At 67.5% G+C, this 54,726-nt stretch carries 58 protein-coding genes, 1 tRNA gene and 1 pseudogene (1 of these 60 only partly in view); 42 read left to right on the plus strand and 18 right to left on the minus strand.

Going from position 1 to position 54,726, the window contains the following annotated elements; all coding sequences use genetic code 11:
- On the plus strand, positions 1–241 hold the 3' portion of the coding sequence (gene nrdR / locus QPR87_RS11010) for a transcriptional regulator NrdR (RefSeq protein ID WP_011747880.1). Its footprint begins 224 nt before the window's first position; only the last 241 of its 465 coding nucleotides appear in the window; its start codon lies beyond the left edge, outside the window; the stop codon is at positions 239–241.
- 14 nt (positions 242–255) lie between these two features.
- Positions 256–1,233 (plus strand): bifunctional diaminohydroxyphosphoribosylaminopyrimidine deaminase/5-amino-6-(5-phosphoribosylamino)uracil reductase RibD, encoded by a 978-nt coding sequence (gene ribD / locus QPR87_RS11015; RefSeq protein ID WP_285049659.1) that lies wholly within the window; start codon positions 256–258, stop codon positions 1,231–1,233.
- Here the strand turns inward: ribD and QPR87_RS23745 are convergent.
- A complete protein-coding gene (locus QPR87_RS23745; protein WP_502921608.1) occupies positions 1,230–1,838 on the minus strand; it encodes a capsular polysaccharide export protein, LipB/KpsS family in 609 nt (202 codons plus the stop codon). The genes ribD and QPR87_RS23745 overlap by 4 nt on opposite strands.
- A 143-nt stretch (positions 1,839–1,981) precedes the next feature.
- On the opposite strand from QPR87_RS23745, the gene QPR87_RS23750 reads away from it, so the two are divergent.
- Positions 1,982–2,206 (plus strand): hypothetical protein, encoded by a 225-nt coding sequence (locus tag QPR87_RS23750; protein WP_502921609.1) that lies wholly within the window; start codon positions 1,982–1,984, stop codon positions 2,204–2,206.
- Positions 2,207–2,415: 209 nt separating this feature from the next.
- Here QPR87_RS23750 and QPR87_RS23755 read toward each other — a convergent pair.
- The 3 genes and pseudogenes from QPR87_RS23755 to QPR87_RS11030 form a co-directional block, all read right to left on the minus strand.
- Positions 2,416–3,219, minus strand: a pseudogene (locus QPR87_RS23755) (capsular polysaccharide export protein, LipB/KpsS family); the annotation flags it as partial.
- Between the two features lie 4 nt (positions 3,220–3,223).
- Complete coding sequence (locus QPR87_RS11025) at positions 3,224–4,402, minus strand: polysaccharide biosynthesis/export family protein (RefSeq protein ID WP_011747877.1); 1,179 nt, start codon at positions 4,400–4,402, stop codon at positions 3,224–3,226.
- Between the two features lie 98 nt (positions 4,403–4,500).
- A complete protein-coding gene (locus tag QPR87_RS11030; RefSeq protein ID WP_011747876.1) occupies positions 4,501–5,823 on the minus strand; it encodes a capsule polysaccharide biogenesis protein in 1,323 nt (440 codons plus the stop codon).
- 309 nt (positions 5,824–6,132) lie between these two features.
- On the opposite strand from QPR87_RS11030, the gene QPR87_RS11035 reads away from it, so the two are divergent.
- The 8 genes from QPR87_RS11035 to QPR87_RS11070 all read left to right on the plus strand — a co-directional run bounded on the left by QPR87_RS11035 (position 6,133) and on the right by QPR87_RS11070 (position 12,032).
- Positions 6,133–6,726 (plus strand): riboflavin synthase, encoded by a 594-nt coding sequence (locus QPR87_RS11035; protein ID WP_011747875.1) that lies wholly within the window; start codon positions 6,133–6,135, stop codon positions 6,724–6,726.
- The gene (locus tag QPR87_RS11040; protein ID WP_285049604.1) at positions 6,726–7,304 is read left to right on the plus strand and encodes a hypothetical protein; all 579 of its coding nucleotides are present in this window, start codon (positions 6,726–6,728) and stop codon (positions 7,302–7,304) included. Before QPR87_RS11035 ends, QPR87_RS11040 begins: the two co-directional genes overlap by 1 nt.
- Positions 7,294–8,412: a 3,4-dihydroxy-2-butanone-4-phosphate synthase gene (ribB, locus tag QPR87_RS11045; protein ID WP_285049605.1), complete on the plus strand. Its 1,119-nt coding sequence runs from the start codon at positions 7,294–7,296 to the stop codon at positions 8,410–8,412. Before QPR87_RS11040 ends, ribB begins: the two co-directional genes overlap by 11 nt.
- A gap of 4 nt (positions 8,413–8,416) precedes the next feature.
- Entirely contained in the window at positions 8,417–8,968 is a 552-nt protein-coding gene (locus QPR87_RS11050) for a 6,7-dimethyl-8-ribityllumazine synthase (protein ID WP_011747872.1), read from the plus strand.
- Positions 8,965–9,465, plus strand: coding sequence for a transcription antitermination factor NusB (gene nusB / locus QPR87_RS11055; protein WP_011747871.1), 501 nt, complete (start codon positions 8,965–8,967; stop codon positions 9,463–9,465). The genes QPR87_RS11050 and nusB overlap by 4 nt, the downstream gene beginning before the upstream one ends.
- A 114-nt stretch (positions 9,466–9,579) precedes the next feature.
- Positions 9,580–9,885 carry a hypothetical protein gene (locus QPR87_RS11060; protein WP_285049606.1) on the plus strand — a complete coding sequence of 102 codons (306 nt, stop codon included), beginning with the start codon at positions 9,580–9,582 and terminating at the stop codon, positions 9,883–9,885.
- Between the two features lie 425 nt (positions 9,886–10,310).
- Entirely contained in the window at positions 10,311–11,231 is a 921-nt protein-coding gene (locus QPR87_RS11065; protein WP_011747869.1) for a DUF481 domain-containing protein, read from the plus strand.
- Between the two features lie 324 nt (positions 11,232–11,555).
- Positions 11,556–12,032: an MmcB family DNA repair protein gene (locus QPR87_RS11070; RefSeq protein WP_011747868.1), complete on the plus strand. Its 477-nt coding sequence runs from the start codon at positions 11,556–11,558 to the stop codon at positions 12,030–12,032.
- On the opposite strand, the gene QPR87_RS11075 is transcribed toward QPR87_RS11070, so the two are convergent.
- Positions 12,013–12,240, minus strand: coding sequence for a DUF6324 family protein (locus QPR87_RS11075; protein ID WP_011747867.1), 228 nt, complete (start codon positions 12,238–12,240; stop codon positions 12,013–12,015). The genes QPR87_RS11070 and QPR87_RS11075 overlap by 20 nt on opposite strands.
- Before the next feature lie 114 nt (positions 12,241–12,354).
- On the opposite strand from QPR87_RS11075, the gene QPR87_RS11080 reads away from it, so the two are divergent.
- Positions 12,355–12,431: transfer RNA gene (locus QPR87_RS11080), tRNA-His, on the plus strand.
- A 23-nt stretch (positions 12,432–12,454) separates the two neighbouring features.
- A complete protein-coding gene (gene dusA, locus QPR87_RS11085; protein WP_285049607.1) occupies positions 12,455–13,462 on the plus strand; it encodes a tRNA dihydrouridine(20/20a) synthase DusA in 1,008 nt (335 codons plus the stop codon).
- On the opposite strand, the gene QPR87_RS11090 is transcribed toward dusA, so the two are convergent.
- Positions 13,446–14,351 carry a phosphotransferase gene (locus QPR87_RS11090; protein WP_285049608.1) on the minus strand — a complete coding sequence of 302 codons (906 nt, stop codon included), beginning with the start codon at positions 14,349–14,351 and terminating at the stop codon, positions 13,446–13,448. The genes dusA and QPR87_RS11090 overlap by 17 nt on opposite strands.
- Before the next feature lie 4 nt (positions 14,352–14,355).
- Positions 14,356–15,111, minus strand: coding sequence for a nucleoside triphosphate pyrophosphohydrolase (gene mazG / locus QPR87_RS11095; protein WP_285049660.1), 756 nt, complete (start codon positions 15,109–15,111; stop codon positions 14,356–14,358).
- Positions 15,112–15,398: 287 nt separating this feature from the next.
- Between mazG and yajC the strand changes: the two genes are divergently transcribed.
- The 11 genes from yajC (at position 15,399) to QPR87_RS11150 (ending at position 23,755) form a co-directional block, all read left to right on the plus strand.
- Entirely contained in the window at positions 15,399–15,731 is a 333-nt protein-coding gene (yajC, locus tag QPR87_RS11100) for a preprotein translocase subunit YajC (RefSeq protein ID WP_285049609.1), read from the plus strand.
- Positions 15,732–15,747: 16 nt separating this feature from the next.
- Entirely contained in the window at positions 15,748–17,412 is a 1,665-nt protein-coding gene (secD, locus tag QPR87_RS11105) for a protein translocase subunit SecD (protein ID WP_011747735.1), read from the plus strand.
- 12 nt (positions 17,413–17,424) lie between these two features.
- Positions 17,425–18,417: a protein translocase subunit SecF gene (gene secF / locus QPR87_RS11110; protein WP_285049610.1), complete on the plus strand. Its 993-nt coding sequence runs from the start codon at positions 17,425–17,427 to the stop codon at positions 18,415–18,417.
- Positions 18,417–18,773 (plus strand): Mth938-like domain-containing protein, encoded by a 357-nt coding sequence (locus QPR87_RS11115; RefSeq protein ID WP_011747733.1) that lies wholly within the window; start codon positions 18,417–18,419, stop codon positions 18,771–18,773. The genes secF and QPR87_RS11115 overlap by 1 nt, the downstream gene beginning before the upstream one ends.
- A complete protein-coding gene (gene ccmA, locus QPR87_RS11120; RefSeq protein ID WP_285049611.1) occupies positions 18,770–19,402 on the plus strand; it encodes a heme ABC exporter ATP-binding protein CcmA in 633 nt (210 codons plus the stop codon). The genes QPR87_RS11115 and ccmA overlap by 4 nt, the downstream gene beginning before the upstream one ends.
- A gap of 10 nt (positions 19,403–19,412) precedes the next feature.
- Entirely contained in the window at positions 19,413–20,069 is a 657-nt protein-coding gene (gene ccmB, locus QPR87_RS11125; RefSeq protein WP_011747731.1) for a heme exporter protein CcmB, read from the plus strand.
- A gap of 52 nt (positions 20,070–20,121) precedes the next feature.
- Positions 20,122–20,847 carry a heme ABC transporter permease gene (locus QPR87_RS11130; protein ID WP_285049612.1) on the plus strand — a complete coding sequence of 242 codons (726 nt, stop codon included), beginning with the start codon at positions 20,122–20,124 and terminating at the stop codon, positions 20,845–20,847.
- Positions 20,844–20,987, plus strand: a complete 144-nt coding sequence (gene ccmD / locus QPR87_RS11135) for a heme exporter protein CcmD (protein ID WP_041529845.1) — start codon at positions 20,844–20,846, stop codon at positions 20,985–20,987. Before QPR87_RS11130 ends, ccmD begins: the two co-directional genes overlap by 4 nt.
- 13 nt (positions 20,988–21,000) lie before the next feature.
- The gene (locus QPR87_RS11140; RefSeq protein ID WP_104492644.1) at positions 21,001–21,519 is read left to right on the plus strand and encodes a DsbE family thiol:disulfide interchange protein; all 519 of its coding nucleotides are present in this window, start codon (positions 21,001–21,003) and stop codon (positions 21,517–21,519) included.
- A gap of 197 nt (positions 21,520–21,716) precedes the next feature.
- Positions 21,717–22,820: a histidinol-phosphate transaminase gene (gene hisC / locus QPR87_RS11145; RefSeq protein WP_285049613.1), complete on the plus strand. Its 1,104-nt coding sequence runs from the start codon at positions 21,717–21,719 to the stop codon at positions 22,818–22,820.
- The gene (locus tag QPR87_RS11150) at positions 22,820–23,755 is read left to right on the plus strand and encodes a prephenate/arogenate dehydrogenase family protein (RefSeq protein WP_285049614.1); all 936 of its coding nucleotides are present in this window, start codon (positions 22,820–22,822) and stop codon (positions 23,753–23,755) included. Before hisC ends, QPR87_RS11150 begins: the two co-directional genes overlap by 1 nt.
- On the opposite strand, the gene QPR87_RS11155 is transcribed toward QPR87_RS11150, so the two are convergent.
- Positions 23,752–24,759, minus strand: coding sequence for a DUF2125 domain-containing protein (locus QPR87_RS11155; RefSeq protein ID WP_285049615.1), 1,008 nt, complete (start codon positions 24,757–24,759; stop codon positions 23,752–23,754). The genes QPR87_RS11150 and QPR87_RS11155 overlap by 4 nt on opposite strands.
- 92 nt (positions 24,760–24,851) lie before the next feature.
- Between QPR87_RS11155 and QPR87_RS11160 the strand changes: the two genes are divergently transcribed.
- From QPR87_RS11160 to QPR87_RS11170, 3 genes are all read left to right on the plus strand, one after another.
- Positions 24,852–25,406, plus strand: a complete 555-nt coding sequence (locus QPR87_RS11160) for a gamma-glutamylcyclotransferase (RefSeq protein WP_011747725.1) — start codon at positions 24,852–24,854, stop codon at positions 25,404–25,406.
- An 82-nt stretch (positions 25,407–25,488) separates the two neighbouring features.
- Positions 25,489–27,141, plus strand: coding sequence for a hypothetical protein (locus QPR87_RS23620; RefSeq protein WP_350310452.1), 1,653 nt, complete (start codon positions 25,489–25,491; stop codon positions 27,139–27,141).
- Positions 27,131–28,522, plus strand: coding sequence for a peptidoglycan -binding protein (locus tag QPR87_RS11170; protein WP_011747723.1), 1,392 nt, complete (start codon positions 27,131–27,133; stop codon positions 28,520–28,522). The genes QPR87_RS23620 and QPR87_RS11170 overlap by 11 nt, the downstream gene beginning before the upstream one ends.
- 42 nt (positions 28,523–28,564) lie before the next feature.
- Here the strand turns inward: QPR87_RS11170 and QPR87_RS11175 are convergent, their stop codons facing one another.
- The gene (locus QPR87_RS11175; RefSeq protein ID WP_011747722.1) at positions 28,565–29,116 is read right to left on the minus strand and encodes a LabA-like NYN domain-containing protein; all 552 of its coding nucleotides are present in this window, start codon (positions 29,114–29,116) and stop codon (positions 28,565–28,567) included.
- A 12-nt stretch (positions 29,117–29,128) separates the two neighbouring features.
- Here QPR87_RS11175 and folK point away from each other — a divergent pair, with 12 nt between their 5' ends.
- From folK to QPR87_RS11195, 4 genes are all read left to right on the plus strand, one after another.
- The gene (folK, locus tag QPR87_RS11180) at positions 29,129–29,722 is read left to right on the plus strand and encodes a 2-amino-4-hydroxy-6-hydroxymethyldihydropteridine diphosphokinase (RefSeq protein ID WP_104492558.1); all 594 of its coding nucleotides are present in this window, start codon (positions 29,129–29,131) and stop codon (positions 29,720–29,722) included.
- Positions 29,723–29,792: 70 nt separating this feature from the next.
- The gene (rpoZ, locus tag QPR87_RS11185) at positions 29,793–30,149 is read left to right on the plus strand and encodes a DNA-directed RNA polymerase subunit omega (RefSeq protein WP_011747720.1); all 357 of its coding nucleotides are present in this window, start codon (positions 29,793–29,795) and stop codon (positions 30,147–30,149) included.
- 22 nt (positions 30,150–30,171) lie between these two features.
- Positions 30,172–32,289: a RelA/SpoT family protein gene (locus QPR87_RS11190; RefSeq protein ID WP_011747719.1), complete on the plus strand. Its 2,118-nt coding sequence runs from the start codon at positions 30,172–30,174 to the stop codon at positions 32,287–32,289.
- A 12-nt stretch (positions 32,290–32,301) separates the two neighbouring features.
- Positions 32,302–32,958, plus strand: a complete 657-nt coding sequence (locus QPR87_RS11195; protein WP_011747718.1) for a DUF2062 domain-containing protein — start codon at positions 32,302–32,304, stop codon at positions 32,956–32,958.
- Here QPR87_RS11195 and QPR87_RS11200 read toward each other — a convergent pair.
- The 3 genes from QPR87_RS11200 to QPR87_RS11210 all read right to left on the minus strand — a co-directional run bounded on the left by QPR87_RS11200 (position 32,955) and on the right by QPR87_RS11210 (position 36,409).
- Positions 32,955–34,265 (minus strand): NAD(P)/FAD-dependent oxidoreductase, encoded by a 1,311-nt coding sequence (locus QPR87_RS11200; protein ID WP_285049616.1) that lies wholly within the window; start codon positions 34,263–34,265, stop codon positions 32,955–32,957. The two genes, QPR87_RS11195 and QPR87_RS11200, sit on opposite strands and share 4 nt — an antisense overlap.
- A 72-nt stretch (positions 34,266–34,337) precedes the next feature.
- A complete protein-coding gene (locus QPR87_RS11205) occupies positions 34,338–35,696 on the minus strand; it encodes a glutamine synthetase family protein (protein WP_011747716.1) in 1,359 nt (452 codons plus the stop codon).
- Complete coding sequence (locus QPR87_RS11210) at positions 35,693–36,409, minus strand: type 1 glutamine amidotransferase (protein ID WP_285049617.1); 717 nt, start codon at positions 36,407–36,409, stop codon at positions 35,693–35,695. Before QPR87_RS11210 ends, QPR87_RS11205 begins: the two co-directional genes overlap by 4 nt.
- Before the next feature lie 139 nt (positions 36,410–36,548).
- On the opposite strand from QPR87_RS11210, the gene QPR87_RS11215 reads away from it, so the two are divergent.
- From QPR87_RS11215 to QPR87_RS11225, 3 genes are all read left to right on the plus strand, one after another.
- A complete protein-coding gene (locus QPR87_RS11215; RefSeq protein WP_074810337.1) occupies positions 36,549–37,676 on the plus strand; it encodes an aminotransferase class V-fold PLP-dependent enzyme in 1,128 nt (375 codons plus the stop codon).
- Positions 37,677–37,774: 98 nt separating this feature from the next.
- Entirely contained in the window at positions 37,775–38,203 is a 429-nt protein-coding gene (locus QPR87_RS11220) for an ElaB/YgaM/YqjD family protein (RefSeq protein WP_011747713.1), read from the plus strand.
- Between the two features lie 7 nt (positions 38,204–38,210).
- Entirely contained in the window at positions 38,211–38,906 is a 696-nt protein-coding gene (locus tag QPR87_RS11225; protein ID WP_285049618.1) for a phage holin family protein, read from the plus strand.
- An 87-nt stretch (positions 38,907–38,993) separates the two neighbouring features.
- On the opposite strand, the gene grxD is transcribed toward QPR87_RS11225, so the two are convergent.
- The 4 genes from grxD to QPR87_RS11245 form a co-directional block, all read right to left on the minus strand.
- On the minus strand, positions 38,994–39,356 hold the full coding sequence (grxD, locus tag QPR87_RS11230; protein ID WP_011747711.1) for a Grx4 family monothiol glutaredoxin: 363 nt from the start codon (positions 39,354–39,356) through the stop codon (positions 38,994–38,996).
- Positions 39,357–39,407: 51 nt separating this feature from the next.
- Entirely contained in the window at positions 39,408–39,650 is a 243-nt protein-coding gene (locus QPR87_RS11235; protein ID WP_230998936.1) for a BolA/IbaG family iron-sulfur metabolism protein, read from the minus strand.
- Positions 39,651–39,918: 268 nt separating this feature from the next.
- Positions 39,919–40,689, minus strand: a complete 771-nt coding sequence (locus QPR87_RS11240; protein ID WP_011747709.1) for a Bax inhibitor-1/YccA family protein — start codon at positions 40,687–40,689, stop codon at positions 39,919–39,921.
- A gap of 122 nt (positions 40,690–40,811) precedes the next feature.
- The gene (locus tag QPR87_RS11245; RefSeq protein ID WP_502921610.1) at positions 40,812–41,780 is read right to left on the minus strand and encodes an NADPH:quinone oxidoreductase family protein; all 969 of its coding nucleotides are present in this window, start codon (positions 41,778–41,780) and stop codon (positions 40,812–40,814) included.
- Positions 41,781–41,958: 178 nt separating this feature from the next.
- Between QPR87_RS11245 and QPR87_RS11250 the strand changes: the two genes are divergently transcribed.
- The 7 genes from QPR87_RS11250 (at position 41,959) to QPR87_RS11280 (ending at position 51,357) form a co-directional block, all read left to right on the plus strand.
- The gene (locus tag QPR87_RS11250) at positions 41,959–42,318 is read left to right on the plus strand and encodes a helix-turn-helix domain-containing protein (protein WP_285049620.1); all 360 of its coding nucleotides are present in this window, start codon (positions 41,959–41,961) and stop codon (positions 42,316–42,318) included.
- An 80-nt stretch (positions 42,319–42,398) separates the two neighbouring features.
- Entirely contained in the window at positions 42,399–43,214 is an 816-nt protein-coding gene (locus QPR87_RS11255; protein ID WP_011747706.1) for an inositol monophosphatase family protein, read from the plus strand.
- Positions 43,215–43,306: 92 nt separating this feature from the next.
- Positions 43,307–44,692: a magnesium transporter gene (mgtE, locus tag QPR87_RS11260; RefSeq protein WP_230998938.1), complete on the plus strand. Its 1,386-nt coding sequence runs from the start codon at positions 43,307–43,309 to the stop codon at positions 44,690–44,692.
- Complete coding sequence (locus QPR87_RS11265) at positions 44,677–45,261, plus strand: 5-formyltetrahydrofolate cyclo-ligase (RefSeq protein WP_285049621.1); 585 nt, start codon at positions 44,677–44,679, stop codon at positions 45,259–45,261. Before mgtE ends, QPR87_RS11265 begins: the two co-directional genes overlap by 16 nt.
- Before the next feature lie 395 nt (positions 45,262–45,656).
- Positions 45,657–49,274, plus strand: coding sequence for a vitamin B12-dependent ribonucleotide reductase (locus tag QPR87_RS11270; RefSeq protein WP_285049622.1), 3,618 nt, complete (start codon positions 45,657–45,659; stop codon positions 49,272–49,274).
- Positions 49,275–49,347: 73 nt separating this feature from the next.
- Entirely contained in the window at positions 49,348–49,599 is a 252-nt protein-coding gene (locus tag QPR87_RS11275) for a hypothetical protein (protein WP_011747702.1), read from the plus strand.
- A gap of 213 nt (positions 49,600–49,812) precedes the next feature.
- A complete protein-coding gene (locus QPR87_RS11280; protein WP_074810343.1) occupies positions 49,813–51,357 on the plus strand; it encodes a DegQ family serine endoprotease in 1,545 nt (514 codons plus the stop codon).
- 74 nt (positions 51,358–51,431) lie between these two features.
- Here the strand turns inward: QPR87_RS11280 and QPR87_RS11285 are convergent, their stop codons facing one another.
- Entirely contained in the window at positions 51,432–52,181 is a 750-nt protein-coding gene (locus QPR87_RS11285; protein WP_285049623.1) for an invasion associated locus B family protein, read from the minus strand.
- Positions 52,182–52,666: 485 nt separating this feature from the next.
- On the opposite strand from QPR87_RS11285, the gene QPR87_RS11290 reads away from it, so the two are divergent.
- Positions 52,667–54,241, plus strand: a complete 1,575-nt coding sequence (locus QPR87_RS11290; RefSeq protein ID WP_285049624.1) for a helicase HerA-like domain-containing protein — start codon at positions 52,667–52,669, stop codon at positions 54,239–54,241.
- Here the strand turns inward: QPR87_RS11290 and QPR87_RS11295 are convergent.
- Positions 54,228–54,560, minus strand: a complete 333-nt coding sequence (locus QPR87_RS11295; RefSeq protein WP_285049625.1) for a DUF6477 family protein — start codon at positions 54,558–54,560, stop codon at positions 54,228–54,230. The genes QPR87_RS11290 and QPR87_RS11295 overlap by 14 nt on opposite strands.
- Between the last annotated feature and the right edge of the window lie 166 nt (positions 54,561–54,726).

Below are 54,726 nucleotides of genomic sequence, written 5' to 3' on the forward strand. Positions count from 1 at the left end.
GAAACGCCCCATCGAGCCCGAGCGCATCGACCAGATGATCTCGGGCATCGTGCGCCGGCTGGAAAGCATGGGCGACACTGACATCCCCTCGAAGGTCATCGGCGAGATCGTGATGGAGACGCTGGCCCGGATCGATACCGTGGCCTATGTGCGTTTCGCCAGCGTCTACAAGAACTTCCAGGCGGCGGACGATTTCGACAAGTTCGTCTCGGAGCTGCGCCCGGGCCTGGTCGAGGAGTGACCGACCGGCATCACATGCGGCACGCGCTGGCGCTGGCGCGGCGCGGGTTGGGCAATGTCTGGCCCAATCCGGCGGTGGGCTGCGTGCTGGTGCGCGACGGCGTGGTGGTCGGGCGCGGCTGGACCCAGCCGGGCGGGCGTCCCCATGCCGAGGCGATGGCGCTGGCCCAGGCCGGCGAGGCCGCGCGGGGCGCCACCGCCTATGTCACGCTGGAGCCCTGCGCCCATCACGGCAAGACCCCGCCCTGCGCCGAGGCGCTGGTGCGTTCGGGCATGGCGCGCGTCGTGACCGCGCTGACCGATCCCGACCCGCGCGTGACCGGTCGCGGCCATGCCATCTTGCGTGCCGCCGGTATCGAGGTTGCCGAGGGCGTCTGCGAGGCCGAGGCGCGCGAGGTCCAGCGCGGCTTTCTCAGCCGCATCCAGCGCGGCCGGCCGATGCTGACGCTGAAACTGGCCGCCAGCTTCGACGGCCGCATCGCCACCGCCTCGGGCGAAAGCCAGTGGATCACCGGCGCGCAGGCCCGGCGCCATGTCCACGCCCTGCGCCTGGGCCACGACGCGGTGATGGTCGGCGCCGAGACCGCGCGCGCCGACCGGCCGGGGCTGAACGTGCGCGGTTTCGGCCCGGTGCGGCAGCCGGTGCGGATCGTCGTCTCGTCGCGACGCTTGCCCGACCTGCCCGGCGAGGGCCCGGAATACGGCCCGCTCTGGCAGGTCGCGGGCGAACCCGTGTCGTTCATGGCCGAGCTTGGCGCCCGTGGCCTGACCCGGGTGCTGTGCGAGGGCGGCGGGGTGCTGGCGGCAAACCTCTTGCGGGCCGGCATGGTCGATCAGCTGATCGGCTATGGCGCCGGGGTGGTTCTTGGCGGCGACGGCCGGGCCGGGATCGGCGCGCTGGAACTGGAGCATCTGGCCGACGCACCGCGCTTCCGGCTGGTCGAGACGCGCCGGATCGGGTCCGACATCATGCATCGCTGGCTGCGCGACTAGCGCCGCCAGATCCAGGCATGGCCGGTCAGCGCGCCCTGCGCCTTGGCCAGCCAGCGCAGCCCCGGGCCGCCCGCGGCGAATGCCGGATCGCGCAGCCGTTCCACGGCGATCTCGGGCGGGCAGGGCAGGCCGCTTGCCGGGTCGAAATAACGCGGATAGGCGATCAGGGCGCAATGGATCAGTCTTGCCAGATCGGCCCGGACCTGCCGCCGTGCCGGCACCGGCCCAAGGTCGCGCGTCAGCCCCCAGCCGGCATAGAAGGGGGCGCCCAGCGTGGTCACCGGCAGGCCGCGCAAAAGGGCCTCGAAACCCAGGGTCGAGGTCATGGTCCAGACCTCGTCCACCTGACCCATCAGCGCATCGGCGGCGGTGTTGCGGGCCACGACATCCGCCAGCCGGCTCAGTTCGGCTTGGGGGATCAGGCCGGGGCGCAGCCCGGCCTCGACATCGGGATGCGGCTTGTAGATCAGCACGGCCTGAGGATTTTCCGCGCGGGCGCGTTCCAGCAGGGCAAGGTTCGTGCGCACATCCCCGGCGCCGAGGCGGATCGAGGCATCGTCCTCGACCTGGCCCGGCACCAGGATGCGATGACCCGGAGGCAGCACGGGCGGCGGGCCGGCAAGGTTGTATTTGGTGATGCCGGATTCGACGAGATGGCGGCCAAGCCGCAGCGCGCGCGTGCCCGCCGGGGGGCAGCGGCTGGGTCATCAGCCGCTCGAACCGGCTTTCGCGGCCGGGGTCGTAATAGATGCCCAGATCGTCGGCGACCAGCGACAGCGGCGGCACCAGTGCGGCGCCCAGCCCGCGCGAACGCAGGAAGCCGTCCTCGATGCGCAGCGCGCCGGGGGTCTCGGCCGCGCGGTTGGCCCAGGCCATGGTCACGCCCGGCCCGGGTTTCGCAGCGAAACGCACCCCGCCGCCGCAGCCGAAGAACCGCGCCATGAAGGGGCGTTTCCACAGCCGGATGCCATAAGCCAGATGCCCGGCATGATCCTGGCGCCAGGCGCGGGCCTCGGCCTCGATCTGGTCCAGCGCCCCCTCGAAATCGGTCAGCCGGTCGCGGCACGGATCATACCAGACCGGCGCGAGCAGGTGGCTGGCGGCGAAAAGCTGCTCGATGCCGGCCGGGCTGCGGCGCGGCAGGGGGTGCTGGTCGTCCGAAAGCCCCCAGCCGGCATAGAAGGGGCGGCCGAAGACACGCGGCCGGTGGCCGGCCAGCATCGCCTCGTAGCCGAGTTGCGAGGACAGCGCATAGACCCGCGCCGCCCCGCGCAGCAGCGCCCAGGGCGAGACGGCACCGTCGCAGAACGTCTCGCCCGGGCGCAGGTCCTGCTGGGTGAAATGACCGGGGCGCAGGCCGCGCGCCGTCTCGGGATGGCTGCGGAGCACCAGCGGCAGGCCGGGGTTTTCGTCGCGCGCCGCGGCCAGCATTTCCAGGAAATCAGCGCGGCCGGCCCCCAGCAGCGAGGCGTCGCCGCGGGTCTGGTCGATGACCAGAACATAGCCGGGGGCGGGCGGCGCGACCTGCGGCAGATGCGCATTGTATTTCGACAGGTCCGCGGCGATCAGCCGCGCAATCCCCTGCCGGGCCCGGTCCAGATGCGAGTGGGTTTCGGTCGCGTGGACAAGGGTTTCGATCAGCGAGGGCGCCTCGGGGTCGAAATGCAGCCCGACGGGATCGATCAGCAACCCGATGGGACCACGCCGGGCCACCGGCCCGCGCGCCCGCCCCGGCAGGATCGAGCGCAGGAAGGCATCCTCGACCCGCACCAGCCCGGCACCGCGCCGGGCGGCAAGGGCCTTGCCGCGCCAGGCGACAGGGCTGTTGCCCCAGATGCCGACATGATCGCCGGGGCCGGGCAGGCCGATGCGCGGCGACCAACCGGCCAGTTGCAGGATGCGGCGCAGGCGCGGGCGGGTCAGGAAACCGGCGCTGCATATGAAAAGCCGCCGGGAATCCCCGGCGGCCCTGTCCTTGGGATGCATGCCTTTACTCGAAGGCGCTGTTGGCCGAGCCGACTTCGGCGGCGGTGCCCAGGATCGACTGCAAGGTCTTGCGCCATTGCACGAAGGGTGCCTCGGTCACATAGACCGTGTCGCCGTCGCGGATGATGAAATCGCGCGCCAGGAACATGCCGTCGGGCTTGGTCAGGTCCAGAACATAGGCGACGCGCTGGTTGCCATGGATGTCGCCGCGGCCCAGCACGGCGCGGGCCACGGTCTGCGGCTCTTCGCGCAGAACGAAGACGCCCTTGGGATCGGCCAGCGAGGTGCTGAGGCCGCCGACCATGGCCACGGCTTCGATGGCGTTGATCTGCTCGTTGCCCAGCGGCACCTTGGTCTGGCCGCCAAGCGCGCCGAGCGCGGTAAAGCTGCGCTCGTCCTCTTCGACCAGGATCACGTCGCCGGGGCGCAGTGCGATGTCGTTGCGCGCGCTGGAATACAGGTCGCGCAGCCAGACCTTGCCGCTGGAATTGCCGCGCTTGACGGTGATCACGGCGATCTCGGGCTCGATGGTGACGCCGCCCGAACGCGACAGCATCGCCGAAAGGGTGCGGGTCGGACGCTCGATCGGATAGACGCCTTGCGAGTTCACCTTGCCCATGACCGAGACGGTGGCGCCGTCGCCGGCGACGCGGGTCACCATGACCTGCGGGTCGGGGGTCTGGGTTTCCAGCTTCTGGGTGATGATGCGGCGCAGTTCCTCGGGGCTGTTGCCCGCCGCCAGCACCCGGCCGGCATAGGGCACGAAGATGTAGCCCTGGCTGTCGACCTGCAATTCGGTCAGCTGGGTCGAGCTCGACCCCATCGAGGCCAGCAGCCCGTCATCGACGTTTTCCCAGATCGACAGCCCCAGCACGTCGCCGGGGCGGATATCGTCGGCGGCCACCGTGCTGGCTGCGCGGAAATCGGCCGAGAAGCCGTAGGCGGGGGTATAGCTGGCGGCCCGGTTCACCCGGTCGTCGACATTGACGATATGGGTGGTGCCGCCCTTGGTCACCGAACTGGAAAGGATCTGGCCCTTGGTGGGACCAGAGCGCGGCAGCCCGCAGGCCGAAACCAGAAGCATCCCCCCCAGAATCATCGCCCGCGTCAGACGAGCGGCAAGGCTGCGCGTGCGAATGGGTGTCGCGCCGGATCGAAGGGGCGAAAAAAGTGCTTGCGTCAAATTGTACTCCTGTCCTCTCGCGCGATTCCCCGATCGCAGACCTTGTTTTGCGGGCACGTTACTCCAACGTCCGGTTGTTTTCCATATTTTTGCCCGGTTCAATCGTCATTGCCGCCCATCTGTTGCCGATATTTGCCACGTCCGGCGAAAAGCGCCTGATAGGGGTCCTCGGGCGCCAGGATCATGTCCACCACGATGCGCAGCGCATGGGCCCGCGAACGCGTGGCATAAAAGCCGCCGGGCACCTGGCTGCTTTCCAGCAGGAAGTCGCGATAGCGGCGATAGGCCAGCGCATGCGGCGGGCGCGGATCGCGCAGGAATTCGCAAAGGCTCTGGTCCGAGACGAGGCCGGGCTTGTCGAAGACGGCGCGGCCCATGGCCTTGACCGGCAGCCCGCGCCACAGCGCCTGCTGGGCGGCGGTGGAATTCACCGTCACGGCCGCATGGGCCTGGTTCAGCAACCGCGCCAGCTTGCCGCCGCGCACGAAATACACCCGGTGCTCGATCCCCAGCTCGCGGGCCTTTTCAAGGATGGCCTGGCGGATGCCGCCGCGCCCGTCCTCGAGAGGATGGGCCTTGAACACGATGCGGTGGTGGCAGGGCGCCGAAGCGGCAAAGGCCGCCAGCACCTCGTCGGTGAATTCCGACATGCGGCGATACGGCGAATGGGCGAGGAAGTTGGAATCGTGCTCCAGCTGCATCAGCACCAGCACATAGGGAAAGCCGCCGCGCCGCACCGCGCCCGCCTCGCGCATCCGCGCCAGCGCGTTGAGGGGCGTCAGCAGGAAGCGGCGCAGGTTCAGGCGGAACTCCTCGAACACGCCGATCTGGCGATGGGTGCGATAGCCGGGATAGCCGCCATTCGCCACCAGCACCAGGAAATGATAGAGCGCGCCATAGAACTTGTGCTGGCGCATGTCGCCCCAGCGTGCTGGCGGGCGGTGCATCTCGGCGATGCGGTTGCGCAGCGCGTTGCGCATCTCGCCCACGGGGATGCGCATCAGCGCCGAATGGCCGTTCGAGCCGCCGCGCTCATAGGTGATCCAGAACGGGCGCAGATAGCCTTCCTCGAAGACATGCAGCACCAGGTCGTGGCGCTGCGCCGCCCGGCGCGCTGCGGCATGGATGGGGCGCACGTCGCCGTAAAGCATGATGTCGGTCACGCCCTTTTCGGCGATGATGCGGTCGAGATGTTCGGGCCAGTCCTCGGGGCCGCTGCCATGGCGGATGAACCGGGCCTTGTCGGACCAGAAGAATTCGTCGCCCGCGTTGAAGCCGACGCGCCAGACCTGCGCCCCGGTATCGCGCAAGAGCTGTCCGATCCGGTCGAAGAACGGGCCATGCGGACCTTGCAGCAACAGGAACACCCGTTTTGCGGCGGGCAGGGCGGTCGTGGCGGCCACCGGCGCAAGCGGGCGCATGGTGGTGCCCGGCACTGGTGCGGCCGCCGCCGGCGACGGCAGCATGGCGCCAGAATCACGAAGATGGCGGGTTCCGGTCAGGGAATGGTGCATCGGGACCTTGGTGTCGGATTCCTGTAGGATTTGGGCTTTTCGCTACAGGCGGGCCCTGCCACCGAGGTCTGGTTGTTCTAATTGCACAAAAGATCTGCCGCTGTCACGGGCTTTCCGGCATTCTTGTCCCAAAGGACGTTCGCGACTGTTGCGGCTTTGCTTGAAGATCGGGTGCCGAGGCTCTAGTTCTCGGGCAGCCAAGGAAAGGGAAGGTCCATGTTTACCGGCATCATCACCGATATCGGCGAGGTCTCCCGCGTCGAGATGCGCGGCGACATGCGGGCGCGGATCTCGTGCCATTACGAGATGGCGGGGGTCGACCTGGGCGCCTCGATCGCCTGCGACGGCATCTGCCTGACCGTGGTCGAGAAAGGGTCGGACTGGTTCGACGTCGACATCTCGGCCGAGACCATCTCCAAGACCAATATCGGCGCAAACGGCTGGGCGCCGGGCAGGCGGCTGAACCTGGAGCGGGCGCTGCGCGTCGGCGACGAACTGGGCGGGCATATCGTCTCGGGCCATGTCGATGGCGTCGCGGTGATAGAAGAGATGCGCGACGAAGGCGACAGCACCCGCATCACCCTGCGCGCGCCCGAGGCGCTGGCGCGCTTTATTGCGCCCAAGGGCTCGGTGGCGCTGAACGGCACCTCGCTGACCGTGAACGAGGTCGAGGGCGACCGCTTCGGCGTGAACGTCATCCCGCATACCCAGGCGGCGACCACCTGGGGCGAGGTGCAGGCCGGCGACGAGGTGAACCTGGAAATCGACACGCTGGCGCGCTATGTCGCGCGGCTGGCCGAAGCGGGCTGATGGCCGGGATCGGCCATAACCGCGGCCCTGCGCTGGTCCCCGAGGCGGGTCGCGGCTTTCGCGCCCATGCCTGGACCGTCGCGCGGCGCGAGTTGCTGGGCACGCGGCTGCCGGTCGAGGTGGTGCGCATGCAGGTCCGCCGGGCCAGGCAGCTGGGGCTGGACTACAAGACCTATGCCGGGGTGCGGGCGACGACGGGGCGCGACCTGGTGGCCTTTCTCTATTCGACGAACGCGCTGGGGGTGTTTCGCGACGGCCAGCCGGTCGGCGCGACCGAACGCCGGCGCATCGCGGAAAGTGCCGCCGCGCCGCATCTGGGCTGTGCGCCGGGGCTTGCGCCCGAGGCGATCGCGGTGCAGATCGGGGCTGTCTCGGCCGGACGCCTGCCGCCCTTTGGCGACAGCTGGTCGGCGATGCGGGACAGGATGAAGGGCTGGCTGCGGGCACAGGGCCTGCCCGGCGATGCGGTGCTGATGATCGGCGAGACCGAGCATGAGCGGGAAATGATGACGGCGGGCGGTCTGGCGGGTTTCGTCACCGGCCAGAGGTTCTTTGCAGGAGCGGCGGATGCAGTATGAAAAGCCGGGGCCGGTCGAGCGCGACTGGTCCGACGCGATCTCTCCCATCGAGGAGATCATCAACGAGGCCCGCAACGGCCGCATGTTCATCCTGGTCGATCACGAGGACCGCGAGAACGAGGGCGACCTGGTCATCCCGGCGCAGATGGCCACGCCCGAGGCGATCAACTTCATGGCCACCCACGGCCGCGGGCTGATCTGCCTGTCGCTGCCGGGCGCGCGCATCGACGCGCTTGGCCTGCAACTGATGAGCCCCAAGAACTCCAGCCGGCACGAAACCGCCTTCACCATGTCGATCGAGGCGCGCGAGGGCGTGACCACCGGCATCTCGGCCCATGACCGCGCCCATACGGTCGCGGTGGCCATCGACCCCAGCAAGGGCGCGGCCGACATCGCCACCCCCGGCCATGTGTTTCCGCTGCGCGCCCGCGACGGCGGCGTGCTGGTGCGCGCCGGCCATACCGAGGCGGCGGTCGACGTGGCGCGGCTGGCGGGGCTGAACCCCTCGGGCGTGATCTGCGAGATCATGAACGAGGACGGCTCGATGGCGCGCCTGCCGGATCTGATCGCCTTTGCCCAGAGGCACGGGCTGAAGATCGGCACCATCAGCGACCTGATCGCCTATCGCCGCCGCCACGACAACCTGATCGCCGAGCGCGGCCAGCGCGCCGTGCATTCGATCTTTGGCGGCGACTGGATGATGCGCATCTTTGCCGACGAGACTACGGGCGCCGAGCATATCGTGCTGACCAGGGGCGACCTGACCGCGCCCGGCCCGGTGGCGGTGCGCATGCATGTGCTGGACCCGCTGCACGACGTGCTGGGCATCGGCCGCGAGAACGCCGGCACGCTGGGCGCCGCCATGCGCATCATCGCCGAGGAGGGCAGGGGCGTCGTGGTGCTGTTCCGCGACCTGGAACCGCGCCTGCCGCGCCAGGACGAGGTGTCCTCGCATGTGCTGCGCCAATACGGGCTTGGCGCGCAGATCCTCTCGGCGCTCGGCCTGTCGGAACTGGTGGTGCTGACCAATTCGGCGCCGGTCAAGGCGGTCGGGCTTGACGCCTACGGTCTTTCGATCCATTCCACCCGTCCGATTCCCAAAGAGTGACGACATGGCCGCCAGCATCGAACATGACCAATTGCCGCTGCCCAGGATCGAGGGCGGTGCGCGCCTGCTGATCGTGGTCGCGCCCTATTACCGGCAGATCGCCGACGGGCTGATCGCCGGCGCGCGCGGCGTGGCCGAAGCCGCAGGCGTCGCGGTCGATCTGGTCGAGGTGCCCGGCGCGCTGGAAATCCCCAGCGCCATCGCGCTGGCCGCCGGCCGCGACCTTTACGACGGCTATGTCGCGCTTGGCTGCGTGATCCGTGGCGAGACGACGCATTACGACACCGTCTGCAACGACAGCTCGCGCGGGCTGACGCTGCTGGGCCTGCAAGGGCATTGCATCGGCAACGGCATCCTGACGGTCGAGAATTACCAGCAGGCCGAGGTTCGCGCCGATCCGCAGGGCCAGAACAAGGGCGGCGGCGCCGCGGCGGCGGCGGTGCACCTGATCGCGCTCAAGCGCGGCTGGGAGACGCGGGCGCCGCGCGACAAGGCGACACCGCCCCGGGACGTGATCCGGCTGGCGGGCGAGATCGACGGGCCGGGCAGCGCATGAGCGGGGCGGGCGACAAGCAGGGCCGTTCCGGCGACCGGCAGGCGCGGCAGGCCCGGGCAGCGGCCGCGCGGCTTTATGCGGTGCAGGCGCTGTTCCAGATGGAGGCGGCGGGCCAGTCGGCCGACCGCGTGCAGCGTGAATTCCTGAACTGGCGCATCGGCCGCGAGGACGAGGACGATGACATCGTCTCGGCCGAGGCGGACCAGGCACTGTTCACCCGCATCGTGGACGATGCCGTCACCTGGCAGTCGAAAATCGACCAGATGACCGACCGCGCGCTGGTGGCGAAATGGCCCATCGACCGCATCGACCCGGTGCTGCGCTCGGTCTTTCGCGCGGCGGGCGCCGAGCTGGTGACGCCCAAGACCCCGCCCAAGGTGGTCATCACCGAATATGTCCGCCTGGCGCAGACCTTCTTCGCCGAGGGGCGCGAGTCGAAATTCGTCAATGCCGTGCTGGACCATATGGCGCGCGAGGCCCGACCCGAGGCGTTCTGAACCCGAGCTTTCTGGGCCGAGGCATCCTGACGCGAGGCGCGGGGCGGCATTTTCCTTTGGGGTTGCCGTCGATCGCGCTAGGATGGGCTGGTTCATCTGTTTTCGGGGACGCTCATGCCGCAACTCGTCCGGCTGTATATCGTCAGCATCGCCATCGGCTTTGCGCTGGCGCTGCTGTTCACCGCGCTGCTGCTGGCGCTGGACGTGGCGACGCTGCGGCATCTGGTGACCGCCACGCGCGGCGGCTGGATCGCGGTGCTGATGCTGGTCGTCTTTCACACCATCCTCTTTTCAGGGGTGCAGTTCGGCATCCGCGTCATGCTGATGGCCCGCAAGGACGGCCCGCGCGGCGGGTTGCGGCAGCGGATTCGCCGCCGCCCCGCGCCCGCCCTGGCCCCCGCCGCCACGCGCCGGCGCTGATCGCCGCGCCGGTTCGTGACCGGCGCTGCATTTTTGCGTCGCCACTGTGGACCTTTCGCAACAATTTTATCCCGCAAAAGGCAGTGATCGGCTGCCTTTTTTTTGTGCAATAGGCTTTCGTCATCCGCATGTTTCCAAACGCTCATCTTTCGTGAGCGATGTGGTGCCTTATTACCAGCTGACCTCGCGCCGAAAATTCCCGTGCAACCTCCGGGTGAAATGGTTTCATCACGATTTCGCATGATCCGATTTCCGCCGATGCGTTGGTTCCCGGGGAATTTCACGTTTTTGCGAGTTCGAGCGCAGTTTTGCCGCCCCCTTTATCGGCGGGCGGACGGGTTCTACCTCTGGGCCAGCAGAGATGCTCGTGGCCTCGGAAGGCCGGCGCCACGGACACGAAACGGTTCGGAAAAGGACTGACAAAGATGAAGACGCTTGCTTACCTCGCCGGTGCCACGGCTCTGGCCGCCGCATTCTCGGCCCCCGCCTTCGCGCAATCCGAAATCGCCACGGGCGCCAACGCCACCGGCATTTCCTCGGTCAACGAACAGATGAAGGATGTCGAAGAATCGGTTCGCGACGATTTCGACCGCTCGTCCGACGCCTATCGCTTCGGCAATCCCGAGCGCCGCGAAGGCCTGTTCGGTTCGGTCGCGCTGAGCTATGTCGGCCGCACCGGCAACAGCGAGAACCAGGACTTCAGCCTGGCCGGCCGCCTGTCGTCGAACCAGGGCCGCTTCTCGCAGTCGGTCGGTATCCTGCTTGAATACGGCGAGAACAACGCCGGCGACACGGATACCGAAAAGACCTATGTCATCTACGAAGGCATGTATGACATCAACGACCGCTTCTACGGCTTCGCCCTGGGTCGTCTGACGACCGACGCGCTGGCCAACGATCCGGTCAGCCTGGGCACCGACGAAAGCTTCGCCGATCTGGACGGCCGCCTGAAGCGTGACGCCTATTTCGGCGTCGGTCCGGGTTACCGCGTGATCAACACCGACACCACCGCCTGGCGCGTGCAGGCTGCCGTCGGCGTGCGCTACACCAAGGCCGTGGACGTGATCGACCCGGTCGCCGAGTCCTATGAATACAACACGGAAACCGAAGTCGGCTACCTGCTGTCGTCGCGTTTCTACCACCGGATCAACGACCAGTTCTTCATCACCAACGACACCGACTACCTGACCTCGGACGCGAACGATACCGCGACCAACGAGTTGGGTCTGAACTTCAAGATGACGGACGCCTTCGCGACCCGGATCTCCTACAAGACCGAATATGTCTCGGATCGGGCGACCCGTACCGACAACACGCTGGGCGTGTCGCTGGTCTACGGCTTCTGATCGAGCAGAATATCCCTCCTCTCTCCAGGGCGGCCTTCGGGTCGCCCTTTTTTTATCGGTGGGTGAGGGAAAGCGGTGGCGGGAACCGCAGCGACCGTGGCGGCGCAGGTTTCCCCGAAAGCCTGGATGTCCAGGTGGGAGCCGGATAACGGGACCAGGGCCCCGACAGAGCCAGCCCCCTCGGTGAAATTATAGGCCAGTGAGAAAAATGGCCGCACACGAGAAGAGCAGAAACCCGCCAGCTCCCTAGATAGGACGGCGGCCGCTGCGCCGCAAGGGCGGCGCGGGCTTGCAAGATGTTTCCGTTTCGTTCATGGTCGGGGCATGAACAGCGCCGCCGATCAACCTGGTGACCTGCTGCCCGTCCTGCCGGGCCAACGGCTGGCGCGCGGCGTGGCGCGGCTGCTGGCCGGGCTCGGCCATGCGGCGCTGCCGGAATTCGTGCCGACGGGCGGGTTGCGGGTCGATGTCATCTCGGTCTCGCCCAAGGGCGAGATCTGGGTCGTCGAATGCAAGAGCTGCCGGGCCGATTTCGTCTCGGATCGGAAATGGCAGGGCTATCTGGAGTTCTGCGACCGCTTCTTCTGGGCGGTGGATGCCGATTTTCCCGAGGAACTGCTGCCCGCGGGCTCGGGCCTGATCCGCGCCGATTCCTGGGGGGGCGAGTTGATCCGCATGGCGCCCGAAACCCGGCTGGCCGGGGCGCGGCGCACACGGCTCTTGCGCGACATCGCCCGGGTCTCGACGGCGCGGCTCTTGGCGCTGACTGATCCGATGGGGATCAGCGGCGCGGCTTCTTGACGCCCTTGCCCGGCTTGGCGGGACCGCCGATGCTGCGCGCGGCCTCGGCGGCGGCCAGCAGTTCCTCGGCGATCTCCTCGGCCTCCTCGGGGTCGAAATCCAGCGGCAGCTCGATATTCTCGGCCTCGACATAGATCCGGACCATGCCGTGGTCGGTGGGGCCGATCTGAAGATTGGCGGCGATGTCGCTTTGGCTGTTGATGCTCATGCTGGTTCTCCTGGCGCCTGGCCGGTGGATCTGGGGATTTTCCTTAACCCGCATGCGAAAATCCGGCAAGACGGGCTTGCACAGGCCGGTGGCTGGCGCTAGATACCCGCCTGTGCCGCCTTAGCTCAGTTGGTTAGAGCGCTAGATTGTGGATCTAGAGGTCCCCCGTTCGAGCCGGGGAGGCGGTACCACCGTAATCAGGCAGTCGGAACCCATGGCCACGGTCCAGAACAATGGCATCGCGGATGCGGCGCGGCTTTCCGTCGCGCCGATGATGGACTGGACCGACAGCCTGTGCCGCCGCATCCACCGGCTGCTGTCGCGCCGCGCGCTGCTTTATACCGAGATGGTCACCGCTCCCGCGCTGGTTTACGGCGACAGGGCAAAGCTTCTGGATTTCGACGCGGGTGAGCATCCCGTGGCGCTGCAACTGGGCGGCTCGGACCCGGCGCAACTGGCCGAGGCGGCGCGGATCGGCGCCGACTGGGGCTATGACGAGATCAACCTGAACGTCGGCTGCCCCAGCGACCGGGTCCAATCGGGCTGTTTCGGCGCCGTGCTGATGACCCGGCCCGAACTGGTCGCCGAATGCGTCGCGGCGATGATCGCCGCCAGTCCGGTCGAGGTCACGGTGAAATGCCGCATCGGCGTGGACGAACAGGACCCTGAGGCGGTGCTGCCCGACTTCATCGCCCGCATGCGCGAGGCGGGTGTGCGCCGCATGACCGTCCATGCCCGCAAGGCTTGGCTGCAGGGCCTGTCCCCGCGCGAGAATCGCGAGGTGCCGCCGCTGGATTATCCGCTGGTGCATCGCATGAGGCAGGCGTTCCCGGACCTGCACCTGTCGATCAACGGTGGCATCGCCTCGCTTGACGCCGTGCGCGATCATCTGGCGGCGATGGACGGCGTCATGATCGGGCGCGCGGCCTATCACCAGCCCTGGGACATGCTGGGACAGGCCGACCGGCTTTGGGGCGAGGAGCCGCGCTTTGCCGATCCGCTGGAGGCGGCGCGGGCGCTGCGCGATCTGGTCGAGGCGCATCTGGCAACGGGCGGGCGGCTGCACCAGGCGACGCGGCACATGCTGGGCCTGTTCCACGGCCGGCCCGGCGCACGCGGCTGGCGGCGGCAACTCTCCGAAGGCGCGTCGCGCGCCCGCGACCGGGCCGAGGCGTTGGCGGTCTATGACGCCGCGCTGGCCGAGGTCATGGCACCGGCCTGACCGTGCCCTCCTGCGCGGCCCAGTCCCGCATCGCCCGCACCAATGCCCGGCGACGCAGCGGCTGGCGCGCGCTGTCGAGATAATAGGCCAGCATCACCTCTCCGATCAGGAAGCGCAGGATCGGTGCCTGATCCGAGGCCATCAGGCCCCGCACCTCGGTCAAGGCCAGCCAGTCGGGCAGGGCGATCCCGTCCCGCACCCGCGCCGCCGGCTTTTCGCGCCGGCTTTCCAGCCAGACCAGCAGCCGCGCCATGTCGCGGGCCAGCGCCATCACCGCGCTGCCCTGCATGTCGATGGCGGTCAGCCGCAGCACGCCGGTACGGGGAGTGTCGGCAAACAGGTTGTCGGGCGTCAGGTCGCCATGGCAAAGCCCGCGCTCGACCTCGGCGCCGCGCAGCAGCTCGGCTTCGGCACGCATCCGCTGCATATGGCCGGCCACCAGGTCGCGGTCGATCCAGTCGCCCGAGGCCGCGGCGATCCGCGTCCTTAGCCCGTTCAGCCAGAAGCGCGGGCCGAATCTGCCGCGGGTGCGTGTGGTGCCGGCCAGTTGGCGTAGCCACGACCCCATGCGGGCGATCAGCGCGGCGCGCTGCGCATCGTCGGCCCCGGCCAGCAGTTGCGCGATGGGTTGGCCCGGTGCCGGGGCGGTGATCAGAATGCCCCGTTCGGGCAGCGCCAGCAGGGGCGGGGCGACGGCATCGAGATCCTGGCCCAGCACCTCGGCCGCCTGTCGCAGCCTCGCCTGGGCCTGCGCCACGCTGGCCGCAGGATCGGTGCCGCAGAATTGCTTGAGCCAGGCCGTGCGGCCATCCAGCCGGACCTGCATGACCAGCCGGTCGGGCCGGTCGCGCACCAGGCGCAGCGGCTCGATCCCTGGCAGGGCGGCCAAGGGATCAGGCGCGTTCGGCAGCCTTGGCCTCGTTCCACAAGGCGTCCATCTCGGCCAGGTCGCTGTCCTCGGGGCGGCGGCCCTGGGCGGCCAGCGCGGCTTCGATCGAGCGGAAGCGGCGGGTGAACTTGGCATTGGCCAGCCGCAGCGCCTCTTCCGGGTCGATCTCCAGATGCCGGGCCAGATTCGCCATCACGAACATCAGGTCGCCGAATTCCTCGGTCAAATGCGCGTGATCGGCGCTCTCCCTGGCCTCGACCAGTTCGCGGGTTTCCTCGACGATCTTGTCCAGCACCTCGGCGGGGCCGGGCCAGTCGAAGCCGACGCGGGCGGCACGGTTCTGCAGCTTGACCGCACGGGTCAGCGCCGGCAGGCCAAGCGCCACCCCGTCCAGCACGCCCTTTTCCGCCTTGGCGGCGCGTTCCCTGGCCTTAATCGCCTCCCAGTCCCTGATCTGCTGGGCGGCCGACTTGTCGCGGGATTCGTCGCCGAAGATATGCGGGTGGCGGTCGATCATCTTGTCCGAGATGCTGGCCACCACGTCGGCGAAATCGAACATGCCCGCTTCTTCGGCCATTTGCGCGTGAAAGACCACCTGAAGCAGCAGGTCGCCCAATTCGCCGGGCAATTCGTCCCAAGCCTCGCGCACGATGGCATCGGCGACCTCATGCGCCTCTTCGATGGTATAGGGCGCGATCGAGGCGAAGTCCTGCTCGATATCCCAGGGGCAGCCGCTTTGCGGGTCGCGCAGCGCGGCCATGATGGCCAGCAGCCGGCGGATGCCGGTGCGGTCCGCCGCATCGCGGGCCAGTGCGGGATGGTCCGGCGCGGGGTGGGTCGGCTTGTCCTCGGCCATCGTGATCCCCCTTGATAGGCTTGGCCCGCATTGACCTGCCACATGCGCGGCCCCATGTCCACGGCGCGCCCATGTCGCGTTACGCCCCGCGCGCGGTCCGGGCTTTCTTGCCATCGGTCCGAGCCGCGGATAGGGTGCGCGCCAATTCCGCCGGGGGACCGCCCGGAGACGACAGCACAGGGATAGACTTAATGCTCGTGACCCCCGCCTATGCCCAGGCCGCCGGAGGCGCTTCCGGCGCCGCAGGACTCGCCTCGTTCCTGCCGCTCATCCTGATCTTCGTCATCATGTATTTCCTGATGATCCGCCCGCAGCAGAAGCGCATGAAGGAACATCGCGCCATGGTCGAGGCGCTGAAGAAGGGCGACGAGGTCATCACCCAGGGCGGGCTGATCGGCAAGGTCACCTCGGTGCGCGAGGGCGAGCTGGAGGTCGAGATCGCCCCCGGCGTCAAGGTCCGCGTGATCCGCTCGACCGTGACCGGGCTCGTGAACCGCATCCAACCCGCCGCCGCCAACAGCTGAAGGCCGCATTCCCGCCATGCTGGACATCCCGTTCTGGAAGCGTCTGCTGATCCTGGGCCTTGTCGCCCTGGGTCTGCTTTATGCCACGCCGAACCTGTTCTATACCAAGGTCGAGCAGCATAACGACGCCATCACCGCCGCCGAACGCAACGGTTTCGAAACCCCCGAGGAGGCCGCGGCCCGCGCCGGCTGGCCGAACTGGCTGCCTTCGGGGCTGGTCAACCTGGGCCTCGACCTGCGCGGCGGCGCCCATCTTCTGGGCGAGGTGCACGTCCAGGATGTCTACAAGGCGCGCATGGATTCGCTCTGGCCGGAACTGCGCGACGCGCTGGTGGCGCAGCGCGAGGTGGTGGGCGCCGTCCGCCGCGTCCAGGCGCCCGAGGGCCAGCTTGCAGTCGAGATCGGCAATCCCGAACAGATGGCCAAGGCGGTCGAGATCGCCCGCGGCCTTGCCACCCCGGTCGCCTCGCTGACCGGCGCGGGGCAGAGCGATCTTGCGATCTCGGCCAGCGGCAACCGGCTCAACGTGCAGCTTTCGGATGCGGAAAAGGCCGCGACCGATGATCGCACCGTGCAGCAGTCGCTGGAGATCATCCGCCGCCGCATCGACGAGGTCGGCACGCGCGAACCCACGATCATGCGCCAGGGCAAGGATCGCATCCTGATCCAGGTGCCCGGCATCGGCTCGGCCGAAGAGCTCAAGGAGCTGATCGGCACCACGGCGAAGCTGACCTTCAACCCGGTGGTCAGCCGCATCGCCGACGCCAATGCCCGCCCGGGGCCCGGCAACGTGCTGCTGCCCTCGATGGACGAGCCCGGCGTCTATTACGTCATCGAGGAAAGCCCGGTCGTCACCGGCGAGGACCTGACCGACGCCCGGCCCAGCTTCGACCAGAACGGCGCGCCGGCGGTCGACTTCCGCTTTGGCCCGTCGGGCGCCAAGCGGTTCGGGGCCTATACCTCGTCCAATATCGGCCAGCCCTTCGCCATCGTGCTGGACAACCAGGTGATCTCGGCTCCGGTGATCCGGCAGGCGATCACCACCGGCTCGGGGCAGATCTCGGGCGCGATGAATGTCGACGAATCCACCCGGCTTGCCGTGCTGCTGCGCGCGGGCGCGCTGCCGGCCGAGATGACCTTCCTGGAAGAGCGCACCATCGGCCCCGAACTTGGCCAGGATTCGATCGATGCGGGCCGGCTCTCGTCGATCATCGCCACGGTCGCCGTGGTGGCCTATATGGTCGCGAGCTATGGGCTTTTCGGCGTCTTCGCCTCGATCGCGGTGATCGTCAACGTCATCCTGATCCTGTCGGTCATGTCGATGATGGGGGCGACGCTGACCCTGCCGGGCATCGCCGGCATCGTGCTGACCGTCGGCACGGCGGTCGATGCCAACGTCATCATCTATGAGCGCATCCGCGAGGAATTACGCGCCGGCAAGCGCATCGTGAAGGCCATCGACGACGGCTTCGGCGAGGCGATGAGCGCGATCATCGACGCCAACGTCACCAGCTTCATCGCGGCTGCGGTGATGTTCTTCCTGGGCTCGGGCCCGGTCAAGGGCTTTGCGGTCACGCTGACCATCGGCCTGGTCACCTCGGTCTTCACCGCGATCTACCTGACGCGGCTGATGATCGTGTTCTGGCTGGAATGGCGCAAGCCCAAAGAACTGATCTTGTAAGGGAACAGAACCATGGCATTTCGTCTGAAACTCGTTCCCGACAACACATCCTTCAACTTCTTCCGCTGGCAGTGGCTGACTTTCGGCGTCTCGGCCGCGGCCATGGTCGGCTCGGTCCTTGTCCTGCTGGTGATGGGGCTGAACTTCGGCATCGACTTCAAGGGCGGCACGACCATCCGCACCGAAAGCCCGACGGCCTTCGAGGTCGGCGAATACCGGCAGGCAATGAGCGATCTGGACCTGGGCGACGTCTCGATCACCGAGGTATTCGACCCCAGCTTCGGTGAGACCAAGCATGTCGCGATGATCCGCATCGGCACCACGGACGAGACTGGCTCGGTCACGCCCGCACAGCTGAACGAGATCGAGGCAGTGCTGAAGACCGTCGATCCGCAGGTGGCCTTCGCTGCGGTGGAATCGGTCGGTCCCAAGGTCTCGGGCGAGCTGATCAAGACCGCCCTTTACGCCGTGGGCGCGGCAACCATCGGCATCATGTTCTACATCTGGCTGCGCTTCGAATGGCAGTTCGCGCTGGGGGCGGTGATCTCGCTGATCCATGATGTGCTGCTGACGGTCGGGCTGTTCTCGCTGTTCCAGCTGCGCTTCGACCTGACCACCATCGCGGCGCTGCTAACGACGCTGGGCTTTTCGTGCAACGATACGGTCGTGGTCTTCGACCGGCTGCGCGAGAACCTGATCAAGTACAAGACGCGGCCGCTGCTCGACCTGATGAACCTGACCTGCAACGAGACGCTGTCGCGCACGATCATGACGGCCGTCACTACCGGCATCGCCCTGACCGCGATGCTGATCTTTGGCGGCGACGTGATCCGCGACTTCGTCATCGCCATGCTTTGGGGCGTGATCGTCGGCTGCTATTCGACGATCTATGTCGCCAAGAACATCGTGCTGTGGCTGGGCGTCAAGCGCGACTGGTCCAAGCCCGGTCCCAGCGAAAAGGCACCGGGCGAGGACATTCCCGCCGCCTTCCGGGACGCGCCCTGATGCCGACGATGCTGCCGACGGAATTTGCGGGGGCCGTGCCGGTGGACGGCTACGGCCCCGGCTTCTTTCGCGTCGGCGGCGTGGTGCATCATGGTGCGGTGATCGTCACCGCCGAGGGCGTGCAGCCCTGGGGCGGGCTCGAGGATCGCGCCGCCTTGCTGGCGCTGGCCGGCCGGGTGGATGTGCTGTTCCTGGGCATGGGGGCGGATATCGCCTTTCCTCCGCGCGCGCTGACCGCCGCGCTGGAGGAAGCCGGGGTGATGGTCGAGCCGATGAACTCGCCCTCGGCCGCGCGCAGCTACAACGTCACGCTGTCCGAAGGCCGGCGCGTGGCCTGTGCGCTGGTCCCGCTATGAACCTGCTTGCCGTCCGCGACCTGGCCGTGGCGCGGGGCGGGCTGCGTGCCGTCGAAGGCGTCTGCTTCAACCTGAACGCCGGCGGCGCGCTGGTGCTGCGCGGGCCGAACGGCATCGGCAAGACGACGCTTCTGCGTACCCTGGCAGGGTTGCAGCCGCTGGTCTCGGGCGTGATCGAGGCAGCACCTGATGCCATCGCCTATGCCGGCCATTCCGACGGGCTGAAACCGGCGCTGACCGTGACCGAGAACCTGCGCTTCTGGGCCGAGATCTTCGGCGGCCGGGATATCGACGCCGCGCTTGAGGCGATGAACCTGCGCGATCTGGCCAACCGTCCGGCCCATGCGCTTTCCGCCGGGCAGAAGCGGCGGCTGGGGCTGGCGCGGCTGATGGTGACGGGCCGCCCGGTCTGGCTGCTCGACGAGCCGACGGTATCGCTCGACCGCGATTCGGTGGCGCTGTTCGCCGCCATGCTGCGCGCCCATCTGGGGCGGGGCGGGGCGGCGGTGATCGCCACCCATATCGACCTGGGCCTGCCCGAAGCCGAGATCCTTGAGCTTGGCCCCTTCCGCGCCAGCGAGCTGCGCCGGCAATCGCGGCCGGCCGGCTTCAACGAGGCATTTGGATGAGGATGGGCGGATGAAGGCGCTACTGATCCGCGACCTGCGGCTGGCCACGCGCGCGGGCGGGGGCTTCGGCCTTGCGCTGGCGTTTTTCCTGATCGTCTGCACGCTGGTTCCCTTTGGCGTCGGGCCCGAGGGCGGCACGCTCTCGCGCATCGCGCCGGGCATCCTGTGGGTGGGGGCGCTGCTATCGTGCCTCTTGTCCCTCGACCGCATCTTCGCGCTGGATTTCGAGGATGGCAGCCTGGACCTGCTGGCCACGGCGCCCCTGCCGCTGGAGGGCGCGGTGGCGATCAAGGCGCTGGCGCATTGGCTGGTGACCGGCCTGCCGCTGGCGCTGTCGGCGCCGGTCTTCGGCCTGCTTCTGCACTTGCCGGGACCGGCCTATCCCTGGCTCGTGGCCTCGTTGCTCTTGGGCACGCCCGCGCTGTCGATGCTGGGCGCCTTCGGCGCGGCGGTGACGGTGGGGCTGCGCCGCGGCGGGCTGCTGCTGTCGCTGCTGGTGCTGCCGCTTTACGTGCCGACGCTGATCTTCGGGGCCGAGGCGGTGCGACGGGGTGCCGCAGGGGCCGATCCGATGACGGCTTTGGTCTTCCTGGCGGCGATCACGCTAGCCACATTGGCGCTGGCGCCCTTCGCCGCAGCCGCCGCGCTGCGCGTCAATCTGCGGTGAATGCGACCACTGGCCACTTGAGCGGGCGGCGTGCCCGATTTAGGAAGCAAACATGTCGATCTGGGAATATGCCAACCCCGTCAAGTTCATGCGCACCTCGGGTGCCATCCTGCCATGGGTGGTGGCCGGGGCGGCCGCCTGCACCGTCACGGGGCTGGTCTGGGGGTTCCTGACCCCCGAGGACTACAAGCAGGGCTCGACGGTCAAGATCATCTTCCTGCATGTGCCCGCCGCGCTGATGGCGATCAACATCTGGCTGATGATGCTGGTCACCTCGCTGATCTGGCTGATCCGGCGCCACCATGTCAGCGCGCTGGCCGCCAAGGCCGCGGCGCCGGTGGGTGCGGTGATGACGCTGATCGCGCTGATCACCGGGGCGATCTGGGGCCAGCCGATGTGGGGAACGTGGTGGGAATGGGATCCGCGCCTGACCTCGTTCCTGATCCTGTTCCTGTTCTATCTGGGCTACATGGCGCTGTGGGAGGCGGTCGAGAACCCGGACAGCGCCGCCGACCTGACCGGGGTGCTGTGCCTCGTCGGCTCGGTCTTCGCGCTTCTGTCGCGCTATGCGGTGAATTTCTGGAACCAGGGGCTGCACCAGGGCGCATCGCTGTCGATGGCGCCGGGCGAGCGCATGGCGGCGGTCTATCGCTATCCGCTCTACCTGACCATGGCGGGATTCTTCCTGCTGTTCCTGGCGCTTCTACTGATCCGCACCCGGACCGAAATCCGCCGCCGCCGTCTGGCCGCATTGCTGGCAAGGGAGAACCGTGCATGACCGAACTTGGCAAATATGCCGGAACCGTCCTGGCCGCCTATGGCGCGAGCCTGGTGCTGCTGATCGGCATCGTCGTCCAGACCGTGCTGGCCAATGCCCGCGCCCGCCGCGAATTGCAGGAGCATGAGCGCCGTGGCTAGGTTCTCGCCCATGATGCTGCTGCCGGTAGCGATCTTTGCCGGTTTCGCCGGGCTGTCCGGCTGGGCGCTGTTGCGCGACGATCCCGACGCGCTGCCCTCGGCCATGATCGGGCGCGAGGCGCCCTCGGTCGGCGAGGCCACGCTGCCGGGCAAGGTGCAACTGACCGACGAGATGCTGCGCCAGCCGGGCGTGAAGCTGGTGAACTTCTGGGCCAGCTGGTGCCCGCCCTGCCGCGCCGAACATCCGACCCTGACCGAGCTTTCGACCCGGCTGCCGGTCTATGGCGTGGACCTGAAGGATCCCGAGGGCGCGGCGCTGGGGTTCCTGTCCGAGCATGGCGATCCGTTCCATGCGCTGGCCGCCGATCCGCGCGGGCGGGTGGCGATCGACTGGGGCGTGACCGCACCGCCCGAGACCTTCATCATCGACGGTTCGGGCCGCATCCTCCATCGCCATGCCGGTCCGCTGGTGCGCGAGGACTACACGAACCGCTTCCTGCCCGAGCTGGAAAAGGCGCTGGCAGCCGAGTGATGGCGGTGCCGGGCTGGCTGCGGCCTTGCTTGAGTATTTGAGGAACGAAGAAGCCGTGCGGAACACCGGCGGCCTGCGCGCGTCGCCTGCACCGTCGCAGGAGTATTTGGGAAACGATGAAAGCCGGCGGGGGCGCGCGAAGGCTTTCCAAGCCTTGCTGCGGGCGCTAAGACGGCCGGGCTTGCAAGAGGGCCGCCATGTCGCAGAACCAGACGACCATCGCTCCGCAACCCGGTATCATGGAGATCTCGCTTTACGAAGGCGGGGCCTCGAAGGTGGCCGGGGTCGAGAACGTCGTGAAGCTTTCCTCGAACGAGAACCCCTTCGGGCCTTCGGACAAGGCGCGCGAGGCGGTAATCCGTGCCGCCCATGGCCTGCATCGCTATCCCAATACCGACCATGCCGGGCTGCGCGGCGCCATCGGCGAGGTGCATGGGCTTGATCCCGACCGCATCATTTGCGGCGTGGGTTCGGACGAGATCATCCATTTCCTCTGCCAGGCCTATGCGGGGCCGGGGACCGAGGTGCTGTTCACAGAGCATGGTTTCCTTATGTATCGCATCTCGGCCCATGCCGCGGGCGCGACCCCTGTGCAGGTGGCCGAGCGCGACCGGGTGACCGATATCGACGCGCTGATCGCGGGGGCGACCCCGCGCACCCGGCTGATCTTCGTCGCCAATCCGAACAATCCGACCGGCACCATGGTCGGCCTGCCCGAGCTGGAGCGGCTGGCCCGCGCCGTGCCGCAGGCGATCCTGGTGGTCGATGCGGCCTATGCCGAATATGTCGGGGATTACGACGGCGGCGCCGAGCTGGCGACGCGGCTGCCCAATGTGTTCATGACCCGGACGTTCTCGAAGATCTACGGGCTGGGCGGGCTGCGGGTCGGCTGGGGCTACGGGCCGCGCGAGATCATCGATGTCCTGAACCGCATCCGCGGCCCCTTCAACCTGTCCAACGTCGCGCTGGAGGGGGCCGAGGCCGCCATGCGCGACCGCGAGCATATCGCCCGCTGCCAGGCCGAGAATGCGAGGATGCGCGCCTGGCTGGCCGAAGCCCTGGCCGAGAAGGGCGTGCCCTCGGATACTTCCTGCGCGAACTTCATCCTGGCGCGCTTTGCCGATGCCGAGACCGCGGGGGCCTGCGACGAGTATCTCAAGACCCAGGGGCTGATCGTGCGCCGCGTCGCCGGCTACGGCCTGCCGCATTGCCTGCGCATCACCATCGGCGACGAGGCCTCGTGCCGGCGCGTGGCCCATGTCATCGGCCAGTACATGGCCGAGCGCGCGGAGAGCCGCTGATGGCCGTGATCTATGAGCGCGTCGCCCTGATCGGGCTGGGGCTGATCGCCGGTTCGATGTCGCTGGCCATGCGCGAGGCGGGGCTGGCGGACGAGGTGATCGGCCATGCCCGCAGCCCCGAGACCCGCGCAGCCGCGCGCGAGATCGGACTGGTCGACCGCGTTGCCGAGACCGCCGCCGAAGCGGTCGAGGGCGCCGATCTGGTGGTGCTGGCGGTGCCGGTCGGCGCCATGGGTGCGGTCGCGGCCGAGATCGCGCCGCATCTGAAGCCGGGCGCGACCGTGACCGACGTGGGCTCGGTCAAGCAGGCGGTGATCGAGGCGGTGGCGCCGCACATGCCCCCGGGCGTGCATTTCGTCCCCGGCCACCCGCTGGCGGGAACCGAGCATTCGGGTCCGCGCTCGGGATTTGCCGCGCTGTTTCGCAATCGCTGGTGGCTGCTGACCCCCGTCGAAGGCAGCGATCCGGCGGCTGCCGAGCGGCTGTCGGTGCTGATCCGCGCCATGGGTGCCAATGTCGAGCGGATGGATGCGGCGCATCACGACCTGGTGCTGGCGGTGACCAGTCATACGCCGCACCTGATCGCCTATACCATGGTGGGCGTGGCCGATCACCTCAAGCGGGTGACGGAAAGCGAGGTCATCAAATATTCCGCCGCGGGCTTTCGGGACTTCACCCGCATCGCCGCCTCGGACCCGACCATGTGGCGCGACGTGTTCTTGCAGAACAAGGAGGCGGTGCTGGATATCCTGGGCCGCTTTACCGAGGAGCTTTTCGTGCTGCAGCGCGCGATCCGCATGGGCGACGGCGCGCATCTGCACGATTACTTCACCCGCACCCGTGCGATCCGCCGCGGCATCATCGAGGCCGGGCAGGATACCGCAGCACCGGATTTCGGCCGCAGCCTGACGGCGGGCGAGGTCGCCAAGCCCTAGCGGCGCGGGAAGGCCGGGGCCGGACCCAACACCACCGGGCCAAGGCTCGTCTTGCCGTCGGCGAAGCTCAGCGGCAGGCGCAGCTCGCCCTCGGCAGGGGGCGGAAAGCTGAAGCCCGCATTCTCGGGCAGCGGCAGGTCCGAGATGTTCTTCAGCATCGTCCCGGCGAGCGTCACCACCTTGGGCGGGATCAGCCCGGCCGTGGCCGCGGCCTGCAAGAGCGGTTTCGCATCCCGGGTGTAAAGCACGACCCGGCCCTGGGCGCGGCCCTGCGCATCCGCCTCGATCCGGCCGAGGATGCGTGCCTGCACCGCGCCCAGGCGCAATTCGGCATCGTCGAGCTGCAACCCGACCGGCAGCGGCGCCAGATCGGGCGTAAGCGTCGAGGGCCGGGGCAGGGCGTCCAGCCAGACCCGGCCTGTGGCGTTCATGCTCAGCCGGCCCGGCAGCGGCAGGGTCGCGAACAGGCCGGGCTCCAGATCGTCGAGGGTGAGGTCCAGGTCGTAGGCCGCGGCCGCATCGGGCGGCGCATTCGCGTCCAGCGCCGCCAGTTCCGCATCGGCTTGCAGCCCTTTTGCCAGTTCTGTCCCCTCAATCGTCAACACGCCGGCACTGATCCCGGCAGAGGCCATGCCCAGCCCGTTCAGCGGCTGAACGCGCAGCCGGGCGGTGGCATCGGCAAGCCCGAGTTCCAAGGGGCCGGAGCCGGGGTCCAGCACCGCGCGGGGCGGTAGGGCCAGCCGCAGCGTGGTCGGGCGCAAGGGGGTCAGCCAAAGCTCGGCCTGCGGCAGCTCGATCCGGCCGGCCCCGGTCTGCAATTCCAGCGCCGAAACCCGCACCCCGATCCGCCGAGGGTCGCGCAATTCCTGCGCCGCACCCAGGGCCGCCATGGGCTCCTGGGCCGCGATCCGGCGCAGTTGCTGCGCCAGCAGGCTTTCGCCGCCCAGCCAGAGCCCGCCCAAGATCAGGGCAAGAACGATCAAAGGGGCAAGCAATCGGCGCATCCTGTCCTCGCGGTTTTCATGGCGTCTTGGAACGCCGGCCATGCTGTCCTAAGTTTTTCCTGACCGGATTATCTAGGGCGTCGGGGTAAAGAATGGGTGAACGGCGGGAGCATTGGGTCTTTGCCTATGGCTCGCTGATGTGGGATCCGGGCTTTCCCGTGGCCGAGATGGTGTCCGCGCGGCTCGACGGCTATGCCCGCAGCTTCTGCCTGCGCTCGGTCGTCTATCGCGGCACCAGCGAGGTGCCCGGGCTGGTCCTGGGCCTGGACGCCGAGCCGGGCGCCCATTGCCGGGGCCTGGCGCTGCGCGTGGCCGAGCCGGAATGGGAGGAGACGCTGGCCGCCCTGCGCGAGCGCGAATTGACGACCAACGCCTATGCGGAACTGTCTCTGCCCCTGGTGTTGGAGGACGGCCGCGCGGTCGAGGCGGTCGCCTATGTGATCCGCCGCGACCATGACCAATATGCCGGCCCCCTGGACCTGCACGAACAGGCCCGGATCATCGCCCGGGCGCAGGGCGGGCGGGGGCCGAACGCGGATTACCTGTTCAATACCGCCCGGCACCTGGCGCAGATGGGCATCGAGGACCACGCCATGGACGAATTGGCGCGGCAGGTGCGCGGCTTGCTGCATCCCGGCCGGGAATAGCGACGATCCGACCCGGCGACGACGCTTGGCAGGCGCGGGTCCGCCCTCTACAGTCGGGCCGAAAGCTGCAAGGGGGTCGAACTTGTCCCGAACCGACGCTGAACCGCCCGAAGATCCGCCCGCCGCGCCGGAAGGCCGCCGCTCTCGTGCTGCCCGGCTGGCGGCGACGCGCGAGGGGGGGCCGGGCGGAACCGGTCCTTCGCAGCCGCAATTCTCGCAGCCGGTGCGGCAGATCCTGCTGATGCTGATCGTGCTGGTGCTGGTCGTGGCAGGGGCCTGGTTCGCCTATGGCCGGATCGTCTCGATCTTTCATTCGAACGAGTATCTGAACGGGCTGATCCTCGCCGTCTTCGTCATGGGCGTGCTGGGCTGCTTCTGGCAGGTTGCCGAGCTGGTGAAATCGGTCAGCTGGATCGAGCGTTTCGCCGCCCGTCGCCGCAATGCCGCCGAACGCGGCGTCAGCGCCCCCGAACCGGCCGGGCCGGACGACGCGCCACGGCTGCTTGCACCACTGGCCGCGCTTTTGGGCCAGCGCGGGCCAGCCGCCGGCGCGATCTCGACCGAATCCTCGCGCTCGATCCTGGAATCGGTGGCGACCCGGATCGACGAGGCCCGCGACATCACCCGCTATCTGGCGAACCTGCTGATCTTCCTGGGCCTTCTGGGGACGTTCTACGGGCTTGCGACCACGGTGCCCGCCGTGGTGGACACGATCCGAGCCCTTGCGCCGCAGGATGGCGAGACCGGGCTCGAGGTCTTCAACAAGCTGATGACCGGGCTGGAATCGCAGTTGGGCGGCATGGCCACGGCCTTTTCCAGCTCGCTGCTGGGTCTGGCGGGCTCGTTGGTGGTCGGGCTGCTGGAGCTGTTCGTCGCCCATGGCCAGAACCGCTTCTATCGCGAGCTCGAGGAGTGGATGTCGGGGTTCACCCGCATCGGCCTGGGCGGCGCCGAAGGGCAGGGGCTGGGCGAGGCGGCGCTGGCCGGCTTCATCGAGCGGGTCGAGGCGCAGATGGCGGGCTTGCAGGAGTTCTACCTGCGCCGCGACGAATTGCGCGACGAGGAGGCCGCGGCCGCCGACCAGCGCTCGCTGGCGCTGGCCGAGGGGGTGGAGCGGCTGGCCGGCTTGCTCGGCTCGGATCGCGACCGGCTGGGCGAGACGCTGGCCGCCGAACGCGAGGCGACGGCGCAGGCGCTGACCGGGGTCGAGCAGGCGATCGGCGCCTTGGCCGCGCCGCGCCGCGACCCGGATCTGGTCGCCCTGCTTGATCGGCTGGCCGATGCGCCGCGCCATGATCCAGGGCTGCTGGCGGTGCTGGAGCGGGTCGGCGAAGGCCAGGCACGGCTTGCGGCCCTGGCCGAGGCACCGCCGCAACCGGGGATCGACGGTGCGGCCCTGGGCGAGGCATTGGAAAGGCTGGCCGAGGGGCAGGGCCGGCTGGCGGCGCTGGCCGAGTCCGGGGCGCCCGATAATTCCCGGCTGATCCGCGTGCTGGAGCGGCTGGCCGAGGGGCAGGACCGCATCCTCGAGCTTGGTGCGCAGCGGCCGGTTCCCGGCACCGTCTCGGGCGACGATCCCGAGGCGCGGATGCGGCTGCGCTCGATCGACGTGCAACTGGGCCGGCTGGTCGAGGAAACGGCCAGCGGCCGCGACGGGCTGGTCGCCGAGCTGCGCAGCGATCTGGCCGCGCTGACCCGCGCCATCCGCAGCCTGGAGCGCGGCGATGGGACTTAGCCGGGGCAGCGGCAACCGTTTTTCCGCCACGATCTGGCCGGGCTTCGTCGATGCGATGACGGCGCTTCTGATGGTCATGATGTTCGTGCTGACCATCTTTCTGCTGGTGCAATCGGTGCTGCGCGACCAGATCACCACGCAGGACAGCGAACTCGATCAGCTTGGCCGGCAGGTGGCCGAGCTTTCGGATGCGCTGTCCACCTCGCAGGCGCGGGCGGCCTCGCTGGACCGCGACCTGGGGGCCGAGCGCGAGCGGCTGCGGCGCTCCGAACAGGCCGTAACGGCCGCGCGGGCCGAGATCGACGCCCAGACCGAGGCCGCGCGACTGGCCGCCGCCCGGCGCGAGGCGCTGGAGGCGCTGATCGGCGACCTGCGGCGCCGGAACACCGAAACCAGGCAGCAACTGGACGAGACCGAGGCGGCCCGGCTGGCCGATGCCGCCGCGGCCGAGGCACTGCGCGAGCGGCTGGCAAAGTCCGACGCCGAACTGGACGCCACCATGCTGGAACTGGAGGCGGCGCGAAAGCAGGCCGAGGAAACCCTGACCCTGCTGGCCGCCGCCGAGACCGCCAAGCAGGAATTGGACGAGCAGGCCGAGGCCCGGGCCAGCGAGGCCGAGAAGCAGGCCGCCCTGCTGGCCCTGGCCCGGCAGCAGCTATCCGAGCAGGAGGCGCTGTCGGTCGAGGACCGACGCCGGCTTGCGGCGCTGAACCAGCAGGTGGCGCAGCTCAACAGCCAGCTGGGCAGCCTGCGCGCCGTGCTGGATGCCGCCGGAGAGGAGCGCCGCGAAGCCGATCTGCGCGCCGAGGATCTGGGCCGGCAGCTGAACGTCGCCCTGCTGCGCGCCGCCGAAGAGGAACGCAAGCGCCGCGCGCTGGAGGAAGAGGCGCGCAGCAAGGCCGAAGCCGAGGCCAAGGATCTGGCGCGCTATCGGTCGGAATTCTTTGGACGGCTGTCGCAGATCCTCGCCGGGCGCGAGGGGGTGCGGGTCGTGGGCGACCGCTTCGTCTTTTCCTCGGAGGTGCTGTTTGCGCCGGGCGAGGCGACACTGTCGCCCGAAGGCCGGACACAGGTGGCGCGGGTGGCGGACATGCTGAAACAGATCTCCGGCGACATCCCGCCCGAGATCGACTGGATGATCCGCGTCGACGGCCATACCGACAATCTGCCGCTGTCGGGGCAGGGGCGGTATCGCGACAACTGGGAACTCAGCCAGGCGCGGGCGCTGGCAGTGGTGCGCTATATGGTGGACGACCTGGGCTTTCCGGCGACCCGCCTCGCGCCCGCCGGCTTCGCCGATACCCGTCCGGTGGCGCAGGGCGACGCGCCCGAAGCCCGCGCCCAGAACCGCCGCATCGAATTGAAGCTGACCGAGCGCTAGCCGCCGCGCCGGCCGAAGCCGGCCCGGGGCTTGCGGGCCGGTTCAGCTTTCCTGCGGGGCGGCTTCGCGCGGCGGCCGGCCGATGATGTCGCGCAGCGCGTCCAGCTCGATGAAATTATCGGCCTGGCGGCGCAATTCGTCGGCGATCATCGGCGGCTGGCTGCGCATGGTCGAGACCACCGAGACCCGCACGCCCTGGCGTTGCAGCGCCTCGACCAGGGGCCGGAAGTCGCCGTCCCCGGAAAACAGCACCGCATGATCCAGGCGCGGTGCCAGTTCCATGGCGTTGATCACCAGTTCGACATCCATGTTGCCCTTGACCTTGCGGCGACCCAGCGCGTCGGTATATTCGCGCGCGGGTTTCGTCACCATGGAATACCCGTTGTAATGCAGCCAATCGACAAGCGGGCGAATCGGTGAATAATCCTCGTTCTCCAGCAATGCCGTATAATAATAGGCGCGGATCAGCTTGCCGCGCCTTTCGAATTCCTGCCGCAGCAGCTTGTAGTCGATATCAAAGCCCAGCGATTTTGCCGCAGCATAAAGATTCGACCCGTCGATGAACAACGCCAGCCGGTCGTCCTTGTAGAACACGATTCCCCCGAAATGTCTCGAAACCCTAATCAGAAAGACAACTTAGCCCTCGTGGCCCTGGGTGCAAACCTGCCTAGTTCGGCAGGTCTGCCGCTGGAAGGGCTGCGTTTTGCGTTGTCCAACATATTGAAATTACCTGCGGTTGTGCCGGTCGCCGTCAGCAGATTCTGGTCAACGCCGGCTTTTCCTGCCGGTTCGGGTCCCGAATATGTGAATGCGGCGGCATCATTTCGCTGCGATCTTCCGCCCGAACAACTTCTGCACGAATTGCACATGATCGAGAAAAAATTGGGCCGCAGCCGCGAAGGCCGGCGCTGGCAGGCGCGCGGGCTGGACCTGGACCTGCTGGCCCATGGCGATCTGGTCCTGCCCGATGCCGCGGAGCAGGACCATTGGCGCAGCCTGCCGCCCCAAGAACAGCCGCTGCGCGCGCCCGACCGGCTGATCCTGCCCCATCCCCGCCTGCAGGACCGCGGTTTCGTGCTGGCGCCCCTGGCCGAGATCGCGCCGAACTGGATGCATCCGCGCCTGGGACGCAGCGTGGCGCAGATGCTGGCCGCCCTGCCGCCCGAGGCTTTGGCGGGGATTCGGCCTGCAAGTGCTTGACATTTCCGCTGCGGGCGCCCACATATCCGGCCTCGCCCCTGCACCCCGATTCCAGCTGATAAGGTGACCGATGGCCCGCGTTACAGTCGAAGATTGCGTCGACAAGGTTCCGAACCGTTTTGACCTGGTGATGCTGGCTGCCCATCGCGCACGCGAAATCGCTGCCGGCAGCCCGCTGACCGTCGATCGCGACAACGACAAGAATCCCGTCGTCTCGCTGCGCGAGATCGCGGACGAAACCCAGCCCGTGGACGATCTGCGCGAGCGCATGATCGAGGCCCAGCAGACCCAGATCGAGGTCGATGAGCCCGAAGAGGATGCGATGGCGCTGCTGCTGGGCGCCGAGATGGACCGTCCGAAACCCGCCGACGAAGAGTCGGAGGAGCGCATGCTGCGCATGATGCTGGAAGCGCAGGGCAGGAACTGAATCCAAAGGTCTTCGGCACATCATGATCGACGTCGAAGACCTCATCGCGCTTATCCGCAATTACAACCCGCGCACCAATGCCGAACTGATCCGCAACGCCTATGAATACGGGCGTCGCATGCATGAAGGACAGTTCCGGCACTCGGGTGAGCCCTATTTCACCCATCCCGTCGCCGTCGCCGCCATCCTGACCGAAATGCGGCTGGACGATGCCACCATCGTCACCGCATTGCTGCATGACACGATCGAGGACACCCGCTCGACCTGGGCCGAGGTGGCGCATATCTTCGGGCGCGAGATCGCCGATCTGGTCGATGGCGTCACCAAGCTGACCAATCTGCAACTCTCGGGCGCGCATTCCAAGCAGGCCGAGAATTTCCGCAAGCTTTTCATGGCTATGTCGCGCGATCTTCGCGTGATCCTGGTCAAGCTTGCCGACCGGCTGCACAATATGCGGACGATCAAGTCCATGCGCCCCGACAAGCAGTCGCAGAAGGCGCGCGAGACCATGGACATCTATGCGCCGCTTGCCGGCCGCATGGGCATGCAATGGATGCGCGAGGAACTGGAGGACCTGGCCTTCAAGGTCATAAATCCCGAAGCGCGCAATTCGATCATCCGCCGCTTCGTCAGCCTGCAGCGCGAATCCGGCGACGTGATCCCCAAGATCACCGCCGATATCCGCGCCGAGCTGGAGCGCGAGGGGATCGAGGCCGATGTCTATGGCCGCGCCAAGCGCCCCTTCAGCATCTGGCGCAAGATGCAGGAAAAGCAGCTTTCCTTCTCGCGCCTGTCCGACATCTACGGCTTTCGCATCATCACCCGGACCGAGCCGGACTGCTATCGCACGCTGGGCGTGATCCATCACCGCTGGCGCGCGGTGCCGGGCCGGTTCAAGGATTACATCAGCCAGCCCAAGGCGAACGGCTACCGCTCGATCCACACCACCGTCTCGGGCCGCGACGGCAAGCGGGTCGAGGTGCAGATCCGCACCCGCCAGATGCACGAAGTGGCCGAGGCGGGCGTGGCCGCGCACTGGGCCTATCGCGACGGGGTGCGCACGGCGAACCCCTTTGCCGTCGATCCGGGCGAATGGATCGCCAGCCTGACCGAGCGTTTCGGCGAAGAGGATCACGACGAGTTCCTGGAACACGTCAAGCTGGAAATGTATTCCGACCAGGTGTTCTGCTTCACGCCCAAGGGCGACGTGATCCCGCTGCCCAAGGGCGCGACGCCGCTGGATTTCGCCTATGCGATCCATACCCGGCTGGGGTCGTCCTGCGTCGGTGCCAAGGTGGACGGCATCCGCGTGCCGCTGTGGACCCGGCTCAAGAACGGGCAATCGGTCGATATCATCTCGGCCTCGGGCCAGCGCCCGCAGGCGACCTGGCTCGACATCGTGGTCACCGGCCGGGCCAAGGCGGCCATTCGCCGCTCGCTGCGGCAAGAGGACCGGACCCGCTTCATCCGCCTCGGCTCGGAACTGGTGCGGGTGGCCTTCGAACATGTCGGACGCAAGGTCAGCGACAAGGCGCTGCGCACCGCCGCCAAGACCATGGCGCTGCCCGATACGGACGAATTGCTGGCGCGGATCGGCAGCGCCGAGATCTCGGCCCATGACGTGCTGACCACGCTTTACCCGGAACTCGCCGAAAAGCGCAGCGAGATCGACGCCCGGCGCGCGGTGGCGGGGCTGGAGGCGGATCAGGAATTCACCCGCGCGCCCTGCTGCAACCCGCTGCCGGGCGAGCGCATCGTCGGCATCACCTATCGCGGCAAGGGCGTGGTGATCCATGCCATCGACTGCCCGGTGCTGGCCGAGTTCGAGGACAGCCCGGAACGCTGGGTCGACCTGCATTGGCGCGAGGGCCAGCACCCGGCGGCCTATTCGACCATGCTGTCCCTGACCATCCGCCACGATGCCGGCGTGCTGGGCCGCATCTGCACGCTGATCGGCGCGCAGGGGGCGAATATCTCGGATCTGGAATTCATCGATCGCAAGCCGGATTTCTATCGCCTGCGGGTCGAGGTCGAGTTGCGCGACCGCGAGCATCTGCATGCGCTGCTGACCGCGCTGGAAACCGAAAGCGACGTGGCCCAGGTCTCGCGCATCCGGGATCCTTCCGCCCATATGAACTGAGGGCGCGGCGGCATGTTCAAGAGACGCAAGCCGCTGAGCTATGCTCAGATGTGGACCGAGATGTTCTATCCGCGCTCGGGCTGGAAGCGGGCGTCGAAATACGTGCTGCACCGGCTGCGCCGCCTGCCGGACCAGCCGCATCGGGTGGCGCGCGGCTGGGCCTGCGGCATCTTCATCTCGTTCACGCCGTTTTTCGGCTTTCATTTCATGGGTGCGGCGGCGCTGGCCTGGCTGATCCGCGGCAATATCCTGGCGGCGCTGCTGGGCACCTTCGTCGGCAATCCGCTGACCACGCCCTTTATCGCGCTGACCTCGGTGGGGCTGGGGCGCTGGATGCTGGGGGTCGAGGGCAAGTTCACCCCGCATCTGATCTTTGACGAATTCACCCGCGCCGGCAGCGAGCTGTGGAACAACCTGCTGGCACCGCTGAGCGCGGAACGCACGGCGCATTGGGACCAGTTGCTGCAATTCAACGAGCAAATATTCCTGCCCTATGCGGTGGGGGGCGTCCTGCCCGGCCTCGCGGTCTCGGTCGCGGCGCATTACATGACCGTGCCGCTGATCAAGGCCTATCACCGCCACCGCGAAAAGCAGATGGCCGAGCGCATCGCCCGCGCCAAGCTGCGGCGCGAGCGCGAACTGGCGGAAAGGGAACGGCCGGAAAGCTAGAAGCCCAGCCGGTCGCGCAGCGAATACCAGCTCATCCCGGCGACCAGCAGCGGCCAGCGCAGCGCGGCGCCGCCGGGAAAAGAGGGCGAGGGCAGGGCGGCCATGGTGTCGAAGCCCTCGCTCTGCCCCTGCACCGCCTGCGCCATCAGCTTGCCCGCCAAGGTCGCCAGCGCCAGCCCATGCCCGGAATAGCCGCTGGCCGACAGGCAATTCGGCGACGGCCGTGCAAAGCAGGGCATCCGGTTCATGGTGATCGCCAGCGTGCCGCCCCAGGCATGGGTCAGCGCCACATCGGCAAGGTTGGGATAGATTTCCAGCAGCGGCTTGCGCACCTTGGCGGCGATGTCGGTGGGAAAGCGATAGCTGACATTCTCGCCGCCGCCGAAGATCAGCCGGGTCTCGGGGTCGAGCCGCCAGTAGTTCACCACGAATTTCGTGTCATGCACGCCGATGGGCCTAGTCAGCACCTCGGCCGCGCGCGCGCCCAAGGGTTCGGTCGCGACGATGAAATTGTTGATCGGCATGACGCGGGCGGCGACATGGGTGTCGAGATTGCCCAGATAGCCATTGGCCGCAAGGATGACGTGATCGCAGATCACCCGGCCCTTGCCGGTCTGCACCACGCTCTTTTCGCCGGGCTTCCGGGCGTGGCGAATGTGATGGACGTGGCTCAACTCGCGAATCCGCGCCCCGGCGGCATCCGCCAGGCGTGCCATGCCGATCACCAGGTTCAGCGGATGCAGGTGCCCGGCGCCGTGGTCCAGCTCGCCGGCGGCATAGGCATCCGAGGGCACCAGCGCCCGGAAGGCATCGCGATCCAGCGCCTCGATCCGGTCATAGCCGTAATCGCGGGAAAGCCTGTCGATCATCGCGCGGGCATGATCGAACTCGACGGGCTTGCGAAAGGCATGGGCGATGCCGTCGGCCACCGGCACGCCGGCGCGCGCCGCCAGGTCGCGGGTCAGGCGCTTGGCCTCCTCGGCCATGTCCCACAGGCGATGGGCGGTCTCGACGCCCGCCATGCTCTCCAGATCATCGACCTCCAGCCGCTGGCCCGAGCCGAGCTGTCCGCCATTGCGTCCCGACGCGCCGAAACCGACGCGATGCGCCTCCAGCACCACCACGTCACGCCCCGCCTCGGCCAGGTGCAGCGCGGCGGAAAGCCCGGTATAGCCCGCGCCGACCACGACCACGTCGGCGCGCTCCTCGCCCCGCTGCTGGGGAAAGGCGGGCAGCGGATCGCGGGTCGCGGCGTAAAGGCTGGGCGGATATTCGCCAAGCCGGTCGTTGGAAAACAGCAGGTTCATGCGTCGGCCCTGGCCTTCTTCGTTCTTCAAATACTCATTCCGGCGGTCCGCGAATCTCCCAAGCTTGCCGATTCAGACGTTCAACAGCAGATGCTCGCGTTCCCACGGGCTGATGACTTGCAGGAACTCCTTGTATTCGTTGCGCTTGACGGCCTGATAGACGGCGATGAACTCGGCCCCCAGCACCTCGCGCATCGCCGCGTTCTCATCCATCAGGTCCAGCGCGTCGCCCAGGTTATAGGGCAGCTCGTCTTGCGACATATAGGCGTCGCCCAGGCATTCGGCGCGCGGCGCCTCGGCCTCGACCAGGCCCAGATAGCCGCAGGCGAGGCTGGCGGCGAGACCCAGATAGGGGTTGCAATCCATGCCCGCCAGCCGGTTCTCGATCCGCCGCGATTCCGGGCGAGAGATCGGGACGCGCAGCCCGGTGGTGCGGTTGTCGCGCCCCCATTCCAGGTTGATCGGTGCTGCGAAATCAGGGACATAGCGGCGATAGCTGTTGACATAGGGCGCCAGCAGCGCCACCGCCGCCGGCAGGTGCTTCTGCATCCCGGCGATGAAATGCATGAAGGCCGGGGTCTCGCGCCCCTGCACGTCCGAAAAGATGTTGCGCCCGTCGTCGATGCCGACGACCGAGTGGTGGATATGCATGGCGCTGCCCGGCTCGCCCTCGATGGGCTTGGCCATGAAGGTGGCGAAGCAATCGTGGCGCAGCGCGGCCTCGCGGATCAGCCGCTTGAAATAGAAGATCTGGTCGGCCAATGCGACCGGATCGCCGTGGTTCAGGTTGATCTCGACCTGGCCGGCGCCGCCTTCCTGCAGGATGCCGTCGATCTCGAACCCTTGCGCCTCGGCAAAGTCGTAGATGTCGTCGATGACCTTGCCGTATTCGTCCACCGCCGACATGGAATAGGCCTGCTTGGCGGCGGCGCGGCGGCCCGAGCGGCCCATGGGCGGCATGATCGGCTGGTTCGGGTCGATGTTGCGCGCGACCAGGAAGAACTCCATCTCGGGCGCGACGATGGGGCGCCAGCCGCGTTGCCGATACAGGTCCACGATGCGCTTGAGCACGTTGCGCGGCGCGATGGGCACCGGGTTGCCCGACTGGTCCGAGACGTCGTGGATGACCTGCAAGGTCACGTCCGCTGTCCAGGGCGCGGCCGTCGCGGTCGAGAAGTCCGGCGTCAGGATCATGTCCGGTTCGGTGAAGGCGCCCGAGGGGTTGTCGGCCCAATCCCCGGTGATGGTCTGCAGAAAGATCGAGTTCGGCAGGTAGAACCGTTCCTGATGCGCGAATTTCGAGGCGGGCATGGCCTTGCCCCGCGCCACGCCGGCGATGTCGGCGACGATGCATTCCACCTCGTCCAGCCGGCGCCCGGCGACGTAGTCCTGCGCGGCCGATGGGGTTTCGTCGATCCAATGCGGTTTCATGCGGCCCCCTGCCGGATTTGCGTCTGTGCCCGGAAAGCGGCGGGATCCTTGAAGAACGCCTCGATCCGGTCGGCGATGCCGGTCGATTGCCGCGGCGTGCCCATGCGGGCGCGGGCGATGTTCAGCAACGGCTCGGGCACCGTGCCGCGGGCACGATGCTCGATCAGCCCTTCGATGAAGCTGTCGGAAAACTCGGGATGTGCCTGCACGGAAAAGGCGCGGTCGTCATAGATGAGCGCGGCGTTTTCGCAAAAGGCGTTGCGGGCAAGCACCTCGGCCCCTTCCGGCCGCCGGATCACCTGATCCTGGTGCCAGGCGTTCAGCGTGACCCTCTCGCCGCCGAAATCGTAGTCCTGCGCGCCCACCGCCCAGCCGTCCGGGTGCTTGATCACCGCGCCGCCCAGTGCCTGGGCGATGATCTGGTGCCCGAAGCAGATGCCGACCAAGGGAACATGCTCGGCATAGGCCGCGCGGATGAAGTCCTGAAGCGGCGGGATGAAGGCGTGGTCTTCGTAGACGCCATGACGCGAGCCGGTCAGCAGCCAGCCTTGCGCGTCATGGACGCCTTGCGGGAACTCCATGTCCTCGACGTGATAGCTGGAGAATTCGAAGCCGCGCCCGGCAAGAAGGCGTTCGAACATGGTGTCGTAATCGCCCAGATTGCCGCGAAGCTCCTCGGGCGATTGGCCGCATTTGAGAATGCCGATACGCATGGATTGGCCTGTCGGTTGTTCGCCTTCAAGCTAGTCGCGAGGGCGGGCGCGGGCAAGGGGGGCTGCGACCTTCCGCGGGGCTGGCCCATGCCTGCGGGCCGCGCTAGGCTTGCGGCGAAACCAGCAGAAAGGATCGGCCATGCCCGGATTTCGCCCCGATGTGGACCCCGAGGGATTGCAGGAGTTCTCGGTCGTATTCACCGACCGCTCGCTCAATCACATGTCGCAGAAATTCCAGGGCGCGATGCGCGACATCTCGGCCATGCTGCGCGAGGTCTATGGCGCCGAGGCCGTGGCGCTGGTCCCCGGCGGCGGCACCTGCGCCATGGAGGCGGTGGCGCGCCAGTTCGGCCGCGACGCCCATGCGCTGATCGTCAGGAACGGCTTTTTCAGCTATCGCTGGAGCCAGATCTTCGAGGCGGGCGGCTTTGCGCGCCAGACCACGGTGATGATGGCCCGGCCGCAGGGCAACGAGCCCCGCGCGCCCTTCGCCCCCGCGCCCATCGACGAGGTGGTGGCCAAGATCCGCGACACCCGACCCGATGCCGTGTTCGCCCCGCATGTCGAGACGGCGGCGGGCATGATCCTGCCCGACGACTACATCAAGGCGCTGGCCGATGCCGCGCATGAGGTCGGCGCGATCATGGTGCTGGACTGCATCGCCTCGGGCGCGATCTGGGTGGACATGCGCGAAACCGGCGTGGACGTGCTGATCTCGGCCCCGCAAAAGGGCTGGTCGGCCTCGCCCTCGGCCGGGATGGTCATGCTGTCGCCGCGCGGGGTCGAGCGGCTGGAGACCACGGTCAGCGACAGCTTCGCGCTGGACCTGAAGAAATGGCGCGCGATCATGAAGGCTTACGAGGACGGCGGCCATGCCTATCACGCCACGCTGCCGACCGACGCGCTTCTGGGCCTGCGCGACGCGATGAACGAGACGCGCGATTTCGGCCTGGAGGCGGCGCGCGAGGCGCAATGGCGGCTGGGCGATGCGGTGCGTTCGGAACTGGCGCGGCGCGGGCTGCGCTCGGTCGCGGCCGAGGGCTTTGCGGCACCGGGGGTCGTGGTCTGCTATACCGACGATCCCGAGGTGCAAAGCGGCCGCAAGTTCCTTGCCGCCGGCTATCAGATCGCCGCGGGCGTGCCCTTGCAGGTGAACGAGGGCGAGGGCTTCCGCACCTTCCGCATCGGGCTGTTCGGGCTCGACAAGCTTGGCGATGTCGAGGGCACGCTGGCGCGGCTGATTCCCGCCTTCGACGCGGCGTTCTGAGGCCGGGCGCGGGAAATCGGGACGGGCGCGGGAACGATCTGCGCCCCTTCGGGGTTTGCCTTCCGAAAACCGATACAGCCCTGTGAAAGGACAATATCATGGCGAACCACGAAGCCACCGCCGACGAAATCAAGGCCAAGGCGCGCGACGCCGCCGACGATGTAGGCCGTCACGCCCGCCGTGCGGCCGACGAGGCCAACGAAGCCCTCGAGACCGCGCGCGAGCACGGCGCCGAACTTTACGAGACCGCCCGCGAGAAGGGGGCCGAATTCGTCGAAACGGCCAAGAAGCGCGGCGCCGAATATGCGGACACGGTGCGCGAGCGCGGCCATGAATATGCCGAGCGCGCCCGCGACGAGGCCCGCCGGCTTTATCGCCAGGGCGAACGCCAGGCGCATGAGGTCGCTGCCCATGCCGAGGAATATTACGACGAGGTTTCGGACATGGTGCGGCGCCATCCGGCGCAGGCGCTGGGGATCGCGGCCGGCGTCGGCTTCCTGCTGGGCCTGATCATCGCGCGCCGCTGAGCTTTCGATGTTCGACTATACCAGGAACCTGCAGCTTGCCCTGACCGACAGGCTGCGCCGCGCCGGGCTGGGCACCGGGGCGGGGGTGGCCCTGCTGATCGGGGCCGGCTTCCTGCTGGCGGCGCTGTGGACCTGGCTTGCCCATCATCTTGGCTGGGGGGCGCTTGGCGCCTCTCTGGCCATCGGCATCGGCTTCGTCCTGATCGGGCTGGTCGTGATGCTGGTGGCGAAAAGGGAGCGCCATCCCGTCCCGACCACCGACGAGCTGAAGGCCGAGGTCGAGCAGCGGCTGATGCTTGCCGCCGATGTCGCCATCGGAAAGGCCACAGGCGCGGCGGATGCGGCGCTGGAGCGTGCCTCGCAAAAGGCCAGCCTGCTGATGGAACAGGCCGAGCAGCGGGTGCATTCGGTGACCGACAGCCTGTCCTACAAGGCCGACCGCATGGCCGACCGGGCTGAGGCTCGCGTCTATGGCGCCGCGCGCCGGGCGGGCGAGGGGGCGGCGCGCAAGCTGGGCCTGCCGCCCGATGCGCTGCGCCGCGCCGCGGGACAGGTCCAGGGCGCCTCGCAGTCGCGGGCGGCGGCCATCGCGCCGCTGATCGGCGCCTTTGCGGTGGGCATGACCCTTGCGTCGCGCTTGCAGGCCCGGCGCCATCGCGACGAGCCGGATGAGGCGGAGGACTGGGATGACGGCCGCCATTGAGCGCTTCGGCCGCGCCGCGCCGACAAACGAATGACCCCGCCATTGGCGGGGTCATTCATGTCCAGGATGCGGGATGCGCGCCTGCCGTCAGGCGTTCGCCTCGCGGATCTTCTCGGCGGCGTCCTTGTCATAGGTCACGCCCGCCTTGTCGAAAAGCTGGTCCAACTCGCCCGACAGCGTCATCTCGGTGACGATGTCGCAGCCGCCGACGAACTCGCCCTTGACATAGAGCTGCGGGATGGTGGGCCAGTCCGAGAAATCCTTGATTCCTTGCCGGATCGTGTCATCGGCAAGCACGTTCACGTCGCGATACTGGACGTTCATGTAGTTCAGCACCCCGGCCACGCGGCTTGAAAAGCCGCATTGGGGCATTTCCTTGGTCCCTTTCATGAACAGGACGACATCGTCTCCGTCGATCGTCTCTTGGATCTGCTGGCGTGCATCGGTCATTCTGCTGGTCCTTGCTGAAGCGCCGCCACGACGCGACGCTTGCGGTTGATCTTACTCGGGTGCCTTGGTGGTCAGCGCAAGCGCGTGCAGCGCCCCGTTCGGCCCGTCCATATGGCCCTGCAGGGCGGCATAGACGGCGCGCTGCTGCTGCACGCGGTTCTGGCCGCGGAAGCTTTCGTCGATCACCTCGGCCGCATAATGGTTTCCGTCTCCGGCAAGGTCGGTGATCGTGATCTTGGCTTGCGGAAATGCAGCGCGGATCAGGGCTTCGATATCCTGGGCTTCCATCGCCATGGCGGATCCTTTCTTTGTTCTCTCTGATGTAGGGGAAGCCCGCGCGGGCCGCAAGATCGGCCGGCAGGGCATTGATGCCGGGCCGGGAAAACCGGCCTCAGCCGGATCGCGCAGGCCGCCGCCAGGGACACCGTCGGCGGGGCCCGGCATGGTGCGGGAACCGATGCCAGCCGGTGGGGAGTGGCCGGCGCGCCATCCCGGGCCGGCGGCCGGAACGCAAAGGGCCGGGCGAATGCCCGGCCCCATGATCCGTTTGGCTATTCCGCGATCACTCGCGGTTGCCGAGGAATTGCAGCAGGAACATGAACAGGTTCAGGAAGTCCAGGTAAAGCTGCAACGCACCCATGATCGCGGCCTTGCCCAGGAAGTCGCGGTCGGAATTCGCCAGTTGCAGATAGGTGTTCTTGATGTTCTGCGTGTCATAGGCGGTCAGGCCGGCAAAGATCAGCACGCCGATCGCCGAGATGGCGAACTGCATCGCGCTGGATTGCAGGAAGATGTTCACGATCATGGCGACGATCAGGCCGATCAGCCCCATCATCAGGAAGGTGCCCATCCCCGACAGGTCGCGCTTGGTCGTATAGCCGTAAAGCGACAGCCCCGAGAAGGCGATGGCGGTGATCAGGAAGGTCTGGATGATCGAGAAGCTGGTATAGGCCGCGAAGATCCAGCTGATCGAGATGCCCATCACCGCGGCGAAGGCATAGAACAGCGTCGTCGCACCCTGCACCGACAGCCGGTTCAGCGCGGCGCCGAAGGCGAATACCATGACCAGCGGCGCAAACATCACCACCCATTTCAAGGGCGACAGATACAGCGTCTTGCCGAACTCGGTCAGGTAATGGCCGTTGCCGAGCGCCCATTGCGTGGGCGTGTCGGAAAGCGCGAGCCCCGCCATGCCCCATGCGGCGCCGGCAGTGACCAGCATGCCCACGGCCATCAGGCCATAGACCTTGTTCATATAGGCGCGCAGGCCCTCATCCACGGCAGCCGAGCGCGTCGCGGTCCCGGCCGTGCGGATCGAATTGTAGTCTTGCATAGGTTCTCCCCGGTCGAAAATCGCGGTGCGGCCCGGATGGCCCACCATCCACGCAGATATTGGCAAAGGACGCCGGTTTTTCAATGCGCAACCGTCGGTTTTGCCGCCCTCTGACGAAAATTTCAGATGCTAATGATCACCTTGCCGGTCGAACGCCGGGTTTCGAGCAGTTCGTAACCCTCGGCCAGCCGCTCCAGCGGCAAGGTGGCGCCGACATGCGGGCGCAGGCGGCCCTGTTCGTAAAGCGCGAAAAGCGCGGCGATGTCCCGTCCCAGCAATGCGGGATCGAGCTTGCGATAGCCGCCCCAATAGAAGCCGTGGATGGCGATGTTCTTGACCAGGGCGTGGTTCAGGGGCAGGGCCGGGGGCTTGCCGCCGGCAAAGCCGATGACCAGGAAGCGGCCGCCGGGGCGCAGGGCGCCGAAGGCCGCCTCGCCGGGCGTGTCGCCCACGGGATCGTAGACCACGTCGACGCCGCCCAGATCGCGCAGCGCGGCGCGCAGGTCGGGGCAGGTCCCGCTGTCGATGCAATCCGTGGCGCCCGCGGCCCGCGCCGCCGCAAGCTTGTCGTCGCCCCGCGCCACCGCGATGACGCGCGCGCCAAGGGCGGCGCCGATCTCGACCGCCGTCAGCCCGACGCCGCCCGCAGCACCCAGAACGGCCAGGGTCTCGCCCGCGCGCAGTCCGGCACGCAGGGTCAGGGCGAAATGGCTGGTGCCATAGGCGATCAGGAAGCCCGCCGCCTCTTCATAGCTCATCGCGTCGGGAATCGGGTGGCAGCATTCGGCGGGAAACAGGTTGGCCTGCGCCATGGTGCCCTGGCTTTGCACGACGACGCGGGTGCCCGGCGCCAAGGGCACGCCCTCGCCCGCGGCCAGGATCTCGCCCGCACCTTCGAGGCCCGGGACAAAGGGCAGGGGCGGCGTCTCCTGATAGCGCCCCCCGGTCATCAGCAGGTCGGCGAAGTTCAGCGCGGCCGCCCGCATGCCGACCAGCACCTCGCCCGGGCCGGGCGGGGCCAGCGTCATCTCACCCGCGACAGGCGAGCCCGACATTGTCTTGATTTGCATCATTTTCCACGTCGTCCGCATGATTCCTCCCATCCTGCCGCCATGTTGCCTGGGTCGCTTTCTTCCATGTTTCCGGGGGGTTCGGCCATAGACATTCGGTGTTTGCGAGCGATTGTCTTTTTGGACAAGTGGCCATTATCGACCTCGAAAATCGCGGTAATGTGGTGTAGCGCCCGTTTAGATTGAGTGAGGTGTTACCATGAAACATAACGTGGATGTCCATGTCGGAAAGCGAATCCGTCATCGTCGATGGATGATCGGCATGACGCAGCAGCAGCTTGCCGAAAAGGTCGGGATCAAGTTCCAGCAAATCCAGAAATACGAGACCGGGATGAACCGCGTTTCGGCGTCGCGGCTTTGGGACATCGCGCAGGCCGTGGACGTGCCGGTCAGCTTCTTCTTCGAAGGGCTCGATGACGGCCATGTGCATAACGCGGTCGAGGGCGACATCCTGGCCGACAAGGAAGCACTGCAACTGGTGCGCGCCTATTACGCCATGCCCGAGGCGCAGCGGCGCCAGATCTTCGAACTCGCCCGCGTGCTGTCGGACGCGGCCTGACACCAGCCGCCGTTCCGGGGCTTTCGCTTGCGGGACACTGCGGCTAAACCTGCGCCCGAAGCATATCCGGGGTGCAGGTCATGACAAGCGCGAACAAGACCAATCCTGTCGAAGGGGCCGAGCGGATCGTGGCCGTGGCGCATCGCCTTGCCGATGCGGCCCGCACCGAGACGCTGAACCTGTTCCGAAGCCCGGCGCTGCGGCCCGACAACAAATCCGCCACCGGGTTCGATCCGGTGACCGAAGCCGATCGGGCCAGCGAACGCGCCATGCGTGCCATCCTGGCCGTCGAATGCCCCGAGGACGGCATCCTGGGCGAGGAATACGGCAGCCGGGACGGACAAAGCGGCCTGACCTGGGTTCTTGATCCGATCGACGGCACCCGCGCTTTCATGGCCGGGGCGCCAAGCTGGGGCGTGCTGATCGGGCTCAGCGACGCTCAAGGCCCGGTCTATGGCATCGTCGATCAGCCGCATCTGGACGAGCGCTTCGAGGGCGGGCTGGGCCGCGCGCGGCTGATCTCGCGCCATGGGACCAGCCCGCTGCGGGCGCGGCAGGGGGTCGCGCTGGCAGAGGCGACGCTGATGACCACCTATCCCGAGGTCGGCAGCCCCGCCGAACATGCCGCCTTTTCCCGCGTCGCGGCGCGGGCGCGGCTGGTGCGCTATGGGCTCGACTGCTATGCCTACGCGCTTCTGGCTGCGGGCCATGTCGATCTGGTGATCGAGGCCGGGCTGCAACCCTATGACGTGGTCGCGCCCATTGCCGTGGTGCAGGCGGCGGGTGGCGTGGTGACCGACTGGCAGGGCGGGCCGGCGCATGGCGGCGGCACGATCCTGGCCGCGGGGTCACATGAATTACATGCCGAGGCGCTAGCCCTGCTGAAGGGCGATTGAGGCCCGGAGGCAGGCCCCTTATGGTGCCTCTCCGACCGACTTGCCCAGACCGCAATCCTCGTCGCAAGACCCGAACCCCGAGGAGCCAGCCGATGACCGAGCCGCGCGAAGCCGAGACGGATGCCCCCGAAACCGATTTCCAGCTGAGCCGGCAGGATCTCGATGCGATCAACAAGGCCATCGACGATGGCGACGGGCCGACGCTGGATGCGCTGCTCGAGCCGGTGCATGCCGCCGACATCGCCGACCTGATCGAGCAGCTGACGCCGCCGCGACGGCGCGAATTCCTGAATCTCTATTCGGGCGAGATCGACGGCGAGATCCTGTCCGAGATCGACGAATCCATCCGCGACGAGGTCATCGAGCAGTTGCCGCACGAGGTGCTGACCGAGGCCGTCCGCGAGATGGACAGCGACGACGTCGTCGACCTGATCGAGGACATGGAGGCGCCCGAGCAGCAGGCGATCCTGGCGGCGCTGGACGAATCCGACCGCGCCGCGGTCGAACGCTCGCTGACCTGGCCCGAATATTCGGCCGGCCGCCTCATGCAGTCCGAGGTCGTCACCGCGCCCGGGCACTGGAGCGTGGGCGAGACCATCGACTTCCTGCGCGGCGAGGAATGGCTGCCCGACCAGTTCTATCATGTCGTGCTGGTCGATCCGCGTCGTCACCCCACCGGCTATGTCACGCTGGGCAAGCTGCTGGCCTCGCGCCGCGACGTGCTGCTGCGCGACATCACCGAGGACAGCTTTCGCACCATCTCGGCCCGGCAGGACGAGGGCGACGTGGCCTATGCCTTCAACAAGTATCACCTGATTTCGGCCCCGGTGGTGGACGACGACGACAGGCTGGTGGGCGTCATCACCATCGACGACGCCATGTCCGTGCTGGACGAGGAGCACGAGGAGGACTTTCTGCGCATGGCCCGCGTCTCGGACGAGAGCCACGTTTCGGACGGCCCCTTCCAGACGGCCCGCCAGCGCCTGCCGTGGCTGGTGATCAACCTTTGCACCGCCTCGCTTTCCGCACTGGTGATCTCGCGCTTCGAATCGACGCTGGCGCAGCTTGTCATCCTGGCGGCGCTGATGCCCATCGTGGCCTCGACCGGCGGGATCGCGGGGACGCAATCGCTGGCCGTGGCGGTGCGGGCGCTTGCCACGCGCGAGCTGACCAGCGCCAATGCCCGCCGCGTGATCCTGCGCGAACTGTTTGCGGGGCTGCTGAACGGCGTCGGCCTGGCCCTGATCCTGACATTGGCCGGCGCGATCATTCTGGGCAGCCTGCAGATCGGGCTGGTGCTGGGCATGGCGATGATCGCCAATCAGGTCGTCGCGGCGATGGGGGGCGTGCTGGTCCCGCTGGGGCTGAGCAAGCTTGGCCTCGATCCGGCACTGGCCTCGGGGACGTTCGTGACCACCATGACCGACATGATGGGATTTTTCGCCTTCCTGGGGCTGGCGTCATGGGTGCTGGTGTGAAGGGCGGGCTGCGCCAGGCGGCACTGTCCGCACGCGCGCAGGGCGGCGACGACGCCGCGCTGACGCGCCATCTGATCGCGGCGCTGGCGCCCCATCGCGGCAAGGTGCTGGCCGGCTATTGGCCGATGCGGGGCGAGGCCGATCCGCGCCCGGCCATGGCGGCGCATGAGGGGCCGGTCTGCCTGCCGGTGGTGACGGGTCCGGCGCGGCCGCTGGAGTTCCGGGCCTATGACGGCCGGCTGGAGCCCGGCCGCTTCGGCACCAGCCATCCCCCGGCCGATTCGCCGGTGCTGGTCCCCGAGGTGCTGATCGTGCCGCTGGCCGGGTTCGACCGCGCGGGCCACCGGCTGGGCTATGGCGGCGGCTTCTACGACCGGACCCTGGCCGGCCTGCGTGCCCTGCGGCCGGTCGCGGCGATCGGGCTGGCCTATGCCGTGCAGGAGATTCGCGCCATTCCGGCCGAGGCGACCGACCAGCCGCTGGACCTGATCGTCACCGACCGGGGTGTCATCATGCCGCAGCCGGAAAAAACCCAGGGCGCGAATATGGGAACGAAATTGCAACCCTGATGCCTGCCTGCTGGGGATAAGCCTGTGGAAAATAGGTGAGCGGCTGCGAAGAACCCTAGCAGATCGCTTGGATTTTCACCTCCCGCCGGAATTTGCCACTTGTTAACAATGCAGTTGCAGCGAATCTGATGCACCGTCAGGGGGCCGGAAACGGTGCCGGTGTCCAGTAAAAATTTTGATTGAAATGCGGCATGTCTCGGGTCAATTTGTGGCTCAGGCCGACGACGCCACCAGATCTTGTGTCCCTCTCGACATCCGATCCGGTCAGGCGGCAAACGGCAGAGATCAGAAAAATGGCTTTCGGGGTGCCGGACCATCCGGTTGCCGGGACCGCATTTTGCGGTGCGGCGGCGGAGCGGCGCGCGGCCCGGACGGATGAAGGGGACAGTCAAGGCATGCGGATCGAACGGCGCTTCACCACGGCCGAGAGCGGGGCTTACGGCGCGCTTTCCTTTACCACCACCACCAGCGAGATCCGCAACCCGGACGGCACCGTCGTGTTTCGCAACGATTCGGTCGAGGTGCCGCAGGGCTGGAGCCAGGTCGCCTCGGACGTGATCGCCCAGAAATACTTTCGCAAGGCCGGCGTGCCGGCGCGTCTGAAGCGCGTCAAGGAAAAGGGCGTGCCGGAATTCCTGTGGCGCTCGGTCCCCGACGAGGAGGCGCTGGCGAAACTGCCCCAGGAGGCGCGCTTCGGCGGCGAGACCAGCGCCCGCCAGGTCTTTGACAGGATGGCCGGTGCCTGGGCCTATTGGGGCTGGAAGGGCGGGTATTTTTCCAGCGAGGACGACGCCCGCGCCTATTACGACGAGATGCGCCATATGCTGGCGGCGCAGATGGGTGCGCCGAACAGCCCGCAATGGTTCAACACCGGCCTGCATTGGGCCTATGGCATCGACGGCCCCGGCCAGGGCCATTTCTATGTCGATTACAAGACGGGCAAGCTGGTCCGGTCGGACAGCGCCTATGAGCATCCCCAGCCCCATGCCTGCTTCATCCAGTCCGTCGCCGACGACCTGGTGAACGAGGGCGGCATCATGGACCTGTGGGTCCGCGAGGCGCGGCTGTTCAAATACGGCTCGGGCACGGGCACCAATTTTTCGTCCCTGCGAGGGGAGGGCGAGAAACTGTCGGGCGGCGGGAAATCTTCGGGGCTCATGGGCTTCCTGAAGATCGGAGACCGCGCAGCCGGCGCGATCAAGTCGGGCGGAACGACCCGGCGCGCGGCAAAGATGGTGATCTGCGACATGGATCACCCCGACATCGAGCAGTTCATCAACTGGAAGGTCATAGAAGAGCAGAAGGTCGCCTCGCTGGTGGCGGGCTCGAAGATGCATGAGCGCGAGCTGAATGCCATCTTTGCCGCCATCCGCGAATGGGACGGCAGCGTCGAGGATGCCACCGATCCGGCGAAGAATGCTGTGCTGAAATCGGCCATCCGTTCGGCAAAACGCGTGATGATCCCGGAGACCTATATCAACCGGGTTCTGCAATATGCCCGGCAGGGCTTTGATTCGATTGAATTCCCGACCTACGATACCGATTGGGACTCGGAAGCCTATGTCTCGGTCTCGGGCCAGAACTCCAACAACTCGGTGCGGGTGACGGATGCCTTCCTGCGGGCCGTGCGCGACGACCTGCCCTGGGAACTGGTCCGGCGCACCGACGGCAAGGTGGCCAAGACCGTCTCGGCGCGCGAGCTATGGGACCAGATCGGCCATGCCGCCTGGGCCTGCGCCGATCCGGGCATCCAGTTCCACGACACCGTCAACGCCTGGCATACCTGTCCCGAGGACGGGGCGATCCGCGCCTCGAACCCGTGCAGCGAATACATGTTCCTGGACGATACGGCCTGCAACCTGGCCTCGATGAACCTGCTGAGCTTCTGGAGCGGCAAGGAATTCGACGCCGACGGCTATGTGCATGCCAGCCGGCTGTGGACAGTCACGCTGGAAATCTCGGTCATGATGGCGCAGTTCCCCAGCAGGGAGATCGCGCAGCGCAGTTATGATTTCCGCACCCTGGGCCTGGGCTATGCCAATATCGGCGGGCTCTTGATGAACATGGGCCTTGGCTATGACAGCGACGAGGGCAGGGCGCTTTGCGGTGCGCTGACTGCGGTCATGACCGGGGTGAGCTATGCCACCTCGGCCGAGATGGCGGCGGAGCTGGGGCCGTTCCCCGGCTATGGCAAGAACGCCCAGCACATGCTGCGGGTGATCCGCAACCACCGCGCGGCCGCCTATGGCACAGGCGCCTATGAGGGCGTGAACGTGCGCCCGGTGGAGCTGGATACCGCGAACTGCCCCGATCCGCGCCTTGTGGCGCTGGCGCAGGGCGCCTGGGACGAGGCGCTGACGCTGGGCGAGGCGCATGGTTATCGCAACGCCCAGGCCACGGTGATCGCACCGACCGGCACCATCGGGCTGGTGATGGATTGCGACACCACCGGCATCGAGCCCGATTTCGCGCTGGTGAAGTTCAAGAAGCTGGCCGGCGGCGGCTATTTCAAGATCATCAACCGCTCGGTCCCCGCGGCGCTGGAGACGCTGGGCTACGGCTCGGCCCAGATCGAGGAAATCATTGCCTATGCGGTGGGTCATGCCAGCCTTGGCAACTGCCCGGACATCAACCATGCCAGCCTGATCGGCCACGGCTTCGGCCCGCGCGAGCTGGAAAAGGTCGATGCGGCGCTGGCCTCGGCCTTCGACATCCGCTTCGTCTTCAACCAGTGGACGCTGGGCGAAGCCTTCTGCCGCGAAACGCTGGGCATCCCGGCGGAAAGGCTGAACGACCCGACCTTCGACCTGCTGCGGCACCTGGGCTTTACCCGGGCGCAGATCGATGCGGCGAACGACCATGTCTGCGGCACCATGACGCTGGAGGGCGCGCCGCATCTGAAGCCCGAGCACTATTCGGTCTTCGACTGCGCCAATGCCTGCGGCAAGAAGGGCACGCGCTATCTGTCGGTGGAAAGCCATATCCGCATGATGGCGGCGGCGCAGAGCTTCATCTCGGGCGCGATCTCCAAGACCATCAACATGCCCAACTCGGCCTCCATCGCCGACGCGCTGGCCGCCTATGAGCTGAGCTGGTCGCTGGGCATCAAGGCCAATGCGCTTTACCGCGACGGCTCGAAACTGTCGCAGCCGCTGGCCTCGGCGCTGGTCGAGGACGACGAGGAAGCCGAAGAGATCCTGGCCACCGGCAGCGCGCAGGAAAAGGCCACGGTCCTGGCCGAGAAGATCGTCGAGCGGATCATCGTCAAGGAGGCGGTGCGCAACCATCGCGAAAAGCTGCCGCAGCGCCGCAAGGGCTATACCCAGAAGGCGGTGATCGGCGGGCACAAGGTCTATCTTCGCACCGGCGAATACGACGACGGCAAGCTGGGCGAGATCTTCATCGACATGCACAAGGAAGGCGCGGGCTTCCGGGCGATGATGAACAATTTCGCCATCGCCGTGTCGGTGGGCCTGCAATATGGCGTGCCGCTGGAGGAATTCGTCGACGCCTTCACCTTCACCCGCTTCGAGCCGGCGGGCATGGTGCAGGGCAATGACAGCATCAAGAACGCGACCTCGATCCTGGACTACGTGTTCCGCGAACTGGCGGTCTCCTATCTGGACCGCACGGATCTGGCGCATGTGAAGCCGCAGGGCGCGCGTTTCGACGACCTGGGCGGCGGCGAGGCCGAGAGCCAGCCCAATGTCGCGCCGGTCAGCGAGGGCGCCTCGCGTTCGCTGGAGATGCTCAAGCAGATCAGTTCGACCGGCTATCTGCGCAAGCGGCTGCCGCAGGATCTGGTGGCGCTTCAGGCCGGCGTCTCGGTCGCGGCGGTCTCGACCGCCGAAGGCGCGGCGGCGGTGGGGGTCGTGACCATGGACGCGCGCGCCAAGGCCCGGATGCAGGGCTATGAGGGCGATCCCTGCGGCGAATGCGGCAACTATACGCTGGTCCGCAACGGCACCTGCATGAAGTGCAACACCTGCGGCGCGACCAGCGGTTGCAGCTGAGGGCGATCCAGGTCCGGGCCGGGTCCGGGCGCAGCGCGCGGCCGGACCTTTCCGAAACGAACAGGGGCAAGACATGGAACTGATCGTCGGCACCAGGCGCATCACCCCCGCCGCCATCCATCCGATTCCCGGCGGGGTCGAGGCCGAGTTGCGGGGCGATGCGGTCCTGCCGCTTCTGGACGAAGCCTTTCAGGGCGGCGGCCGGGTCGAGATGCTGGGCGGCGGCATGGACCGCCGGCCGATGGATGTGGCGGGCATCGAGATGCGCGGCGCCTCGACCCTGGTCACGCTGCTTTGCGCGGGCGAGGCGCCGCGGCTGAACTGAAGATCATCGCTGCGATGAAACCTGTTCCGCGTCCCTTGGGCCGCGGAACTTTTTTATGCTCCGGCACTTACGCCCGGCATTGCCTGCAAGTCACGATCAGTTCATTCTTTGCGAGCGTGGTTCATTTGCAACGGGCTCGAAAATCCCCTTGAACATGAGCATATTGCCAGGAGACCGGGTAGCGCCGCCCCGGCATGGAAGGAGACAATCCAGATGAACAGACCCTCTTCCCGCCATTTCCTGACTGCGTCCAGCCTTGCCTTGCTCATGGCGCTGACGCCGGCCTTCGCGCAGGAGCCGGCGACGCCCGGCGCAGAGGCCGCACAGGAAGCCGCAAACAGCAACGAGCCGCTGACCGCACCCGACAGCCAGGCGCGCCAGCAACAGGTGATGCCGGAAAGCTTTGCCGACCTGGTCGAAAAGGTCAGCCCGGCGGTCGTCAACATCACCACCACCTCGACCGTTTCGACGCCCCTGGCGCGCGGGCCGCAACTGCCCGAGGGCAGCCCGTTCAGCGACCTGTTCCGCGAATTCGGCTTTCCGGGCTTCCCGCCGGGCGAGGGCAATCCCTTCCAGCGCGGGCCGCAGCGCGAGCAACGCTCGAACGCGCTGGGTTCGGGCTTCGTCATCTCGCCCGACGGGCTGATCGTGACCAACAACCATGTCATCGACGGCGCCGACGAGATCGAGGTCGAGTTCTTTTCGGGAAAACGACTGCCTGCCCAGGTGATCGGCAAGGACGACAAGACCGACGTCGCCGTGCTCAAGGTCGAAAGCGACGATCCCTTGCCCTTCGTCAAGTTCGGCGACAGCGACAGGGCGCGGGTGGGCGACTGGGTGCTGGCGCTCGGCAACCCGCTGGGGCAGGGCTTCTCGGCCTCGACCGGCATCGTCTCGGCGCGCAATCGCGCACTTTCGGGGACTTATGACGATTTCATCCAGACCGACGCGGCGATCAACCGGGGCAACTCGGGCGGGCCGCTCTTCAACCTGGATGGCGAGGTGATCGGGGTGAACACCGCGATCCTGTCGCCCAATGGCGGCTCGATCGGCATCGGCTTCTCGATGGCCTCGAACGTGGTCAGCAAGGTGGTCGAGCAGCTTGAGGAGTTCGGCGAGACCCGGCGCGGCTGGCTGGGCGTCAAGATCCAGCCGGTGACCGACGACATCGCCGAATCGCTGGGCCTGTCCGAGGCCAAGGGGGCCATGGTCACCGACGTGCCCGCCGGGCCGGCCGCCGATGCCGGGATGAAGGCCGGCGACGTCATCACCAGTTTCGACGGCGGCGAGGTCAAGGATCCGCGCGATCTGGTGCGCCGCGTGGCCGACGCCCCGGTGGGCGAGGCGGTCGCGGTCGTGGTCCAGCGCGAGGGCGAGCCGGTCGAGCTGCAGGTGACGCTGGGTCGGCGCGAGCTGGCCGAGGGCACCGGCAGCGGCAAGGTCAGCAGCGCCGAGGAAACCGCGAGCGACGTGATGGGCATGACGCTGGCGCCGCTGACGCCGGAAATCGCCGCCGAGCTGGGGGTTTCGCGCGACATGCAGGGGCTGGTCGTGCAATCGGTCGACCCAAGCGGCGCGGCCGCCGACAAGGGGTTGGTCGCGGGCGATGTCATCACCGAGGCGGGCCAGCAGCCGGTCGCGACGCTGGCCGATCTGGAGGGGCGCATCAAGGAGGCGCGCGAGGCCGGGCGCAAGTCCATCCTGGTCATGGTGCGCCGCGCGGGCGAGCCGCGCTTTGTCGCCCTGCCGGTGGGATGAGCGCATGAAAAAGGGCCGGGGATGACCCGGCCCGATCCTCTCGGGGCGCCTTGGGCGCCCCTTTTTCATCTTGCTTATTGCTGGGGCGCTTCGGCAGGAGCGGCGGCCGGAGCCGGCGCGGCGGCGAGATCCTTGTTCGCCTCGACCAGCGCGTTCATGCCGGCGGTGAAGCCGCTCAGCGACAGCGGCAGCTTGACCATCTGTTCCTGCGGCGCGCCGAAGGGCAGCAGCGAGAGGGTGGCAGCCTTGCCGCGCTTCAGCGGGCCAAGATCGGACTCGGCCATGCCGATGCGCGACACGCAGCCGACCTGGGCGCAAAGCAGGAAGGGATAGCGCGATTCCTTGCCCGAATCGACCTGAAGGCCAAGCCCGGCCTGAAGATCGGTCTCGAGCGGCGCGATAAAGGTGATCACGGCCTGCACGTTGCCGGTCATCGGGATGACCGAAGCCTCGGCCACCGGGGAATTCTTGTCGTCCCTGAGCAGCTGGTAGAGCTCGCAGGGGTCCTTGCCGTCCTCGGTCTTCATGCAGCGCAACGTCCAGTCGCCATGGGTCGATCTGGCATAGGGCTGGCCGACCTGCGGCTCGTCGCTCTCGGCGGCCTGCGCCTCGGGTGCGGCTTCGCCGGCAGGCGCCTCGGCAGCGGGCGCTTCGGCGGCCGGCTCGGCGGCAGGTGCTTCGGTTGCGGGCGCTTCGGCCGCGGGGGCCTCGGCAGCGGGCTGGGCCGGAGTCTCGGTACTTGCGTCTTGCGCCATCACGCCGGAGGTCGTGCCCGCCAGCGCAAAGAGGGCGGCAACCAGTGCCGCGGATGTCCTGTTGACCATGTTCTCTTCCTTTGGTCCATGCATCGGCCCCGGTCCTAACATGGGCGTCGCGCCTTGTCAGGGCGGATCGCACTGCGCGACGTCACCTTTGCGTTGGCAATCATGCGGGATATGTTCCAGACGGGACAGCCCCGGCCGGAAATGCAAGGATCCGGGGCGCAAGAACGCTGCCCCGGATCCCCATGTCTACCTTCCCTGCCGGACTGGCCGGTCATCATTGCGCCGAAGGCTAGATGCAGCGGGCGAAGCCGTCAACTGTCCTAAAGGTCAAATATGACATCGGCGCGACCAGTCCGGGAATTGCCCGGACGGCAGGCACCGTGAGCGAAAAAATGCCGCGCCCGAAGGCGCGGCAGTCCAACAGGGAGGAAGCCGGCCATCCGCCGATGCGGGGTCCGGCAAGGAACAGACTGGCACAAATTCCTTGCGGTTGTATTGTCCTTTCGTCCTAGCCTTGCGCTTTTTTGCCGATCCGTGGAGGAAACATGACAGGTATCGTCGATCTGGACGCCGGAACGGTCTTCGTCGGTGGCGGTGGGGCGGATTACGCGTTGCCGCAGGTGCTATTGCTGAAATATGCCAATCGCCACGGGCTGATCGCCGGCGCGACCGGGACCGGCAAGACGGTGACGTTGCAAACGCTGGCCGAATCGTTTTCGCGCGCCGGCGTGCCGGTCTTCATGGCCGATGTGAAGGGCGACCTGGCCGGGATCGCCAGGCCCGGCGATCCGAACGGCAAGCTGCATGACGCTTTCCAGAAGCGTGGCGAAACCATCGGCATGGCGCTGGACTATCAGGATTTCCCCGTCACCTTCTGGGATATCTGGGGCGAGCGCGGCCATCCGGTCCGCACCACGCCGGCCGAGATGGGGCCGCTGCTTCTGTCGCGGCTGCTGGGGCTGACCGATGCGCAGGAAGGCGTGATGAACATCGCCTTCCGCGTCGCCGACGAGCAGGGGCTGGCGCTGCTGGACATGAAGGACTTGCAGGCCATGCTGGTCTGGGTCGGCCAGAACGCCAAGGAACTGTCGCTGAAATACGGCAATGTCTCGACCGCCTCGGTGGGCGCCATCCAGCGCGCGCTGATGGTGCTGGAGAACGAGGGCGGCAACCGGCTGTTCGGAGAGCCGGCGCTGGAACTGGCGGACATGATGCGGCTGGATGCCTCGGGCAAGGGCATGGTGAACATCCTGTCGGCCGAGAAGCTGATGAATGCGCCGCGGCTCTATGCCACTTTCCTTTTATGGCTGATGTCGGAACTTTTCGAGCAACTGCCCGAGGTGGGCGACCCCGACAAGCCCCGCATCGCCTTCTTCTTCGACGAGGCGCATCTGCTCTTTGACGACGCGCCGCCGGCGCTGGTGGACAAGATCGAGCAGGTGGCGCGGCTGATCCGTTCCAAGGGCGTAAGTCTTTGGTTCATCAGCCAGAACCCGGCCGACTTGCCGGAATCGGTGCTGGGGCAGCTGGGCAATCGCGTCCAGCACGCGCTGCGCGCCTTTACCGCCAAGGACCAGAAGGCGTTGCGGCTGGCGGCGCAGAACTATCGCCCGAACCCGGATTTCGACACGGCCGAGGCGATCCAGGCGGTCGGCACCGGCGAGGCGGTAACCTCGCTTCTGGAGGCCAAGGGGGTGCCGGGCGTCGTGCAGCGCACGCTGATTCGCCCGCCGCTGTCGCGGCTTGGCCCGATCCCCGATGCCGAGCGCGCGGCGATCAATGCCGCCTCGCCGATGGCGCTGAAATACGGCCAGGCGCTGGACCGGGAATCGGCGGCCGAGATCCTGGCGAAGCGCGCCGAGGCTGCCGCCGCGGACAGCGCCGGGGCAGGGGCAAAGGGCGCGGATGACGATCTGTGGAAAATGGATCGCGAATATACCCGTGCGCGGCGCTATGACCCCGGCGCGCGGGTTCCGGCCGAGCCCAAGCCGCGCGCACGCCGCTCGAACAGCGATTCGATCGCCGTGACCTTCGGCAAGAGCCTGGCACGGCAACTGGGCACCAAGAGCGGGCAGGCACTGGTGCGCGGCGTGCTGGGTTCGCTGTTCAGAGGCAAGTGACCGGCTTGAGGACCGGCCGGGGCGCGGCCTCGGCCGTCTCGGCCAGGATCGCAATCAGCAGCATGATGTGGCGGTGCATGTCGTAGCCGGCCATGCCTTGGCGTCGGCACAGGTCGAGTCGCTCTTCCTCGGCGAGCAGCCGCGCCAGCGCCATGCCGGCCGGCGGCGGCGCATCGCATTTCAACACCCGGCGCAGATCGCGCCGCCGGCTCCAACCCGCCAGCCCCGCCCGGGCCGCACGCACCAGAAGGCGCGGACGGCTCAGTTGCGGCTGGCCGAGGCGCGGTTGAAACGCGATCACATTCTCCATCATCGTCATGGCGATTTCCTCTGCCGGTCGAATCCGGAAAAATTATTCACAACCTGAACGTGTGTTGCGCGCCGAGCCTGACCTGCGCACGCAGCGGCAAGGAATCTTTAGGAAATCTTAGCAAATATTGCCACATCTCGACCTGATCCCGGTTCGCCGGACAGGAGCGACGGAC

Origin of the sequence: Paracoccus sp. SSJ (assembly GCF_030234105.1) — a bacterium.
Taxonomy (GTDB): domain Bacteria; phylum Pseudomonadota; class Alphaproteobacteria; order Rhodobacterales; family Rhodobacteraceae; genus Paracoccus; species Paracoccus denitrificans.

Excerpts from the sequence above, each read along its gene's own strand:
- ccmB (WP_011747731.1), top strand. The coding sequence starts at position 19,413 with ATGAAGGCGCTACTGATCCGCGACCTGCGGCTGGCCACGCGCGCGGGC.
- QPR87_RS11070 (WP_011747868.1), top strand. The coding sequence starts at position 11,556 with ATGAACAGCGCCGCCGATCAACCTGGTGACCTGCTGCCCGTCCTGCCG.
- mgtE (WP_230998938.1), top strand. The coding sequence starts at position 43,307 with ATGACCGAGCCGCGCGAAGCCGAGACGGATGCCCCCGAAACCGATTTC.
- QPR87_RS11050 (WP_011747872.1), top strand. The coding sequence starts at position 8,417 with ATGGCCGCCAGCATCGAACATGACCAATTGCCGCTGCCCAGGATCGAG.
- rpoZ (WP_011747720.1), top strand. The coding sequence starts at position 29,793 with ATGGCCCGCGTTACAGTCGAAGATTGCGTCGACAAGGTTCCGAACCGT.
- ccmA (WP_285049611.1), top strand. The coding sequence starts at position 18,770 with ATGAACCTGCTTGCCGTCCGCGACCTGGCCGTGGCGCGGGGCGGGCTG.
- QPR87_RS11140 (WP_104492644.1), top strand. The coding sequence starts at position 21,001 with ATGCTGCTGCCGGTAGCGATCTTTGCCGGTTTCGCCGGGCTGTCCGGC.
- QPR87_RS11270 (WP_285049622.1), top strand. The coding sequence starts at position 45,657 with ATGCGGATCGAACGGCGCTTCACCACGGCCGAGAGCGGGGCTTACGGC.
- QPR87_RS11200 (WP_285049616.1), bottom strand. The coding sequence starts at position 34,265 with ATGAACCTGCTGTTTTCCAACGACCGGCTTGGCGAATATCCGCCCAGC.
- QPR87_RS11295 (WP_285049625.1), bottom strand. The coding sequence starts at position 54,560 with ATGACGATGATGGAGAATGTGATCGCGTTTCAACCGCGCCTCGGCCAG.
- QPR87_RS11130 (WP_285049612.1), top strand. The coding sequence starts at position 20,122 with ATGTCGATCTGGGAATATGCCAACCCCGTCAAGTTCATGCGCACCTCG.
- QPR87_RS11030 (WP_011747876.1), bottom strand. The coding sequence starts at position 5,823 with ATGCGCCCGCTTGCGCCGGTGGCCGCCACGACCGCCCTGCCCGCCGCA.
- QPR87_RS11190 (WP_011747719.1), top strand. The coding sequence starts at position 30,172 with ATGATCGACGTCGAAGACCTCATCGCGCTTATCCGCAATTACAACCCG.
- QPR87_RS11280 (WP_074810343.1), top strand. The coding sequence starts at position 49,813 with ATGAACAGACCCTCTTCCCGCCATTTCCTGACTGCGTCCAGCCTTGCC.
- secD (WP_011747735.1), top strand. The coding sequence starts at position 15,748 with ATGCTGGACATCCCGTTCTGGAAGCGTCTGCTGATCCTGGGCCTTGTC.
- dusA (WP_285049607.1), top strand. The coding sequence starts at position 12,455 with ATGGCCACGGTCCAGAACAATGGCATCGCGGATGCGGCGCGGCTTTCC.
- QPR87_RS11225 (WP_285049618.1), top strand. The coding sequence starts at position 38,211 with ATGTTCGACTATACCAGGAACCTGCAGCTTGCCCTGACCGACAGGCTG.
- QPR87_RS11220 (WP_011747713.1), top strand. The coding sequence starts at position 37,775 with ATGGCGAACCACGAAGCCACCGCCGACGAAATCAAGGCCAAGGCGCGC.
- QPR87_RS11245 (WP_502921610.1), bottom strand. The coding sequence starts at position 41,780 with ATGCGGACGACGTGGAAAATGATGCAAATCAAGACAATGTCGGGCTCG.
- QPR87_RS11205 (WP_011747716.1), bottom strand. The coding sequence starts at position 35,696 with ATGAAACCGCATTGGATCGACGAAACCCCATCGGCCGCGCAGGACTAC.
- QPR87_RS11275 (WP_011747702.1), top strand. The coding sequence starts at position 49,348 with ATGGAACTGATCGTCGGCACCAGGCGCATCACCCCCGCCGCCATCCAT.
- nusB (WP_011747871.1), top strand. The coding sequence starts at position 8,965 with ATGAGCGGGGCGGGCGACAAGCAGGGCCGTTCCGGCGACCGGCAGGCG.
- QPR87_RS11215 (WP_074810337.1), top strand. The coding sequence starts at position 36,549 with ATGCCCGGATTTCGCCCCGATGTGGACCCCGAGGGATTGCAGGAGTTC.
- QPR87_RS11210 (WP_285049617.1), bottom strand. The coding sequence starts at position 36,409 with ATGCGTATCGGCATTCTCAAATGCGGCCAATCGCCCGAGGAGCTTCGC.
- QPR87_RS11060 (WP_285049606.1), top strand. The coding sequence starts at position 9,580 with ATGCCGCAACTCGTCCGGCTGTATATCGTCAGCATCGCCATCGGCTTT.
- QPR87_RS23750 (WP_502921609.1), top strand. The coding sequence starts at position 1,982 with ATGCCCAGATCGTCGGCGACCAGCGACAGCGGCGGCACCAGTGCGGCG.
- ccmD (WP_041529845.1), top strand. The coding sequence starts at position 20,844 with ATGACCGAACTTGGCAAATATGCCGGAACCGTCCTGGCCGCCTATGGC.
- secF (WP_285049610.1), top strand. The coding sequence starts at position 17,425 with ATGGCATTTCGTCTGAAACTCGTTCCCGACAACACATCCTTCAACTTC.
- grxD (WP_011747711.1), bottom strand. The coding sequence starts at position 39,356 with ATGACCGATGCACGCCAGCAGATCCAAGAGACGATCGACGGAGACGAT.
- QPR87_RS11250 (WP_285049620.1), top strand. The coding sequence starts at position 41,959 with ATGAAACATAACGTGGATGTCCATGTCGGAAAGCGAATCCGTCATCGT.
- QPR87_RS11240 (WP_011747709.1), bottom strand. The coding sequence starts at position 40,689 with ATGCAAGACTACAATTCGATCCGCACGGCCGGGACCGCGACGCGCTCG.
- QPR87_RS11155 (WP_285049615.1), bottom strand. The coding sequence starts at position 24,759 with ATGCGCCGATTGCTTGCCCCTTTGATCGTTCTTGCCCTGATCTTGGGC.
- hisC (WP_285049613.1), top strand. The coding sequence starts at position 21,717 with ATGTCGCAGAACCAGACGACCATCGCTCCGCAACCCGGTATCATGGAG.
- QPR87_RS11160 (WP_011747725.1), top strand. The coding sequence starts at position 24,852 with ATGGGTGAACGGCGGGAGCATTGGGTCTTTGCCTATGGCTCGCTGATG.
- QPR87_RS11195 (WP_011747718.1), top strand. The coding sequence starts at position 32,302 with ATGTTCAAGAGACGCAAGCCGCTGAGCTATGCTCAGATGTGGACCGAG.
- QPR87_RS11285 (WP_285049623.1), bottom strand. The coding sequence starts at position 52,181 with ATGGTCAACAGGACATCCGCGGCACTGGTTGCCGCCCTCTTTGCGCTG.
- ribB (WP_285049605.1), top strand. The coding sequence starts at position 7,294 with ATGCAGTATGAAAAGCCGGGGCCGGTCGAGCGCGACTGGTCCGACGCG.
- QPR87_RS11150 (WP_285049614.1), top strand. The coding sequence starts at position 22,820 with ATGGCCGTGATCTATGAGCGCGTCGCCCTGATCGGGCTGGGGCTGATC.
- QPR87_RS11065 (WP_011747869.1), top strand. The coding sequence starts at position 10,311 with ATGAAGACGCTTGCTTACCTCGCCGGTGCCACGGCTCTGGCCGCCGCA.
- yajC (WP_285049609.1), top strand. The coding sequence starts at position 15,399 with ATGCTCGTGACCCCCGCCTATGCCCAGGCCGCCGGAGGCGCTTCCGGC.
- QPR87_RS11265 (WP_285049621.1), top strand. The coding sequence starts at position 44,677 with ATGGGTGCTGGTGTGAAGGGCGGGCTGCGCCAGGCGGCACTGTCCGCA.
- QPR87_RS11255 (WP_011747706.1), top strand. The coding sequence starts at position 42,399 with ATGACAAGCGCGAACAAGACCAATCCTGTCGAAGGGGCCGAGCGGATC.
- QPR87_RS11235 (WP_230998936.1), bottom strand. The coding sequence starts at position 39,650 with ATGGCGATGGAAGCCCAGGATATCGAAGCCCTGATCCGCGCTGCATTT.
- QPR87_RS11035 (WP_011747875.1), top strand. The coding sequence starts at position 6,133 with ATGTTTACCGGCATCATCACCGATATCGGCGAGGTCTCCCGCGTCGAG.
- QPR87_RS11170 (WP_011747723.1), top strand. The coding sequence starts at position 27,131 with ATGGGACTTAGCCGGGGCAGCGGCAACCGTTTTTCCGCCACGATCTGG.
- folK (WP_104492558.1), top strand. The coding sequence starts at position 29,129 with ATGTCTCGAAACCCTAATCAGAAAGACAACTTAGCCCTCGTGGCCCTG.
- QPR87_RS11075 (WP_011747867.1), bottom strand. The coding sequence starts at position 12,240 with ATGAGCATCAACAGCCAAAGCGACATCGCCGCCAATCTTCAGATCGGC.
- ribD (WP_285049659.1), top strand. The coding sequence starts at position 256 with ATGCGGCACGCGCTGGCGCTGGCGCGGCGCGGGTTGGGCAATGTCTGG.
- QPR87_RS11290 (WP_285049624.1), top strand. The coding sequence starts at position 52,667 with ATGACAGGTATCGTCGATCTGGACGCCGGAACGGTCTTCGTCGGTGGC.
- QPR87_RS11115 (WP_011747733.1), top strand. The coding sequence starts at position 18,417 with ATGCCGACGATGCTGCCGACGGAATTTGCGGGGGCCGTGCCGGTGGAC.
- QPR87_RS11040 (WP_285049604.1), top strand. The coding sequence starts at position 6,726 with ATGGCCGGGATCGGCCATAACCGCGGCCCTGCGCTGGTCCCCGAGGCG.
- mazG (WP_285049660.1), bottom strand. The coding sequence starts at position 15,111 with ATGGCCGCGCTGCGCGACCCGCAAAGCGGCTGCCCCTGGGATATCGAG.